At 66.4% G+C, this 42,210-nt stretch carries 42 protein-coding genes and 3 tRNA genes; 19 read left to right on the top strand and 26 right to left on the bottom strand.

The features are described 5' to 3' along the window. The 3 genes from DCO49_RS20390 to DCO49_RS08195 form a co-directional block, all read right to left on the bottom strand. Nucleotides 1-661, bottom strand: a 661-nt coding sequence (locus DCO49_RS20390; RefSeq protein ID WP_116863614.1) for a ComEC/Rec2 family competence protein, incomplete at its 3' end; no start/stop codon positions are given. Between the two features lie 68 nt (nucleotides 662-729). Further along, complete coding sequence (locus tag DCO49_RS08200) at nucleotides 730-2,073, bottom strand: HAMP domain-containing sensor histidine kinase (RefSeq protein WP_116863613.1); 1,344 nt, start codon at nucleotides 2,071-2,073, stop codon at nucleotides 730-732. 1 nt (nucleotide 2,074) lies between these two features. Next, entirely contained in the window at nucleotides 2,075-2,746 is a 672-nt protein-coding gene (locus DCO49_RS08195; RefSeq protein ID WP_108768409.1) for a response regulator transcription factor, read from the bottom strand. Nucleotides 2,747-2,890: 144 nt separating this feature from the next. Here DCO49_RS08195 and DCO49_RS08190 point away from each other — a divergent pair, with 144 nt between their 5' ends. The 4 genes from DCO49_RS08190 to DCO49_RS08175 all read left to right on the top strand — a co-directional run bounded on the left by DCO49_RS08190 (nucleotide 2,891) and on the right by DCO49_RS08175 (nucleotide 4,947). Then, the gene (locus tag DCO49_RS08190) at nucleotides 2,891-3,658 is read left to right on the top strand and encodes a MipA/OmpV family protein (protein WP_116863612.1); all 768 of its coding nucleotides are present in this window, start codon (nucleotides 2,891-2,893) and stop codon (nucleotides 3,656-3,658) included. Nucleotides 3,659-3,690: 32 nt separating this feature from the next. Further along, nucleotides 3,691-3,978 (top strand): hypothetical protein, encoded by a 288-nt coding sequence (locus tag DCO49_RS08185; protein WP_116863611.1) that lies wholly within the window; start codon nucleotides 3,691-3,693, stop codon nucleotides 3,976-3,978. 153 nt (nucleotides 3,979-4,131) lie between these two features. After that, nucleotides 4,132-4,398, top strand: a complete 267-nt coding sequence (locus tag DCO49_RS08180) for a hypothetical protein (protein ID WP_116863610.1) — start codon at nucleotides 4,132-4,134, stop codon at nucleotides 4,396-4,398. Nucleotides 4,399-4,467: 69 nt separating this feature from the next. Further along, entirely contained in the window at nucleotides 4,468-4,947 is a 480-nt protein-coding gene (locus DCO49_RS08175; protein WP_116863609.1) for a hypothetical protein, read from the top strand. Nucleotides 4,948-5,032: 85 nt separating this feature from the next. Here DCO49_RS08175 and DCO49_RS08170 read toward each other — a convergent pair. The 3 genes from DCO49_RS08170 to uvrB form a co-directional block, all read right to left on the bottom strand. Next, nucleotides 5,033-5,107: transfer RNA gene (locus DCO49_RS08170), tRNA-Val, on the bottom strand. Between the two features lie 99 nt (nucleotides 5,108-5,206). Continuing rightward, a tRNA-Val gene (locus DCO49_RS08165) sits at nucleotides 5,207-5,281 on the bottom strand. A 104-nt stretch (nucleotides 5,282-5,385) separates the two neighbouring features. Further along, nucleotides 5,386-7,407 (bottom strand): excinuclease ABC subunit UvrB, encoded by a 2,022-nt coding sequence (gene uvrB, locus DCO49_RS08160; RefSeq protein ID WP_116863608.1) that lies wholly within the window; start codon nucleotides 7,405-7,407, stop codon nucleotides 5,386-5,388. 187 nt (nucleotides 7,408-7,594) lie between these two features. On the opposite strand from uvrB, the gene DCO49_RS08155 reads away from it, so the two are divergent. Continuing rightward, on the top strand, nucleotides 7,595-8,074 hold the full coding sequence (locus DCO49_RS08155; RefSeq protein WP_243402693.1) for a GspH/FimT family pseudopilin: 480 nt from the start codon (nucleotides 7,595-7,597) through the stop codon (nucleotides 8,072-8,074). 56 nt (nucleotides 8,075-8,130) lie between these two features. Here the strand turns inward: DCO49_RS08155 and DCO49_RS08150 are convergent. The 11 genes from DCO49_RS08150 to grxD all read right to left on the bottom strand — a co-directional run bounded on the left by DCO49_RS08150 (nucleotide 8,131) and on the right by grxD (nucleotide 22,449). Then, nucleotides 8,131-8,207 (bottom strand) — tRNA-Asn (locus DCO49_RS08150). Nucleotides 8,208-8,256: 49 nt separating this feature from the next. Beyond that, entirely contained in the window at nucleotides 8,257-8,670 is a 414-nt protein-coding gene (locus DCO49_RS08145) for a type IV pilin protein (protein WP_116863606.1), read from the bottom strand. Between the two features lie 22 nt (nucleotides 8,671-8,692). After that, on the bottom strand, nucleotides 8,693-13,366 hold the full coding sequence (locus tag DCO49_RS08140) for a PilC/PilY family type IV pilus protein (RefSeq protein ID WP_116863605.1): 4,674 nt from the start codon (nucleotides 13,364-13,366) through the stop codon (nucleotides 8,693-8,695). Further along, nucleotides 13,363-13,845, bottom strand: a complete 483-nt coding sequence (locus DCO49_RS08135) for a PilX N-terminal domain-containing pilus assembly protein (RefSeq protein ID WP_116863604.1) — start codon at nucleotides 13,843-13,845, stop codon at nucleotides 13,363-13,365. The genes DCO49_RS08140 and DCO49_RS08135 overlap by 4 nt, the downstream gene beginning before the upstream one ends. Nucleotides 13,846-13,852: 7 nt before the next feature. Then, complete coding sequence (locus tag DCO49_RS08130) at nucleotides 13,853-15,025, bottom strand: PilW family protein (RefSeq protein WP_116863603.1); 1,173 nt, start codon at nucleotides 15,023-15,025, stop codon at nucleotides 13,853-13,855. A 26-nt stretch (nucleotides 15,026-15,051) separates the two neighbouring features. After that, the gene (gene pilV / locus DCO49_RS08125) at nucleotides 15,052-15,522 is read right to left on the bottom strand and encodes a type IV pilus modification protein PilV (RefSeq protein ID WP_116863602.1); all 471 of its coding nucleotides are present in this window, start codon (nucleotides 15,520-15,522) and stop codon (nucleotides 15,052-15,054) included. Then, entirely contained in the window at nucleotides 15,519-16,037 is a 519-nt protein-coding gene (locus DCO49_RS08120; protein WP_116863601.1) for a Tfp pilus assembly protein FimT/FimU, read from the bottom strand. Before DCO49_RS08120 ends, pilV begins: the two co-directional genes overlap by 4 nt. A gap of 236 nt (nucleotides 16,038-16,273) precedes the next feature. Beyond that, the gene (gene ppnN / locus DCO49_RS08115; RefSeq protein WP_079221363.1) at nucleotides 16,274-17,662 is read right to left on the bottom strand and encodes a nucleotide 5'-monophosphate nucleosidase PpnN; all 1,389 of its coding nucleotides are present in this window, start codon (nucleotides 17,660-17,662) and stop codon (nucleotides 16,274-16,276) included. A gap of 251 nt (nucleotides 17,663-17,913) precedes the next feature. Beyond that, entirely contained in the window at nucleotides 17,914-21,108 is a 3,195-nt protein-coding gene (locus DCO49_RS08110; RefSeq protein ID WP_116863600.1) for a carboxypeptidase regulatory-like domain-containing protein, read from the bottom strand. A 247-nt stretch (nucleotides 21,109-21,355) separates the two neighbouring features. After that, entirely contained in the window at nucleotides 21,356-22,132 is a 777-nt protein-coding gene (locus DCO49_RS08105) for an SDR family NAD(P)-dependent oxidoreductase (protein WP_116863599.1), read from the bottom strand. Then, the gene (grxD, locus tag DCO49_RS08100; RefSeq protein ID WP_079221360.1) at nucleotides 22,129-22,449 is read right to left on the bottom strand and encodes a Grx4 family monothiol glutaredoxin; all 321 of its coding nucleotides are present in this window, start codon (nucleotides 22,447-22,449) and stop codon (nucleotides 22,129-22,131) included. The genes DCO49_RS08105 and grxD overlap by 4 nt, the downstream gene beginning before the upstream one ends. Before the next feature lie 120 nt (nucleotides 22,450-22,569). Between grxD and DCO49_RS08095 the strand changes: the two genes are divergently transcribed. Further along, nucleotides 22,570-23,148 (top strand): Fe-Mn family superoxide dismutase, encoded by a 579-nt coding sequence (locus tag DCO49_RS08095; protein ID WP_116863616.1) that lies wholly within the window; start codon nucleotides 22,570-22,572, stop codon nucleotides 23,146-23,148. 107 nt (nucleotides 23,149-23,255) lie between these two features. Here DCO49_RS08095 and DCO49_RS08090 read toward each other — a convergent pair whose 3' ends face one another. After that, nucleotides 23,256-24,404, bottom strand: coding sequence for a 5-(carboxyamino)imidazole ribonucleotide synthase (locus DCO49_RS08090; RefSeq protein WP_116863598.1), 1,149 nt, complete (start codon nucleotides 24,402-24,404; stop codon nucleotides 23,256-23,258). Then, complete coding sequence (gene purE, locus DCO49_RS08085) at nucleotides 24,401-24,904, bottom strand: 5-(carboxyamino)imidazole ribonucleotide mutase (RefSeq protein WP_079221357.1); 504 nt, start codon at nucleotides 24,902-24,904, stop codon at nucleotides 24,401-24,403. The genes DCO49_RS08090 and purE overlap by 4 nt, the downstream gene beginning before the upstream one ends. A 58-nt stretch (nucleotides 24,905-24,962) precedes the next feature. Here purE and DCO49_RS08080 point away from each other — a divergent pair, with 58 nt between their 5' ends. From DCO49_RS08080 to DCO49_RS08065, 4 genes are all read left to right on the top strand, one after another. After that, on the top strand, nucleotides 24,963-25,232 hold the full coding sequence (locus DCO49_RS08080) for a Trm112 family protein (RefSeq protein WP_108746345.1): 270 nt from the start codon (nucleotides 24,963-24,965) through the stop codon (nucleotides 25,230-25,232). Then, nucleotides 25,229-26,083 carry a carboxylating nicotinate-nucleotide diphosphorylase gene (gene nadC, locus DCO49_RS08075; protein ID WP_116863597.1) on the top strand — a complete coding sequence of 285 codons (855 nt, stop codon included), beginning with the start codon at nucleotides 25,229-25,231 and terminating at the stop codon, nucleotides 26,081-26,083. The genes DCO49_RS08080 and nadC overlap by 4 nt, the downstream gene beginning before the upstream one ends. A gap of 124 nt (nucleotides 26,084-26,207) precedes the next feature. Continuing rightward, entirely contained in the window at nucleotides 26,208-27,146 is a 939-nt protein-coding gene (locus DCO49_RS08070; protein ID WP_116863596.1) for a DUF2272 domain-containing protein, read from the top strand. A gap of 68 nt (nucleotides 27,147-27,214) precedes the next feature. Then, entirely contained in the window at nucleotides 27,215-27,565 is a 351-nt protein-coding gene (locus DCO49_RS08065; RefSeq protein ID WP_108768389.1) for a DUF3301 domain-containing protein, read from the top strand. Between the two features lie 72 nt (nucleotides 27,566-27,637). Here the strand turns inward: DCO49_RS08065 and DCO49_RS08060 are convergent, their stop codons facing one another. The 7 genes from DCO49_RS08060 to DCO49_RS08030 form a co-directional block, all read right to left on the bottom strand. Then, complete coding sequence (locus DCO49_RS08060; protein ID WP_108768388.1) at nucleotides 27,638-28,105, bottom strand: ClpXP protease specificity-enhancing factor; 468 nt, start codon at nucleotides 28,103-28,105, stop codon at nucleotides 27,638-27,640. Nucleotides 28,106-28,190: 85 nt separating this feature from the next. Beyond that, a complete protein-coding gene (locus DCO49_RS08055; protein WP_116863595.1) occupies nucleotides 28,191-28,826 on the bottom strand; it encodes a glutathione S-transferase N-terminal domain-containing protein in 636 nt (211 codons plus the stop codon). A gap of 134 nt (nucleotides 28,827-28,960) precedes the next feature. Next, nucleotides 28,961-29,710 (bottom strand): cytochrome c1, encoded by a 750-nt coding sequence (locus tag DCO49_RS08050; protein ID WP_116863594.1) that lies wholly within the window; start codon nucleotides 29,708-29,710, stop codon nucleotides 28,961-28,963. After that, a complete protein-coding gene (locus tag DCO49_RS08045; RefSeq protein ID WP_116863593.1) occupies nucleotides 29,703-30,962 on the bottom strand; it encodes a cytochrome bc complex cytochrome b subunit in 1,260 nt (419 codons plus the stop codon). Before DCO49_RS08045 ends, DCO49_RS08050 begins: the two co-directional genes overlap by 8 nt. Beyond that, nucleotides 30,962-31,582, bottom strand: a complete 621-nt coding sequence (gene petA, locus DCO49_RS08040; protein ID WP_116863592.1) for a ubiquinol-cytochrome c reductase iron-sulfur subunit — start codon at nucleotides 31,580-31,582, stop codon at nucleotides 30,962-30,964. Before petA ends, DCO49_RS08045 begins: the two co-directional genes overlap by 1 nt. A gap of 192 nt (nucleotides 31,583-31,774) precedes the next feature. Next, nucleotides 31,775-32,707 carry a lytic transglycosylase domain-containing protein gene (locus tag DCO49_RS08035; RefSeq protein ID WP_116863591.1) on the bottom strand — a complete coding sequence of 311 codons (933 nt, stop codon included), beginning with the start codon at nucleotides 32,705-32,707 and terminating at the stop codon, nucleotides 31,775-31,777. A 46-nt stretch (nucleotides 32,708-32,753) separates the two neighbouring features. Continuing rightward, complete coding sequence (locus DCO49_RS08030) at nucleotides 32,754-33,722, bottom strand: WYL domain-containing protein (RefSeq protein ID WP_116863590.1); 969 nt, start codon at nucleotides 33,720-33,722, stop codon at nucleotides 32,754-32,756. Between the two features lie 82 nt (nucleotides 33,723-33,804). Here DCO49_RS08030 and DCO49_RS08025 point away from each other — a divergent pair, with 82 nt between their 5' ends. From DCO49_RS08025 to DCO49_RS07985, 9 genes are all read left to right on the top strand, one after another. Beyond that, nucleotides 33,805-34,425 (top strand): glutathione S-transferase family protein, encoded by a 621-nt coding sequence (locus DCO49_RS08025; protein ID WP_116863589.1) that lies wholly within the window; start codon nucleotides 33,805-33,807, stop codon nucleotides 34,423-34,425. A gap of 100 nt (nucleotides 34,426-34,525) precedes the next feature. Beyond that, entirely contained in the window at nucleotides 34,526-35,941 is a 1,416-nt protein-coding gene (gene miaB / locus DCO49_RS08020; protein ID WP_116863588.1) for a tRNA (N6-isopentenyl adenosine(37)-C2)-methylthiotransferase MiaB, read from the top strand. 241 nt (nucleotides 35,942-36,182) lie between these two features. Continuing rightward, complete coding sequence (locus tag DCO49_RS08015) at nucleotides 36,183-37,169, top strand: PhoH family protein (RefSeq protein ID WP_116863587.1); 987 nt, start codon at nucleotides 36,183-36,185, stop codon at nucleotides 37,167-37,169. Next, nucleotides 37,166-37,651 (top strand): rRNA maturation RNase YbeY, encoded by a 486-nt coding sequence (ybeY, locus tag DCO49_RS08010; protein WP_116863586.1) that lies wholly within the window; start codon nucleotides 37,166-37,168, stop codon nucleotides 37,649-37,651. The genes DCO49_RS08015 and ybeY overlap by 4 nt, the downstream gene beginning before the upstream one ends. A 64-nt stretch (nucleotides 37,652-37,715) precedes the next feature. Further along, complete coding sequence (locus DCO49_RS08005) at nucleotides 37,716-38,309, top strand: hypothetical protein (RefSeq protein ID WP_133249412.1); 594 nt, start codon at nucleotides 37,716-37,718, stop codon at nucleotides 38,307-38,309. Between the two features lie 84 nt (nucleotides 38,310-38,393). Beyond that, nucleotides 38,394-38,939: a hypothetical protein gene (locus DCO49_RS08000; RefSeq protein ID WP_116863615.1), complete on the top strand. Its 546-nt coding sequence runs from the start codon at nucleotides 38,394-38,396 to the stop codon at nucleotides 38,937-38,939. A gap of 64 nt (nucleotides 38,940-39,003) precedes the next feature. Next, nucleotides 39,004-39,885: a transporter associated domain-containing protein gene (locus DCO49_RS07995; protein ID WP_108768378.1), complete on the top strand. Its 882-nt coding sequence runs from the start codon at nucleotides 39,004-39,006 to the stop codon at nucleotides 39,883-39,885. Next, nucleotides 39,882-41,135 (top strand): DUF4105 domain-containing protein, encoded by a 1,254-nt coding sequence (locus DCO49_RS07990; protein ID WP_116863584.1) that lies wholly within the window; start codon nucleotides 39,882-39,884, stop codon nucleotides 41,133-41,135. The genes DCO49_RS07995 and DCO49_RS07990 overlap by 4 nt, the downstream gene beginning before the upstream one ends. Before the next feature lie 6 nt (nucleotides 41,136-41,141). After that, on the top strand, nucleotides 41,142-42,164 hold the full coding sequence (locus DCO49_RS07985; RefSeq protein WP_116863583.1) for a magnesium and cobalt transport protein CorA: 1,023 nt from the start codon (nucleotides 41,142-41,144) through the stop codon (nucleotides 42,162-42,164). The last annotated feature ends 46 nt before the right edge of the window (nucleotides 42,165-42,210 follow it).

Genomic DNA, 42,210 nt, shown 5'->3' with positions numbered 1-42,210 from the left:
CCGAAGTTACCCTGGCCATCGACCAGCATGTAACGCAGCGAGAACGGCTGTGCCAGACGCACCAGCGTGTCGTACACCGACTGATCGCCATGCGGGTGGGCACCCTGGCGCCGCCGGCCAGGCCCTGCAGCACCGCATGGCGTTCCGCATCGAAGCCCCCCGGATTGATCCGTGAACGCGGCGGCCGCACGCGCAGCGACAGCTCCCAATGGGCACCGGCGTGCAGCGTGCCGCGCGGGGTATCGGGAACCGTGGAACGACGCGGCGCATGCCAGCTGACCTGCAGGCGCTGCCCCTGCAGCGCCGGCCATCCTTCGGCCTCGGCCACGTCGAACAGGAAACGGCTGTGGTCATCGCGCCGCAACGGCAGGTCGGCGATGCGCCCCCGTACCCGCACATCATGCGCCGTCGCCGCCGCCGGAACCTGCTGCTGCAGGGCCAGGTGCCCGTGGCAGCCGGCCCAGGCCAGGCCGAACACGGTGGCGGCCAATGCACGTCCGCGCCACCGCCACACCCACCCCGGCAGGGCCAGCAGCGCCAGGCCGATGCACAGCCAGCGCGGCGGCAATGCCGGCAGCAGCACGCAGGCCAGCGCCCCCAGCACGAGGCCGGCGGCGCAGGCAGGGCCCAGCAGGGGGGCAACCACGGCAACGGTGCGCATGGGCGCAGCGTCGCCGCGCGATGGCAGGGCTGCCTATCAGGCAAGCCCGCGCGCCGCTGTGGGCAGGCTCAGCGGTGCAGGGTGGCGCGCTGGAAGTTGACCCGGAAGCTGGCACCACCACCGACCGCTTCGGCCACGCTGACCGTGCCACCGTGGTGCTGCACGATCTCCTTGACCAGATGCAGCCCCAGGCCGCTGCCACTGCCGGCGGCACGCAGGCGATGGAAGGGTTCGAAGATCGCTTCGCGGTCACCCACCGGCACGCCCGCACCCTGGTCGCTGATCTCCAGCAGCCCCTGCGCATCCAGGCGCACGCAGATGGTGCCGCGGCCGCCACCGTGGACGATGGCGTTGTGCACGAGGTTGGCCATCACCCGGCCCAGCGCCAGGCCATCACCCTGGATCCAGACCGGTGCTTCCGGTGCATCTACTTCGAAGCCATACCCTGCACCGACCACCAGCGGTGCCAGCTCGGCCGCCGATTCACGCACCACGTGGGCAAGATCGACCCGCTGCAGCGTGCTGACGTTGCGGTCCAGGCGCTGCAGGTCGAGCAGGTGCTCGGCGACGTTGCCCAGCCGCGCCACGTCGGTCAGCAGCTGCGACTTCAGTTCACCCTGCGGAAGCTGCGACAGCCGTGCCTGCACCACCGCGATCGGCACGCGCAGTTCGTGCGCGGCATCGGCCAGGAATTTGTCGCGCGCGGCGTAGCCCTGCTGCACCTTGTCGATGGCATCGTTGAAGGCACTCACCAGGGGCGCGACTTCGGTGGAGACCAGCTGTTCGTCCAACCGCGCACCGGGCTGGCCGATGTCCAGCTCCTTGGCCTGCTGCGCCAGCCGGCGCACCCCGCGCATCGCACGATGGATGACGGTGGGCATCACCAGCAGGGTCACCACGATCAGCGGCAGGAAGAACCAGAAGCCGATCAGCCGCAGCACCATCAGCGCGCCATCGACCAGCCCGCCCTTGGGCGCGCCACCGGCCATCACGGTGATGCGACGTCCCTCCTCGATGCGCACCATCACCCGCGCCACGTCCAGGTAGGGCGGCACCAGCGATCCGACTTCCGTTGCGCCCAATGCCGGCAGCCGCGCCAGCAGCGGTGCGTGCAGCGCGGGCACCTTGCCGCGCTCCAGCCAGATGCCGCGGTCATCGACGGCGACGAACCACAGGTTGCCACCGGCGCGCGCGTTCAACGCCTGCCAGCGCGGCTCGTCCAGCACCAGGTGCGCGCCGTCGCTGTGCACGGCCTTGGCGACGTCTTCGGCGGTAAACATGTCCATGTTCCAGGACTCCTTGTCACCCCAGGTCAGGATCAGCGCCACCACCGCGAACAGCACGGTGAACGCCTGCGCCAGGAACAGGCGCCAGGCCAGGCCGAGGGTGATCGAACGGATCTGCCGGGCCATCTCAGGCCTCCGCCAACAGATAGCCGACGCCGCGGATGACGTGGATCTCCACGCCCGCGCCCGCCTGCTGCAGCGCCTTGCGCAGCTTGGAGATGTGCGCATCCAGTGCGTTGGACTGGATCTCGTCGTCGAAGCCGTACACCGCCGCCTCCAATGCGCTGCGGGTGACCGTGCGCCCCTGGCGCATCGCCAGCGCCTGCAGCACCAGCACCTGACGACGCGGCAGGGTCAGCAGCTGGCCATCCACCTGCGCCTGCAGCGATTCGAAATCGAACTCGAAGTTGCCCAGCCGCAGGCTCGGCGTGACCATCGCCGACGGCCGTCGCGAGACCGCGCGGATGCGCGCCATCAGTTCTTCGATCGCCACCGGCTTGACCAGGTAGTCGTCGGCGCCGACATCGAGCCCCTCCACCTTGTCCGACAACGTGCCCTTGGCAGTCAGCATGATCACCGCGATGTTCGGCCGCAGCGCACGCGCGGTGGCAACGAAACCGGCGCCATCGCCATCGGGCAGCTGGCGGTCGAGCAGCAGCAGCTGGTGCACGGGTTCGCGCAGGGCCAGCGCCGCCTCGGCCAGGCTGCCGACCACGTCGGCGACCACGCCCTGCCGTTCGAGGCCCGACTGCAGGGCCCGCGAGAGATCGGGATCGTCTTCCACCAGGAGGATGCGCATCGTGGGCTCGGCTACCGGCAACGCTGCCGATGATAGTGCCTGCCGGGCACCAATGAGGCCTTTGCGCGGACATTGCCGTGGCGCAATGTTCCGACAATGTTGCACGGTCAGGATGCAACGCGGTTCCCTGCAAAGTGCCCCTCGATGCTCCCGTTGCCCCCTGCCCTGCTGCGCCCCCTGCTGTGCACCGTCGTTCTCTCCACGCCGCTGCTGGCAAGCGCCCAGGAACAGGCACCGGGCGTGCAGGCCGGCATCACCTTCGGCGCGACCACCGGTGCGTACGCGCACTACGATGACAAGCCGCTGGTGGTGCCGGCGCTGGCATGGCAGGGCAAGCGCTTCTATGCCAGCCCCGGCTCGCTGGGCATGTATCTTTACAAGGAACAGGGCCTGCGCGTTTCCGCGGTGGTCACGCCGTACACGCTGCGCTTCAAGACCGATGACGTGAACGATGCGCAGCTGCGCCGCCTGCACAGCCGGCAGATGTCGGCCATGGCCGGCGTCAGCGCCGAGTACAGCGCCGACTGGGGTGCCCTGTCGGCCAGCGTCAAGCGCGAGGTCAGCGGCCACGGTGGCGGCCTCGAATCCAGCCTGTATTACAGCTATCCCATCCAGGCCGGGCGCTTCACCTGGGTGCCGCGCGTGGGCGTGGTGCACAGCAGTGCACGCCTGATCGACTACTACTACGGCATCAGCGACGAGGAGGCCCTGCGCTCCGGCCTGGCCGCCTATTCGCAGGGCAGCGCCACTTCGCCGGGCCTGCAGATCGCGGTCAGCACACCGCTGGGCACGAAGTGGCGCGCCACCGGCGTGGTCGCCAGCCAATGGTTCGGCGATGCGGTCAAGGACAGTCCGATGGCCCGCCGCGGCGCGCAGAACTCCGCCTTCATTTCCCTGATGCGCGCCTTCTGATCACGCGCCCTGCAACGGACAAGGACACCCCCATGGCCTCCGTCTCCTTCCCCACCGATGCGCAGGCCATCCTGCGCGCGCCCGACCTGGACAGTGCCGAGCAGGCCTACCTCGGCCTGATGCCGGACCGGGCCCACATCGACGCGCTGGTGCGCCGCGCACTGGGCCTGTCGCGCGTTGCCGATGCGGCCCGCGGCTATGCCCTGTCGATGACCCTGGTCGGCCTGCGGCTGCAGGAACTGGAGATGGACGAGCCCTGCGCCACGGCGCACCGCCAGTCGACGCTTCGCAACCTCCGCCAAGTCTACGCCGCGGCCTGAGCGGCGCTGCTGGCGCGCGGATCAGCCCGCCAGCGCACGGATTCATCCCCTCAGCGAGCCCTTGGCACGCACATTTCCCCGCTTCGTCGCATGCCGGTATCGATCCGCCAGCGCCGGTGACACGCTGGACTCCCTTCTCCGGAGGACCGCGCCATGCCGATGCTTGCCCTGCTGCTGTTGCACGCGGTCCTGTCCAGCGTCGGCAGCGGCGGCCCGGATGCGGGCCAGGCGCTCCCTGCAGCACTGACCCCGGCCAGCTCCGACGATCTCTGCCTGCAGCTGCGCCTGCGCCAGGACAGCATGCTGCGCTGGGAGCGCGGCGCAGGCGGGAAGACGCATGCCCTGGACGTGGTGCACCAGGTCCAGGGCCACTGGCAGCTGCGTCATCGCTTCAGTGTGGGCGCATCTGCCGCGCACTGATCGCCAGCCGCGATTCATCCTCGCCGGCACGCCCGGTGACAGCATGGTGCCCTGTCGAAAGGATGCGCCATGAAGACCCGGATCGTTGCCCACCTGATGCTGCTGGTCGCCGTCGTGCTGCTTGCCGCCTGCTGCCCGTTCGGCAGCGAGATCCGCACCCGCCCGGTCTACGCGAACCCACAGCTGACGCCTGCCGCATCGCGCTCACTGGTCGCCGACTGCGATCGCCAGGGCGCGCAGCTGCGCCGCCAGCTGGAGGCGGCGTATGTGGAAAATGCCCGGCAGGAATGCGCGCTGCCGCAGCCGTTCGCGGACTATCGCTTCGTCAATGCCATGGGCGAGGCTGTTTCGCCGGAGCGAGCCATCGATGCCCGCGCCGACCACGCGCAGCGCGTCTGCACTGCGGCGCAGGGCAAGGACAGCGCGCTGGCCGCGCTGTGCCCGGAGTGCCGCAGCAAGGCCGAGGAACGCGTGCGCCAGTGCCGCACCGACAAGGGCCTGGTGCGCAGCGAGCGACCGGTGCGGATGTGCAGCATGATCCAGTTCTGAGGGGCGGAGGCCAGACAACAAAAAAGCCGACCCATCGGGCCGGCTTTCCTGTTTCCACCGCTGCACCGGCAATGCCGGGAGCAAGTGGTGGGCGGTACAGGGTTCGAACCTGTGACCCCTACCATGTCAAGGTAGTGCTCTACCGCTGAGCTAACCGCCCATTTTGTTCGTGCCGCCCGAAGGCTGGCCTTGCTACGTAAAAACCCGGCGCCAGGGCCGGGCTTTTCAGGTCACGACAGCCCCTCTGAAAGGGACTTCGTGGTGGGCGGTACAGGGTTCGAACCTGTGACCCCTACCATGTCAAGGTAGTGCTCTACCGCTGAGCTAACCGCCCGTTTTGCTTCTGCATCTCCGCGATTGCGTCGGTGCAGGCCGCGTATATTACGGATGCCGACAGGTAAGCGCAACACTTTTGTGAAGATCGCCGCGCTACCGTGTTCAGCCGAGGCTGGCCTCCTTCAGCTGCCGGATCTGGTCGCGCACGCGGGCGGCATCTTCGAACTCCAGATCCTTGGCATGCTGGTACATCTGCTGCTCCAGCGCCTTGAGCCGGGTGGCCAGCTGGGCCGGCGACATCGACCGGTAATCGGCCGCGTCCTCGGCCACCGCCCTGCCCTTGCCTTTGCCCTTGCGGGACTCCTTCTCGGCCGCATCGGAGCGCGCGCCTTCCAGCACGTCCACGATCGGCCGGGCCACCGAACGCGGCACGATACCGTGCGCCTCGTTGTACTCGACCTGCTTGGCGCGGCGGCGGTCGGTCTCGTCGATCGCCGCCTGCATCGAGCGGGTGATCTTGTCCGCATACAGGATGGCCTTGCCGCGCACGTTGCGGGCGGCGCGGCCGATGGTCTGGATCAGCGAACCGGTCGAACGCAGGAAACCTTCCTTGTCCGCATCCAGGATCGCCACCAGCGAGACCTCCGGCATGTCCAGGCCCTCGCGCAGCAGGTTGATGCCCACCAGCACGTCGAACTTGCCCAGGCGCAGGTCGCGGATGATCTCCACGCGCTCCACCGTGTCCACGTCCGAGTGCAGGTAGCGCACGCGGATGCCATGTTCGGTCAGGTACTCGGTGAGGTTCTCGGCCATGCGCTTGGTCAGCGTGGTGACCAGCACGCGGTCACCGGCCTTGATGCGTTCGTTGGCTTCGCTCATCAGGTCGTCCACCTGGGTGCCGACCGGGCGGATTTCCACCACCGGATCGATCAGGCCCGTCGGGCGCACCACCAGTTCGGTGATGTCATCACCGGTCTCGCGGTACTCATACGGGCCCGGCGTGGCGGACACGTAGATCGCACGCGGGCAGCGCGCCTCCCATTCCTCGAAGCGCAGCGGCCGGTTGTCCAGCGCCGACGGCAGGCGGAAGCCGAACTCGACCAGGGTTTCCTTGCGCGAGCGGTCGCCCTTGAACATCGCGCCGATCTGCGGAATGGTCACGTGCGATTCGTCGATGACCAGCAGCGCGTCCGGCGGCAGGTAGTCGAACAGGGTCGGTGGCGGCTCGCCCGCATTCTTGCCGGTCAGGTGCCGCGAGTAGTTCTCGATGCCGTTGCAGAATCCGACCTCGGCCATCATCTCGATGTCGAACTGGGTGCGCTGGGCCAGGCGCTGCGCCTCGACCAGCTTGTTTTCCGCGTACAGCTGCTCCAGGCGCTCCTTCAGCTCCACCTTGATGGTCTCCACGGCGGCCAGCACGCGTTCGCGCGTGGTCGCGTAGTGGGTCTTCGGGTAGACGGTGAAGCGCTGCATGTTGCGGATCGTCTCGCCGGTGAGCGGATCGAACAGGGTGATCTTCTCGACCTCGCCATCGAACAGTTCGATGCGCAGGGCCTCGCTGTCCGATTCAGCCGGGAACACATCGATCACTTCGCCACGCACGCGGAACGTACCGCGCTGCAGCTCGTACTCGTTGCGCGTGTACTGCAGCTGGGTCAGGTGGTTGATCAGGTCGCGCTGCTCGATGCGCTCGCCCTTGGACAGGATCAGGCGCAGCGACAGGTAATCTTCCGGCGCGCCCAGGCCGTAGATGGCCGACACGGTGGCCACCACGATCGCATCCGGGCGCGACAGCAGCGTCTTGGTCGCCGCCAGCCGCATCTGCTCGATGTGTTCGTTGATCGAACTGTCCTTCTCGATGAAGGTGTCCGACGAAGGCACGTAGGCTTCGGGCTGGTAGTAATCGTAGTAGCTGACGAAGTACTCGACCGCGTTGTGCGGGAAGAACGCCTTGAATTCACCATACAGCTGCGCGGCCAGCGTCTTGTTCGGCGCCATGATCAGCGTCGGCTTCTGCACGTTCTGGATGACGTTGGCGATGGTGTAGGTCTTGCCCGAACCGGTCACGCCCAGCAGCGTCTGCTTGGCGATGCCCGCTTCGAAATTGTCAGTCAGCTTCGCGATCGCGTTGGGCTGGTCGCCCGCCGGTGAATACGGCGAGACGAGTTGAAAACTGTCGCTCATGGTATTGCCAGGTCCCGGGAATGGTGATTATAGCGGCCGGTTCGGTGACGGCCGGCTGAGGAAACGCCCTGCACCGCGATGCGTGCTCGGCCGATGGTCGGCATGGCAGGGCGACGTTCAGTCTGAAGCAATGAAACACCGCCCCTCCCTGACTCACCTGCCCCGCCCCGCGCCGGGGTTCCAGCTGATGGAACTACTCCTGGTGGTCATGCTGCTGGCCGTCCTGCTCACGCTCGCATGGGGCCCCTGGCAGCGCCTGGTTGCACGCCTGCGCGCCGACACCCTGCGCGCCGAGCTCACCGGCAGCCTGGTGCTGGCGCGCTCCACGGCGGTGACCCAGCGCAGGCGGGTCACCGTCTGTGGCTCGCTCGACGGCATGTCCTGCAGCCAGGAATGGAGCCTCGGCTGGCTGGTGCGTACGGAAGACTCACCGTGGGGAGCAGCAGCACCGGGCAAGGTCGTGCATGTGCGCGACCGACAACCGGGCGGCATCAGGGTCCAATCCAGCCAGCACCGCCCTCATGTGCAGTTCCTGCCGGACGGGCGCAATGCAGGCACCAACCAGTCCCTTGTGCTGTGCGTGGAAGGGCGCGAGCACAGCCGCGTGGTCATCAACGTGACCGGCCGGGTACGCAGTGAGCGCGCCCGATCACCCGTCGACTGCTGAGACGACAGCAGGACGACAACGAAAAAAGCCGCGATTTCTCGCGGCTTTTTCGAATCTGGCGCCCGAAGTTGGACTCGAACCAACGACCCCCTGATTAACAGTCAAGTGCTCTAACCGGCTGAGCTATTCGGGCGGGGAGGCGCATTTTAGACGGTCATTGCAGGGGATGCAACACCTTGTTGCTACCAGCAGCCAGCGACCGTTGCCGCGTTCGGCGTCTTCCGCCCCGCCTGGTCCAAGGTCAGGGTGCCGCACTTGTCCTTGTCCTGGCCGGTGCCGGGCACCGCCTGCAGGGTGAACGTGGAAGCGGTGGCATTCCCACTCAATGAGATCGTATAGCGCGACGTACCATCGCGCGGCGACTGGGTGAACGGCAGCGTCATCCCGGCGTACGTGTTCTGCACGGTATGGAAACGCTCCAGCTGCTGGGCGACTTCCACCAGATCGGCCTTGGCCTGCGCCCGACGCGAACGCAACACGTATTCGCTGTAGGACGGGATCGCGATAGCGGCAAGGATCGCCACCACCGCTACCGTGATCATCAGCTCGATCAGCGTGAATCCACCAAACGCTCGCGACAGGGATGTGTTCTTCATGCGATTCACTCAGGGAGCCTCGTCAACGGATCTGGCGCCAGGACTGGCGACCACAGGGGCGCGGCATGTACATGGCATCGGCGCCGGGTGCACGCAGCACGAAAGTGCAGGCTTCCGCCTCCAGCAGCTTGTCCACCGTACAACTGGAAACCGTCGGATCACAGGATGCCAGCTTGGGAACAAAGATACTGGTGTCCTTCACCGGCGGCCCCTGCGTCGGCGCACCGCCCTTGTTCAGCGCCACCGCACCGCAGTTGCCCGTACACACCGGCGAACCACCAATGGTCGGGCTCAACCCGCTCATCGCACCGCCACCGGAAAGCAGGTTCAAGCCGTACAGCCAGTTGACGCCGCCGCCACTGCCGCAGATCGCGGTACCCGGCACGTAACTGGTGAAGAACACGGTGCCGTTCTGGATGTTCGGATTGCCGACGAAGCGCTCGCCTTCCACCGAATTCCCCAACACCAGGTCAACGTACCAGCCACGCAGCGTGCCGTAGGAGAAGCTGGTATTGCTCACTGCGCGCCCGGAATATCCCGACGATGCAGAGGTGGTGCTGAGCGTCTGCTGCTGCAGGTTGGTGCGGCCACCCACCACCGTCTTCAGGTTGTCCCAGATGCCATACAGGCTCTGCACCGGGGAACTGCTGCTTACCGCGTTGTCATCGGCGGCGAAGTACTGACCGGTACCGAAGTAGATGCTTACGCCACCGGCCGGGCCACTGGTGACCTCCAGGCCGCTCATGATCGGCTGGGGCTTGCTGTCGCGCACCGCCGTGAACAATGGCACGCCATCCAGCGCCACCTTCCAGTTGGCAATGTTGGTGTCGGACAGATCGAACTTCCACAGGTTGCCCTGCATGTCGCCGCCGTACACCGTATCGGTGATGCCATCGTTGTTCTGCAGGGCGATGGGCGCGATGTTGATCAGACCATTGCGGTAGGTATAGGCATTGTCGGAAGGACTGATCTTGCGCAACAGTTTGCCGGTGATGACATCGACCACATAGAGGACCGGCCGCCCGCTGGTGGAGTTCACACCATTGCCAAACAGGGCTACGAAGCGAGGCTGACCACCAGCACTGGTACCGGTGACCGGCACGATCACGGGCTTGCCCAGCACGAAGCCAAGATCGGACTCGGTCTTGCCGGAGATCTCCCAGAGCACATTGCTGGCACCAAAGGAGGTGGGGTTGGCGATGTCCAGACCAAACACAGACCCGTTGCCCACCGATGCAGCGCTGGGGGCACGGGTAGATCCACCGCCGCCGGTGGTACCGACCAGCACGGTACGCCAGCCGGTGCCGTCGTAAACATCCGACGAGGTCAAGGGGCCATCGACATAATAGCGATGCCCATAGTCGGGGTTGGCCAGTTCGGCAATGTGCTGCAGTGCCGTCGACGGAATGAACGCAAGCTCCTCGTTACCGGCCGCAGCCGTATCCGACGCATTGAAACCATGCAACATGCCGTCATTGGCGCCGACATAGACCATGGTCGGCGGGCCGCTGTTGGCACGCTTGGCGGCCAGGTAGGTGCCGTAGGAAGCACCCAGCGTCTGCTTCCAGGTCGTGGCGCCCGAAGCCCAGCTGGTGTAACCGTAGTCATCACGGTTCGATACGACCTCGGTGGTGGAATTGACGATGTCGCCGAGGATCGAGGTTCGTGCACGGAAGCCACTGATGGGTGAACCGCGCAGGTAACTCACCAGATCGGTCGGCGACTTGCCGGCGTACCAGTTCGGCTTCGTGCTCAGCCCCATGGTCGTGGCCTTCGCTGCGAGATCCGCACCCGGCACGTTGGCCGCCTGGAAATCCGCGACCTTCACAGCTGTGACAGCGCCTGTCGTCGCATTGGTCGTGGTGGTATCGGTCGCCATGAAAATGCGACGGGTCGACGAAGCGATCCGGTTGGATGCCTTCCACAGCTCCGCACCGTCGGTACCGCTGGTACCCACGCGCGTCGCGATCACGTCACCCGTCCAGTCGTTGGTACCGACCGGCACCCGGAAGTGCGAGGCCACCGTGAACGAACCGGCGGTGATGCGTGCACCCGTACCGGAGCCGCCGACCGGCGCATCACCCTCCGCTGCGCTGTCGAAGATCTCTTCCAGCGCCTGCTTCAGCTTGGTCGGGTTGCGGGCCAGGAAGTAGTTGTCCGGCACACCTTCGACCTTGCTGTCCCAGGCCTTGCCACCGGCCGGCACGCCGTACTTCGCGGCGTACCATAGCGGGCTCTCCAGCTGGCCAGCGACATTGGTCGACGCCTTGTACTTGATGACGATCGGCCGCTGCCACTGGTTTGGGTAGTTGCTCGTGGCCGTCAGCACCGAACCATTCTGGTTCGGGCGACGCACCAGGCGCTGTACCGGCGTCAACGCGTTGGAACCGGTAATCGTGTAGCCGGTCAGCATGCCGTTGCCCGCGTAGGCAGACAGCGTCTCCACGCGGATCAGCATTTCATCGTCGGCAACACGATTGACCAGCGTGGTGCCCTCGCCGCCTGAAGACCTGCAGAGCCTGTTGGCGCTGGTCGCCGTCTTGCCAACATCAGCAGCCGCAAGGCTCTTGTCCGGATCGGCACGCCAGCAGATGTCCTGGCTGCCGGTCGGCGTCGTGTTGCAGGCCGCACCCACGCAGTAGGTCATCATCGACACCACGTCGCTGTCGTGGTCATTGCCCCACAGAGAATCCTCCCACACCAGGGAGAAGCTGCCCGACGTACCATCGGGGCGGTACGGCCAGCCGTAGGTAATGTTGCCGCCGTTGGCGTTTGCGGTCTTGGTGCCCAGCCCGACCGAGCCCAGGAAGCAGCTGCGCCACCCGGAATCGGTAATCTGCGCGTTACCGGTGTTGTTGGCCTGGCACAGCGGCGCCAGGCCGATCTTCTTGCCGCCGATGGAGACTTCGAACTTCGGCAGATTCTCTGCCATGGCCACCGTATAGGTCTTCGCCGTCAGCTTGTAACTGGACGGCTTGCCGGTGATGCCGGTCGGCCGCAGATCGGTTTCAGCCGCCGCCTTGGCCAGGCCGGCGATCATGTAGCTGCCCTCCATCGAGGGAATGTCGGGACAGATACCGCGAACCTTGCTCAAGGCCGTCACGCTGCGACCCTGGCACAGATCCTCGTGAGTGTTCAGCGACGCATAACGCGCCGTATCGCCTACGCGCCCCGCCATCCAGGTGTTGTTGACGATGCCCTCGGCCACGCCGATCGCATCGGTGGCAGCCGTTGCAGTGGCCAGCCCGGTTACGGTACCGATATTGTCGCTGTCGAACGAGGGCAGGCCGGAAGACAGGACCAGGATGTTGCAGGACGCGCAGTAGGAATTGCCACCGTCTGCAGGCGCCCGATAGGGATCGAGCCAGCTCACTCCGGTAGGCAGGGTGCTGAGATCTCCAGTGTCACCATAGCGCTTGGTCCCCTTCGTAATGTAACGCAACGCCTCGGCGTACATTTCAGCCAGCGGATTGCCCCACGCACTGCACTTGTAACCGCCGACATCGTTGCCAGGGTCAGCCAGATAGCCGTTGCCCCCCTGATCATGTCGGTTGAAGATGCCGTAGGTGCTGCAGTCGCTCCAATTGCCGTTCCAATTCTGGTCGATCCGGAAGTTGGAGAGCGTGTTAATGATGCCTTCATTGACCTTGCTGTTAGTTGTGAACGGACAGAACTGGCCGGTGGAAAGATTGATCTCGTCGCCAGCGGCGCAGAACGAGGTGCCGTTGCCTGCGATCTTTCCGATGTTGCGCCGGAGCACACCACCATCGCGCGGATTGGCATAGGTGCCGGTGATCAGGCCAAAGCGCAGCCGGCCACTCTCACCATAGGTCTGCAACAGGCCCGCCGGCTTGTAACGATCGGTGGTGCCGTTGTTGTACTTGCGGCAGTAAGCTTCCCTGTTCGGGTTGTCCGCCGAACAGACCTCAATGCGCACGATGCGATCCGTCGCGCTGCCGGGCGTATTGCTGTCGCGATTGGTATCGCACTGGATACTCTCGGTCGCCGCCCATTCGGTGTAGTTACCGGCCGCATAGCGCATCAGCGGGTCGCTACCACCACGCACCGTCGTGTTGCAGAACGACGTCGGCACCGTCGACAGCGGCGTGAAGTTGCCGATGTCGCTACCACGATACACCTTGACCCACGCATGCAGGTCGCTGGGAATCGGGGCGCGCTCAAGCACCGTCTTGTCGGTGGTGTCGGTGGAACGCTGACCGCCATACAACACGCTGCGGATCACGTCCAGGCGACTCATCGTCACCCAGTTCATGAAGTTGCCGGACCACGCGCCACTGCAGCTATGGCCGTTGGTGCCACCCGCCTTGGCTGTGTACTTAAATACACCACCGTTGTAGGCGTAGCAAAGCTTGGAATCGAAATAGCCGCCATACTCGAATGTGTCGAGGTAGGTCGTATCGAGGATGCCGTCCTCTTCACCATTCGGCCCACCGCCCAGATCGCTGTAATCGCTGTACGCCTTGTTGAACAGCTGCTCGTCGCGTGACATCACCATCATCATCAGCGGTGGCTGGCTCTGCTTGGTGTACAGCGGCTCCTGCGCGATATCGTAGTCACCGATGGCCGCCCGCAGCGGAATCGTGAGCGCAGCCACGCCCGCCAGCACGGTGACGACCACACCGGCACGCAGCCAGGTGGTGGGGGTCAGACGAAGGAAGCGACGATCACTGTTCATGGGATGAAGACCGTATCGATGACAGCACTGGCGGAGGCGTCAGTGGCCTGGTCACTGGACAATGCAGTGACCTGGTAGATGTTTCCGGTTTCTTCGTTTGCCCGCTCGCCAATGCGGCGGCTGGAGGCTGCGAAGCACTTGTCGATGCGCCGGGTATAGCTGGACGACGTGGCGGTGATGCCATTGGCCCACGTCAGCGGATCATAGGTCGGGCTGCACTCTTCCTGGTTCGCCCGAAAGACGTTCTCACTGTCCAGCGCCGTCTCTATCTGGGCCTCCACCTGGCGTGCGTTGCCTTCGGCGTTCTGGAACGCCATGTTGGTGCGGAGATAGTTGGACGCCATGCGCTCCTGCATGCTGGTCACCTGCATGCCGGCGATACCGATCAATGCCAGCAGGATGAGCATGATGAGCGCGACGTACAGGACCGCGCCGCGCTGGGCGCTGGGAGGTGCGTGCCGGAAGGGTTGAGTACGCATGGTGGCCTCAGTTGCCGAACAGGCGGTTGCGAAGTGCGACGCTGGTCTGATAGACCGCACGCATGCGCCCATCCGTTGGCGTGGTGTAGGTGACCCCCATTGATACCAGCGACGCATTGGTATCGGCCTGCTGCACGGCGGAGGGATCGGGGCTGGCCATCAACAGGCCGATCTGCACGACACCCACACGACGCCAGGACTTGGTGGCGTTATCGGCAGACAGCGTTCCCTGTACAGCAGCCGCCGTGCCCTGGCGATCGATATAGCCCGACGGCGCGGTGGTCGTGTACAGGTTGCGATCCTGCCCATACAGCAGCTGCATGTTTTCCACACCCTCCACCAACGGCTCTGGAGCGGATGCGATGAGAGCACCATCTGGAACAGCACTGAACCGCACCCGGTACAACGAGCTCTGCTTGGTGGTCGAGTCGTACCCGACGTAATACACCGCACTTTCCGCGCGGTACAGCATCGCCTGCCCGACCGTGTAGCCTCGCGTGAACGTGCGGCCCCCATTGAGCTTGCCCGCATCGAAACTCACGCTGGCCTCAGTGGCGTTCACTGCTTTTGCCTGGAACACAGTTGCCGACAGGCAATCGGCAACGCCGAACAGACCAGGATTACTCATGCCGCTGCGCACGACAGGCAGCAGAGCCGCATTGAAACTCAGGACCGGTTTGTCCGCCGTGCCCCCGACCAACGTGACCGGGACACCATCAGGCATGAGGTAACGCAGCGCGATGATGTCGCTGCCATTGACCCGGTTCGTCAGCGCGTTGGCAATCGCATCGGGGAGCGCAGGCGTGTAGGCGGTGCCGCCGGTGCCAGGCGTGGCGGAAATCGTCAGCGGCTTGCCTGGCTGGGTGTCCGTTGCCTCGTACCCCTGGATGGAGCGGGTGAAGTCCAGCACGGGGTTGTTGGCGCCATCAAGCGTCGAGACGAGCGATCCTGGCGACTGCAGCGTATGCGCCTGGTCGTTCACGCAACCAAAATGCCCCGCCATGCGGATCTCGCGCTGCAGCGTGTCCATTGCGAAACGGCTGTTTTCCTGCACACGTGCCAGGCCTTCGGAAAGCTGGTACGCGGTACGCGACGCAGAGAACACCTGCACCACGGCCAGCATGATGATCAGACCGATGACCAGGGAAATCATCAGTTCGATCAACGACATGCCGCGCATGCGCCGTGCGGAGAATTGGGTGCGGCTCACAGGCGGGTACTCGCAGTGAAAGTGAGGTCCGTGGCGTCGGCCTTCCAGCGTTCATCGCCCCAGGTGACCCGAACTTCGTACTGGGCGCCGTTGCGCACGATCTGCGCCGTGGCGTTGGCGCCCAACGCCTTGCCCAGCCGGCAGCGCCAGTCAGTCATGTAGGTGGCAGGTTCCAGCTGCGTGTCAGTTACCGGCGCGCAGTTGGTCGTCGTGGCGGTATAGCTGCCGACGTACTTTGGAGCCGCCACTCTGTTGGCGCGGATCTGATCGAGCATTTCATAGCTCAGGTTGGTCGCCTGCGTGCGGAAGTTGGCACTCTGCACGTAACGCACATTCATGGTCTGCAGCAGCGCAAAGCCGAGCAGGCCAAAACCCAGCACCAGGATCGCGATCAGCACCTCGATCAGGGTGAAGCCGGACTGCCTGCGACCGAGCGTAACGTGGCGGGGGAAGGATCGACGGTTCACTTGCAGGCTTCCTTCTGCAGCCGCACCTGGCCGGTGAGCGAAATGGTCATGCGCCGTTGCAGCGGTGTGTCGCTGCAGTCGGTTGGCCGCAGGGTGATGTTCTGGACTGCGGCAGCCCGGCTGCGGCCACGTGGATCGAAGGCGATGCTGAGGGCCTCGCCGCTGGCGCCCTGCATCTGGCTGCGTGCCTCCGCAAAGCGCAGCACCGCCTCGCCGTTGTCGAAGCTGCCATTTCCATTGGTGTCATTCCAGACCATCCAGCCATCGGCCCAGCTGCTGCCATCACAGGCAGTCCCCGCCTTGGATGCACAGACCCCGCCACCGCGGGTTCCGCGGATGGCCTCCGAACGCGCCAGGGCAAGGGCGCCCATCAGCTCATTGCTGGTGGTCGCCATCCGGTTGGAGCGGATGGTACTGCGGAAACTGGGATACGCGATGGTGCTCAGCATTGCCAGCACGGCAACCGTGACCATCAACTCGACCAGCGTGAAGCCCGTGGACCGGCGCAGTGACATGGAACGCTCCCCAGCGTGTTGGTGGCCACGATGGCGCACCCGGGTGCCGCCGGCAAGCGGCGGCAGGATGAACGGTCAGAACGGGGCGACGGGCGTCAAAGCATTGACGTGCCCTGCCCTTCCCGCGGGCTTTGGATGGGGTCGGAGCCCCTTCGGGGGTCCGACCCCGCGCGGCCCGGCTGGCGGCCCCTGGATGGGGTCGGAGCCTCTTCGGGGATCCGACCCCGGGCAGTCGGTCAGGCCAGCACCTGGTAGCAGGGCTGGTATTCGCCGGAGATCTTCATCCGGCGCTGTTCGACGAAGGCGCGCAGCAGCGCGTCCAGGGCCTGCATCATGTCGGCGTCGCCGTGGATCTGGAACGGCCCGAACTCCTCGATGCGGCGCATGCCATCTTCCTTCACGTTGCCGGCCACGATGCCGGAGAACGCCCGGCGCAGGTCGGCCGCCAGCGCATGCGGGGCGCGGCCGTGGTGCAGGTCCAGCGCGGCCATCGCCTCGTGGGTCGGCACGAACGGCTGCTGGTACTCCCACGGGATCTCGATGGACCAGTTGAAGAAGAACGAATCCTTCTGCGCCAGGCGATGCTCGCGCACCTGCTTGATGCCGCTGGCCATCTTGCGGGCCACCGCCACCGGGTCACCGATGATGATCTCGTAACGCTCGGCCGCGGCATCGCCCAGGGTCAGGCGGATGAACCGGTCGATCTGCTCGAAGTACGGCGCGGCCACGGTCGGGCCGGTCAGGATCAGCGGGAACGGCAGGTCCTTGTTCTCCTCGCGCAGCAGGATCCCGAGCAGGTACAGGATCTCTTCGGCCGTGCCGACGCCGCCGGCGAACACGATGATGCCGTGGCCGATGCGGACGAAGGCCTCAAGGCGCTTCTCGATGTCCGGCATGATGACCAGGTGGTTGACGATCGGGTTCGGCGACTCGGCGGCAATGATGCCCGGCTCGGTCAGGCCGATGTAGCGGGTGACCGTCTTGCGCTGCTTGGCATGGGCGATCGTGGCGCCCTTCATCGGGCCCTTCATCGCGCCCGGGCCGCAGCCGGTGCAGATGTCCAGGCCACGCAGGCCCAGCTCGTAACCGACCTGTTTGGTGTACAGGTACTCGTCGCGGCCGATCGAGTGGCCGCCCCAGCAGACCACCAGGTTAGGGTCGCCCGGGTTGAGGATGCGCGCGTTGCGCAGCAGGCCGAACACCGCGTTGGTGATGCCTTCCGAAGACTCCAGCTCGGCCGCGTAGGCCGGGCCCATCTCGATGGCCATGTAGGCCAGGTCGCGGACCACTGCGAACAGCAGCTCGGCCACGCCGCGGATGATCTCGCCGTCGACGAAGGCCATCGCCGGGGCGTTGACCAGGTCGATGCGCACGCCGCGATCCTGCTGCGCCACCTGGATGTCGAAATCAGGGTAGAGATCACGCGCCGCGCGCGGATCGTCCGAGGCACTGCCACTGGTCAGCACCGCCAGCGCGCAGCGGCGCAGCAGCTCGTGCATGCCGCCACCGGAGGCATCGCGCAGGCGCGCGACCTCGGCCCGCGACAGCACATCCAACCCACCGCGCGGGTAGATCCGCGCATCCTGCACCGGCAGCGCGCGGGCTGCCTTTTCGTTCGTCGTCATATCCAACTTTTCGCTTCCTTCAAGGTTTCCGACTGTACTGCCGCCCCCTTAAAAAGCAAAACGGCCGGGAAACCCGACCGTTGGATAGGTGCTGCCCGCGTTCGCCGTTCCGGGACCGCCAGGCGGCGTAGTGCGCCGCGCACGAGAGGGGATGCTACGCCCCCGCCAGCACGCCCGCAAGGACTTTCGCCTGAACGGAAAACGGCCGGGTTTCCCCGGCCGTTTCCGTGTGCAGCAACTCCGTCAGTTCATCAGAACTGATAGCGGAAGCCCAGCTGCACCGACCACTGCGACACGCCGACGTCGAAGCCGTCTGCGTCGTTGTTGGCCACGACCGGGGCATCCGCATTGCGGAAGTTGTACACGTACTTGCCGTCCTGGATGCCCTGCAGGGTTGCGACGCGGGCATCAGCAAAGAAGCCGTAGTCGTAGATGTTGCCCCACTTCTTGTTCAGCATGTTGCCGACGTTCTGGATGTCGATCCACACTTCCGACTTGTGGCCCTTCATGAAGCCCGGCAGCTGCTGGCTGACACGGATATCGAAGGTGTTGATCCAGCCGGTACGGAAACCGTTGGCCGGAGCATAGCTGCCTGCGTACTTCGCCAGCTGCGGGTTGGCAGCCAGCCATTCGTAGAACGACTTCTCCATCGCCGCATTCGGGGTGAACTTGCCGGTGACCCGGTCGACGTCACCGAACAGCACTTCACCCGCCTTCGGCACGTAGAACAGGTCGTTCGCCGAGCGGCTGTCGCCGTTGGCATCGTTCACGAAGACGTAGCTGTACGGACGGCCACTACGGCCTTCGTACACCAGACCGATCTTGGTTTCGTAATCGCCGAAGAACTTGTGCTTCCAGTTCAGCGAGCCCGACACGCGGTCACGGATCTGGTAGCGCGAGGTGTTCTCGGTTTCGCTATTGGCGTTGAAGGCGTACTGGTAGCCCCAGCCCGAGCTGGCGGTGGAGCTGGTCAGCGAACCGACTTCGGTCGCGTCGGTGTAGGTGTAGCCCAGGTTCCAGGACCAGTCGCTGCCTTCCGACCACGGCTTGCTCAGCGACGCGGTGAACTGCGAAGTGCGGCCCTTGTCGGTGTTGGCAATTTCGTACACCGAGTCGTAGGCGCGGTTACGGCCGGCGCGTGCGTCGTCGTTGATCCACAGGAAGTTGTTGCGCGCGGTCGCGTAGTACAGATCACGGCCATCCGGACCCACCTGCTGCACCGGCCCCAGGTTCAGGTTCTTGTAGTACAGCGCGTCCTTGACCTTGGTGACCAGCAGTTCGGCCGATGCCACGATGCCATTCCACGGCAGCTCGTGATCGAAGGCCAGGTTGGCCTTGTAGACCGACGGCATGTTGAAGTCACTGCCGACGAAGTTGACGTTCTGGCGGTTCGAACCCGGGGTGGTCGGGACCGGCTGGCCGTCCTTGTTCGGGCTGAACTGCAGCGTCGGGTCGTTGCGGGTGTAGGAATAGACCGAGTTGTTGAAGCCGGTCGCCGAGTAGCTGTTGCTCAACCACACCTGCGGGGCATCACCCTGGAACAGGCCCACGCCGCCGCGCAGCTGGGTCGGACGCTCGGTGTCGAAGGTGTAGTTGAAGCCGAAGCGCGGCTGGACCAGGAACTTGTTGCTCAGGACCTTGCTGTTGTCGTTGCCGAAGAAGGCCGACGCCGCGGCGTTGTAGGCCGGGGCCGGGCTGGTGTCGGCACGGTCGGCACGCACGCCCATGGTCAGCGTCAGGTTGCTGTTGACATACCAGGTGTCCTGCACGAACAGGGCCAGGTTGCTGAACTTGTAGTCAGCCGGAATCGAGCCCGGGGTGCGTTCCGGGTTGTAGTTGTAGCTGCTCCAGCGGCCAGCGGCGAAATTATCCAGGCCGTAGAAGGTGTAGGCACCCCACGAGTTGGCACCGAAATAGTTGTAGATGTCGTTGGTGTCGTACGACGCACCGAACTTGACGTCGTGGTCACCCAGGGTCCAGGTGGCGGCGGCGTAGTAGTTCCATGCCTTGGTCTGCAGGATGTTGTTCTGCGAATTGACTTCGGTACCGAGGTACAGCGAGTCACCCGTCGGCGCAGTCTCGCTGCCCTGGAAATAGATGCGGATGCTCGGCGCGTCGGTGGGCACGTTGCGGATCGCCGAGTACTCGCGGTACGAAGCCTTCAACTCGGTCGAGAAGTTGTCGGACCAGTCACTGAACAGCTGGGCGACGTAGCTCTCGTTGGTCTTGTCATGCTGGTACCAGTACGAGCTCAGCGAGGCCGTGCTGGTGCTCATGCCGTTGATGCGCAGCTTGCTCTGGTCGATCTTGCTGTAACGGAAGTTGGCGCGGTGGTTGTCGCTGATGTTCCAGTCGAGCTTCAGCGCGTACTCTTCCATCTCGGTGTCGCCGTTGCTTTCCAGGCCACCGGCGTTGATGCCGTAGCCCTGGGCGATCTGCTGCGCGCGGGTCACGTCGGCCAGGGTGAACTGCGGGTTGGCCTTGCCCAGCGCGGTGCCGCTCAGGTCTGCGCCCGGTGCGGCCTGCTTGAACTTCTCGTAGTTGGCGAAGAAGAACAGCTTGTCCTTGACGATCGGGCCACCCACGGTCATGCCGTAGGTTTCTTCCTTGGTGAAGCCCTTGAACGGCTGGCCTTCCGGGTTGTCACCGAACCAGTCGCCGTCACGGTAAGTGCCGTAGACCGAACCGTGGAAATCATTGGTACCGGACTTGGTCACCGCATTGACGGTGGCACCGGCGGCGGCAGCGATGCTGACGTCGTAGTTGGACAGGTTGATGTCCAGCGCTTCGATGGCTTCCATCGCGACCGGCTGGCGGCGGGTCGGCATGTTGTTGCCTTCCAGGCCGAAGGTGTCGCTGGCCGAGACGCCGTCGATGTTGATCGAGTTGAAGCGCGGGTTCTGGCCACCGGCCGAGATCGAGCCCGAGGCGCGGTCGATGAAGGTCACGCGCGGGTCAAGGCGCATCAGATCCTGGATGTTGCCGCCGATGGACGGCGCAACTTCGATCTGCTGCTGGCTGAGGTTGGTGCCCGAGCCCATCTTGGTGGCGCTGAACACTTCCGAGCCGCCGCCGACGGCGGTGACCTGCACGGTGTCCAGGTTGGTGGCAGCAGCCAGGTCGCCGGACAGGGTGGCGTTGATGGTGCCGGTCTGGTTCACGCCCAGGTAGACGCCATCTTCGGTCTTGGTGCCTTCACCCGGCTTGGTGATGGTGATCGAGTACGGACCACCCACGCGCAGGCCGCGGGCGTTGTAACGACCGGCCGCATCGGTGGTGGCACGCGAAACGGTGCCCGACTCGGTGTGGGTGATGGTGACTTCGGCGCCGGCGACGGGCTGGCCCGCGCGGGAGATCACCTGGCCGCCGACACCGGCAGAGGTGCTCTGGGCGAAGGCGGGGGCGGCGGCGAGTGCAGCCACGAGACCAAGGGTAAGCTTGGACATCCGGAGTGGGTGGGTCATTTTTCGGTAGCCTCGATGCGAGTTGGCGATGGCGGAAAAAAAGCGCATCCAACCAGCCTTGCGGGCGGCTGACTGGACATTTATCTGGGGTTCCCTACCGTGAACGGCAGCTGCCGCAACGGTTAACACTAGATTAACACGCTACGCCTGCAATGTGACGGTTGTGCGACAAACGGCACGGGATCGCAACTCGATCGTGACGGAACCTTCATTCCGTCTTTTCGTCCAGTTAACCGGCGGCGGTAGCGCTACTTGCGTCAAGTACCTGCCCGCGCCACGGGGCGCCCGCCGTCGAAAGCAGCGCTACGGCCGCAGCGGCGGGCTTTTCCGGGCCTTGGGCAGCAGGATCCTGGTCAACTGAATAGGCGCGAGCCCGCAGGGCGGTGCGCAATGGGCCCGGATACAGGCCACTTACCCGGACGGGGGTACGGCCCAATTCATCGTGCAGGCTGGCAATCAGCCCCCGCAGTCCGTGCTGGGCCACGCCATAGCCGCCCCAGTAGGCCTGCCCCACCCTTTCCGGGGCATCGACAGCGAACACCATCGCCGCATCTTCGCGCTGTTTCAGCAGCGGCAGGCAGGCCTGGGCCAGCCACGCCGGGGCGGTCAGGGTGACGTGCACGGCGCGGGCGAAACTGGCCGGGTCGGCCAGCTCGAAGGGGGTCAGGCCGGGAAAATGCGCGGCACAGACCAGCAGGCCGTCCAGCCGCCCCAGCTCACGCTGCAGGGCCTGGGCCAGTTCGGCATAGTCATCGGGGCCGGCACCTTCCAGGTCCAGCGGATACAGCAGGGGCTCGGGACCCACGGCCTGCACCTGGGCGTAGACCCGGTCCAGCCGGCGCGGCTTGCGGCCCATCAGCACCACGGTGGCCCCGGCTTCGGCAGCGGCCACGGCCGCGGCACTGCCCAGCCCGCCACCGGCACCGGCGATGACGACCACGCGATCCTGCAGGGGACGGCCATCGAGCGCCGTATCGGTCGCTGACGTCGATGGCCAAGCACTCATCCCTGGGTGGCCTCTTCGACGATGCGCTTGAGCTCGCCGGCTTCGAACAGCTCCATGACGATGTCACAGCCGCCGATCAACTCCCCGTTGATGAACAGCTGCGGGAACGTCGGCAGGTTGGAGAAGCGCGGCAGGTTGGCGCGGATCTCCGGTTCCTCCAGCACGTTGACCGTGCGCAGGGCGACGGCGCCGGCGGCCATCAACGCCTGCACGGCACGGCTGGAAAAGCCGCACATCGGGTATTGCGGGGTGCCCTTCATGAACAGCACGAGCGGGTAACGATCCACCTCGGCCTGGATTTGCTGCATTACCGCCACACCTCACTCCTTGCTTCGCCGGACAAACCGACCGCAGTGGTCGGCTAGACTGCCCACGGTAGCCACCATTGTAAGCCGATGGAACCGGCTGCCGCCGTCCCCCTGGCCACGAACCTGTCCATGCCCGTCGAATTGCCTGCCCTGCCCTACCTTTCCGGCTCCCTGCAGCCGCACCTGTCCGCGCAGACCGTGGAACTGCACTACGGCCGCCATCATCGCGCCTACGTGGATGCGGTCAATGCCGCCATCGTCGGTACCGAATGGGAAGAAGCGCCGCTGGAAGAGATCGTCCGCCAGGCCCAGGGCACGCTGTTCGATGCGGCCGCCCAGGCCTGGAACCACGGTTTCTACTGGCAGTGCCTGCGCCCGCGTGGTGGCGGCGAGCCGCAGGGCCGGCTGGGTGAGCTCATCAAGCGCCAGTTCGGCGATGGCCAGCGCCTGCGCGAGGAGTTCAACCGCGCCGCGCTGGGGCTGTTCGGCTCGGGCTGGGTCTGGCTGGTGCAGCACCCTGGCGGCCAGCTCGGCATCCAGGCGACCCGCAACGCAGGCACGCCGCTGACTGGCGAGAGCACCCCGCTGCTGTGCTGCGATGTGTGGGAACACGCGTATTACACCGACTACCAGAATGAGCGCACGCGCTATCTGGAAGGGTTCTGGCAGCTGGTCAACTGGGAATTCGCCGAGAGCCAGCTGCGCTGAGGTGGACAGACACCCGCCGGGCATGGCCCGGCGCTACCGGCTTTGCGCGGCTCTGGTAGATGCCCACCTTGGTGGGCAATGCCGGCCGGCGGCCGGCACCAGCCGATTCAGCGGTTGCGCAGCGCGTGCACCGCTGGCGCCACCTGGTCCTGGCGGTCCAGCTCCAGGCCGACCTGTACCAGCGCATCGGCCAACGCATCGGCATCATCGTCACGCAGGGTGGCATGGCCGACCTTGCGGCCGTCGCGCGGCTGCTTGCCATAGTCATGCCAATGGCCACTGGCCTGGCCCAGCACCGGCGCCGCATCGGGCATCGCGCCCAGCCAGTTCAGCATGCAGGCATGGCCGAGCATGCGGGTGCTGCCCAGCGGCAGGCCCAGCACGGCCCGCAGGTGGTTCTCGAACTGCGAGGTCTCGCTGCCTTCGATGGTCCAGTGACCGGAGTTGTGCACGCGCGGCGCCATCTCGTTGGCCAGCAGCTCGCCATCGCGGCAGAACAGCTCCAGCGCGAACACGCCCACGTAGCCCAGGTGTTCGGCCACGCGGCGCGCGTAACCAATCGCCGCCTCATGCTCGGTATCCGACAGCACGGCCGGGGCCACGCTGGCCGACAGCACGCCATCCACATGCCAGTTGCCGGTGACCGGCCAGGCCTGGAAGCTGCCATCACGGCCGCGCACGGCGACCACGCTCACTTCGCGCTGGAAGGCGACAAAGCCCTCCAGGATCAGGCCGGTGCGCTCGACCTGGGCGCCGAGGGCGTCCCAGGCGGCGCCGATGTCGGCCTCGCTGCGCAGGCGGAACTGCCCCTTGCCGTCATAGCCGAGGCGGCGGGTCTTGAGGATGCACGGCAGGCCGAATTCGGCGACCTTCGCGGCCAGCTCGTCACGGCTGCGGATATCGGCGAAGGCCGGCAGCGGAATGCCCAGCTGCTGGAACAGGGTCTTCTCGCTCAGCCGGTCCTGCGCGACGGCAAGCGCCGACGGCGGCGGGTAGACCGGCACCTGGTCGGCCAGCCACTGCGCACTGTCGGCCGGAACGTTCTCGAAATCGAAGGTGACCACATCGACCTTGGCGGCAAACTCGGCCAGGGCCTTGCGATCATCGAACGCGGCCACGGTGAGCTGCGCCAGCGGGCCGCTGCAGGCGTCGGCCGCCGGGTCGTACAGCTCGAAGCGCAGCCCCAGCGGCGCGCCGGCCAGGACCATCATGCGGGCGAGCTGTCCGCCGCCCAGGATGCCGACGGTCAGGCTCATTGGCGCGGATCGTCGTGAGCCATGACATCTTCGGTCTGGCGGGTGCGGAAGGCCTCCAGCGCCTGGCCGATGGCCGGCTGGTCGCTGGCCAGCATCGCCGCGGCAAACAGCGCCGCGTTGGACGCACCAGCATTGCCGATGGCGAAGGTGGCGACCGGGATGCCGGCCGGCATCTGCACGATCGACAGCAGCGAATCCATGCCGTTGAGGGCCTTGGACTGCACCGGCACGCCCAGCACCGGCACGGCGGTCTTGGCGGCGATCATGCCGGGCAGGTGCGCTGCCCCGCCGGCACCGGCGATGATCGCGCGCAGGCCGCGCGGGCCCGCCTCTTCTGCATAGCTGAACAATACGTCCGGGGTGCGGTGGGCGGAGACCACCTTCACTTCGAACGGAACACCCAGGGCTTCAAGCTTCTGGGCGGCGTGCTGCATGGTTTCCCAGTCGGAGCGGGAACCCATGACGATGCCGACAAGCGGCGCGATCGGGTTGGGGGTCATTGGCCGTCACCTGCCTTAAAGACGTATTCTAGCCGTCTTCCACGCAAGACGAAGAACCATGGATCGCAAGCTGCTTGACCTGCTGGTGTCGCCGGACACCCGCCAGCCCCTGTCCCTGCTGGATGGCAAGGGCCTGGAAGCCCTCAACAAGGCTATTTCTGCCGGTTCGGTCAACAAGGCCGACGGCAACCCGCTGGCCCAGCCGCTGCGCGAGGCGCTGGTCACCCGCGACCGCAAGCAGGTGTTCCGGGTCGACGACGGCATTCCGGTGCTGCTGGCCGAAGAGGCCATCCCGACCGCGCAGATCGCCGACTTCCCCGCCGCATGACCGCCCTGCCGACGCCGGATGCGGCCCTCGTCGCGGCCGATGTCGCCCGCGCGTTGGCCGAGGACCTGGGCAGCGGTGACGTCACCGCCGCCCTGCTGCCCGACCAGGCCGACAGCGCCTACCTGCTGTGCAAGCAGGATGATGCGGTGATCGCCGGCCGCCCCTGGTTCGACGCCACCCATCGGGCGCTCGACCCGGACGTCCGCATCGAATGGCGCGTGGCCGAGGGCGACCGCGTCGCCGCCGGCACCGTGCTGGCCCTGCTCCACGGGCGCAGCCGCAGCCTGGTCAGCGCCGAGCGCACCTCGCTGAATTTCCTGCAGACCCTGTCCGGCACCGCTACCACCACCGCCCGCTACGTGGCCGCCGTGGCCGGCACCGACACGCGCATCCTCGATACCCGCAAGACCCTGCCCGGCCTGCGCCTGGCGCAGAAGTACGCGGTGCGCTGCGGCGGCGGTGACAACCACCGCTTCGGCCTGTACGACACGGTGATGCTGAAGGAAAACCACATCCGCGCCGCCGGCTCGCTGCCGGCTGCGGTGGCTGCCGCGCGCCAGCAGTGGCCGTCGTTGCCGCTGGTGGTGGAGGTGGAAGACCTGGAGCAGCTGCAGCAGGCACTGGATGCCGGCTGCGAGCGCATCCTTCTGGACGACTTCGATGCCGCGCTGCGCCGCGAGGCCGTGCGCATCACCGCCGGCCGCATTCCGCTGGAAGTCTCCGGCAGTGTTGGTCTGGAGGGATTGCGGGCGATTGCCGAGGACGGCGTGGACTGCATTTCCATCGGCGGCCTGACCAAGCACGTGCAGGCCATCGACCTGTCGCTGAAGCTGGGGCCGCCGCCGGGCTGAGGGCGGATCCGGGCGCCACCGCTTCGCTCGCCGGGCATGGCCCGGCGCTACCGGCCCGGAGGCTTTCACGATTCGGCTACGCCTGCCTCTGCGACGCTGCGGCCATCCCCCACAGGAGCCGCGCATGCGCCGGATGCTCTTGCCTGCCTGCCTGCTGCTGGCCGCCGCGCCGCTGTCAGCCGCCGCCGCCGAAGCCTGCGACGTGCCACCCCGCTTCGGCCTCAGTCCGCTGGCGATCTCCATCCGCAATGCCGCCTGCAACGAACACCGGCTCTGGTACCGCCCCTTCATCGACCGCGAGGGGCGCGCGGCCAGCCTCAGCGTCACCGAAGCGGAGAACGAGAACCTGGCCGACAACGGCCTGATCGCCTGGCAGCGCGTAGCCAGCTACTGGCGCGACAGCGGCACGCTCAACGCGATGGGCAGCATTCCCGGCGCCAGCAGCTGCCTGGCGCCACTGGGCACGCGCTACACCGACAGCGACTGCCGCGCCTTCCTGGTTGACAACCCGTGGTCGGCTGCGTTCATTTCCTGGGTGATGACCCGCGCCGGCGTGCCGGGCTTCACCACTTCGCCGCGGCATATCGACTACATCCGCGCCGCCTACCAGGCAGGGCCTTCCGGCGTGCCGTACCGGCTGGCGGATCCGGCCACGGCCAAGCCTGCACCGGGCGACCTGCTGTGCTTCCTGCGCGACCGCAGCAGCACGCTGAGCTACAGCGGGCTGGTGAAGGCGCTGGGCAACGGCTCGGTCGGCCACTGGAAATCGCATTGCGAAGTCGTGGTGGCGGCCAACCTCGGCGGCGACCAGACCCTGTACCTGGTGGGCGGCAACGTGATGAACACCGTGGCCATGCGCCTGCTGCAGCTGGACCGCACGGGCCTGATCCAGCTGCCGCCCGCACGCGATCGCAGCAGCACCGGCATCGACCCCAGCTGCACGCCCGGCCGCGAGGACGAATGCAGTTTCAACCGCCAGGACTGGGCGGCACTGCTGCAGCTGACGGCCCCCGCTTCGCGCGTGGCACCGCCGCCGGTTGCACCAGCTACGAACGGACAATGAGCAGTGTGGCTTGATCCGCTGCGCGTTCGCCGCCATCTTGGCGGGATCGACCCTGCACGCGTGACGCCATGCCTACCCTGTTGTTGCTGCTGATTGCCGGCGGCATCGTCTACTTCTTCTGGAATGCCGCGCGTTCCGCCGCCGAACGTGCCATCGAACTCGGCCGCAACGCCTGCCGCGCCGCCGACGTGCAGTGGCTGGACCAGGCGGTGCATGCCACCGGCATGCGCCTGTCGCGCGGCGAGGATGGGCGGCTCGGCTTCGAGCGCACCTTCAAGTTCGAGTATTCCTACGACGGCATCGATCGCCACGTCGGCCGCATGGTGCTGCGCGGCGACCAGCTGGTGTCGTTCACCGGCCCGGGTGCGGCGCGGATCAGCCAGATCCGCGCGGATGTGGAAGACGCAGAGGACGTCTGAACCTGGTAGCGCCGGGCCATGCCCGGCGAGCGCAGCGGCAGCAGTGTGCCGACCAACGGTCGGCACCTACCGTTACTTCACAACGCGCAGTGTCGGGCGGCCCTTCGGCGGCGGCGTGGTCGGTGGGCGGTCGTCCGGCGGCGTGTCATCCGACGGGGTCTCGCCTTCGTGCAGCAGCTCGTCGCTGGTCGGTGCCGGTTCGGTGCCCGGAATATCGTCCGGCAGCGCCATGCCCTGCCCGGTCTCGCGCGCGTACACGGCCAGCACCGCACTGATCGGCACCTGCACCGGATAGCTGGTACCGGAGAAGCGGGCCGAGAAGCTCACCATCTCGTTGTTGATCATCAACTGCACCACCGCGCGCTCGGCGATGTTGAGCACCACGCGGCCATCCTTCACCGCCGAAGGCGGCACCTGGACGCCGGGAACGCCGGCATCGACCAGGATGTGCGGGGTCAGCTGGTTGTCGTTGATCCATTCCACCAGCGCCCGCAGCAGGTACGGGCGGTGGCTGGTCATGTGGAAGAAGTCGTCGGTCATGCGTGAAGTGTACGCGCCCGACGCCCCTGCCGGGGCGGATCACCTGCACGCCGGTGAGCATGCAGACGGAATGCGCCCGCCAGACTCAGACCGGCAGGTCGCGCAGCTTCTTTTCCTGCTCGGTCAGGCTGCGGACGAAACCGGGGTGGCGGAAGATGCGATTACCGTAATCCTCGATGGCCTTGCCATCCTTGGGCAGCGGCACGTCCAGCGACTGCAGCCGCCAGATGATCGGCGCCATCGCGCAGTCAGCCAGGCTCATTTCCGGGTTGAGGAAGAACTTGCTGGCCTTGAACAGCGGCAGCGAGGCGGTCAGCAGTTCCTTCAGCCTTTTGCGACCGGCTTCGGCCTGGGTCTTGTTGCCCAGCTGGATGGCCTGCACCTGCGGCACCCAGTCGTGCTCGATGCGCAGCATGGCCAGGCGGATGCGCGCACGCGAGAGCGGATCGACCGGCATCAGCGGCGGATGCGGGTAGCGCTCGTCGAGGTACTCGCTGACCACCGAGGCGGCGTACAGCACCAGCTCGCGCTCGACCAGGGTCGGCACCGAGTGGTAGGGATTGAGGTCGATCAGATCTTCAGGCGGGTTCTGCGGATCGACAGGAACAGAGTCATAGCTGACCCCTTTGGCCGCCAGAACCAGGCGGACCCGGTGGCACAGGACATCATCGTTCGAGGAAAACAGCGTCAGTGTATTGCGCATGCGTACGCTCGCCGCCATCAAAGGCTCTCCTACGACAGGAGACCGCCTGCCGCATCGGCGCCGCCAGCACCGTGCTGGCGGTCGACTCCTCCCCGAGTGTGCAACCGAGCATCACAAAAGCCAATAGGCTTTGCGTCGTGCCGGCAGCAGAATCAGTGCACGTCCTTCCAGTATTCCTTCTTCAGCAGGTACAGCAGGAAGGTCAGCAGGGCCAGGAACAGGATCACCCACACGCCCAGCTGCTGGCGCTTCAAGGCGGCCGGTTCACCGGCGTATTCAAGGAAGTTGGTGATGTCCCGCACGGCCTGGTCGTACTGCCCGGCATCGACGTTGCCCGGCGTTTCCAGCCGCAGACCGGTGACCGGCGGATCCATGCCCGGTGCCTCGGCCTTGCCATGCACCGCGTGCTGCAGGCCCTGCATCTCCCACAGCGGATTGGGCATGGATGCGTTGGCGAACAGGGCATTGTTCCAGCCCAGCGGCCGGCTGCTGTCCAGGTAGAACGACTTGAGGTAGGTGTAGACCCAGTCGCTGCCGCGCACCCGCGAGATCAGGCTGAGGTCCGGCGGCATCTTGCCGAACCACTTCTCCGCCTGCTCCCTGGGCATCGCCACCGGGATCGGGTCGCCGATCGCCGAGCCGGTGAAGTTGAGGTTGGCCATCACCTCTTCCTCGCTCAGGCCCAGATCCTGCGCCATGCGCGAATAGCGCAGGTACTTCAGCGCGTGGCAGCCGGAACAGTAGTTCATGTACAGCTGCGCGCCGCGCTGCAGCGATGCGCGGTCACCAAGGTCGTTGCCGGCCTGCAGCAGCTTGGTGCCACCTTCGGCGGCGGAGGCCAGGAAACTGCCCAGCATCAGGGTGGCCGTCAGGGCCAGCCGGACCATCCAGCGATCAGTCATGGGTGGTCACCCTCTCCGGTACCGGTTTGGTCCTGTCCAACCTTGTCCATAGCGGCATGGTGATGAAGAACGCGAAGTACAGGAAGGTCAGCACCCGCCCGACGTAGGTTTCATGCGCATCGGTACCGGGGCCGGAGCCGATCACGCCCAGCCAGACGAAGCACACGGCGAACACGCCCAGCAGCACCTTCGAGAGCACGCCGCGGTAGCGGTAGGACTTGACCTTCGCACGGTCCAGCCACGGCACCAGGAACAGGATCGCGATGGCCGAGAACATCACCAGCACGCCGCCCAGCTTGTTGGGCACCACGCGCAACATCGCGTAGTACGGCGTGTAGTACCAGACCGGCTTGATGTGCTCGGGCGTCACCAGGCGGTTGGCCTCGGTGAAGTTGTCGTGCTCCAGGAACAGGCCACCGAAGGCCGGTGCGAAGAAGATGATGAAGGCGGCGATGATCAGCAGGAAGCCGGCGCCGACGCCATCCTTGAGCGTGTAGTACGGATGGAAGGGAATGCCATCGGCCGGCGCGTTCGGCGACCAGCGGTTGCCCTTGGGCCCCTTCTTGATCTCAACGCCGTCAGGGTTGTTGGACCCCACTTCGTGCAGCGCGCCCAGGTGCAGTACCACCAGCAGCAGCAGCACCAGCGGCAGGGCGATGACGTGCAGGGCGAAGAAGCGGTTGAGCGTGGCGTCACTGGGCAGGTAGTCGCCCATGATCCATTCGGTCAGGCCGTTGCCGATGACCGGTATCGCGCCGAACAGCGAAATGATGACCTTCGCGCCCCAGAACGACATCTGGCCCCACGGCAGCACATAGCCCATGAAGGCTTCGGCCATCAGCACCAGGTAGATCAGCATGCCGAGGATCCACACCAGCTCGCGCGGCTTCTGGTAACTGCCGTACATCAGGCCGCGGAACATGTGCAGGTAGACCACGATGAAGAACAGCGAGGCTCCTGTGGAGTGCATGTAGCGGATCAGCCAGCCCCACTCCACGTCCCGCATGATGTATTCGATGGAACCGAACGCCTCGGCGGCGCTGGTCTTGTAGTGCATCGTCAGGAAGATGCCGGTGACGATCTGGTTGACCAGCACCAGCAGCGCCAGCGAGCCGAAGTAGTACCAGAGGTTGAAGTTCTTCGGCGCGTAGTACTCGCTGACGTGCTTGCGGTAGACCGGCATCAGGCCGGGCGCACGCGCGTTGACCCAGTCGGCGACGCCGCTGGCGGTACGGGCGAGGATATTGGCCATCAGGCTGCCCCCTGCGGATCGACACCGATGATGATGGTGTTGTCGTCCTGGTAGTGGTGCGCGGGCACCTTCAGGTTGATCGGCGCCGGCACGTCCTTGAAGACGCGGCCGGACATGTCGAAGCGCGACTTGTGGCAGGGGCAGAAGTAGCCGCCCTTCCACTGCGGGTCGTACGGCTCGGGCCGGATCTCGGCCACCATTTCAGGCGAACAGCCCAGGTGCGTGCACAGCCCGACCAGCACGGAGACATCCGGCTTGATCGAACGCAGCTCGGGGTTCTGCTTGAGCACGTAGTCCGGCTGCTGGTCCTTCTCGCCGGACCCGGGGTCCTTGAGACGGCCATCCAGCCCATGCAGCGCGTCGAGGATCGCCTTGGACCGTTTGACGATCCAGATCGGCTGGCCACGCCATTCCACGATCAGGCGTTGGCCTTCCTGCAGGGCGCTGATGTCGGCCACCACCGGTGCGCCGGCAAGCTTGGCGCGGGCACTGGGGTTCCAGGATTTGATGAAAGGAACTGCGGTGAATCCGACGCCGACGGCGCCCACCACGGCGGTGGTGGCAGAAAGAAAACGCCGACGTCCGGTGTTGACTGGATCGTGTACCCCATCGTTGGCCATCCGGCACTCCGATATTGATTAGGTAGCTTTAAGGCTGCCAGCGGATCCGGTGGGGGCCAGAGCCGCATTGAATCATGGCCGAGTGTAGCGGAACCGTCGCGCGCCACACAACGCATTGCAACAACTCTTTCAAATGTGTGCCGACTGACAGTCGGCACCCACCGACAGCCAGTGCCGACCAACGGTCGGCACCTACTGCTTGGTCAAAGCGGTGCGGTAGCGGTCGGCCAGCTGGCCGACGCGGCGCACGTAGTACTGGGTTTCACTGTACGGCGGAACGCCACCGTGGCGGTCGACCGCGCCTTCGCCGGCGTTGTAGCCCGCTGCGGCCAGGGTCAGATCTCCATTGAAGCGCTTCAACAACCACGCAAGATACTGCACGCCGCCACGGATGTTCTGGCTGGCGTCGTAGGAATCGCTGACCCCGAAGCGTGCGGCCGTCGGCGGCATCAGCTGCATCAGGCCCTGTGCGCCGGCGCGGCTGAGCGCGGTCGGGTTGTAGGCCGACTCGGCATGGATGATCGCGCGCACGATCGCTTCTTCCACGCCGAACTCACGTGCGGCCGAGGCGATCTCGGTCTGGAACGAAGTGGTGTTGAGGCGCACGCTGCCGAAGTCGACGCGCGGGTTGACCCCGCAGGCGTAGCAGCGCTCCATGAAGCTGTAGCGGATGGTGCGTACCGGACCGAGGTTGGCGACCTGGGTCGGGCGCGCACTGGTGTAGTGGCGCACGCCATCCTGCATGTACGAATAGACCTGCCCACTGACCATGCGGCCGCCGCGCGAAGTAGTCGCCGGCCTGGCTGCGGGGGCGGCGGCGACGGCCGGGCTGGCGGCACTGGCGGCCACGGCCACCGGGTTGCGCTCGGCGCTGGCCACCTGGGTGGCGGCCGGAGTTGTGCTGGCGGTCTGCACCGGCGCAGCGGCCGGTACGGCGCGCGGGGTCGCGGGACGGCGGGTATCGCGGCTGTAGCTGATGCTGCTGCAGCGCGCGCCGGGCACGCGCTTGCTGACATAGCTGGTGACGCCGTCGGCACCCTGGCACTTGAACAGGGTGCCGGCGCCGGCCGGCGCAGCGGTCAGCGCAGCGATGATGATCGCCGTTGTCCCCAGTATCCCCTTCATGGCGGCGAGTGTCCCAGCTTCGCCCTGCCTTGCCAAGCCGCCCCGCTCAGTCCGTGACCGCCGGCACAGCGAGCAGCTGGTCCAGCCCGGCCAGGCGCTGGGCCAGTTCGTCGCGCAGTTCCCGCGGCGAGGTCCACAGGGCCAGTGGCAGCAGGTCCAGGCTGAGGATCTGGGCCAGCATCATGCCGCGGCTCTCGGCGCCCATGCGCAGCAGGCAATGGTCAGGCCCCTCGGGCTCCAGCACCCCGCACCAGGGCGGAATGCGACCCTCCAGCTCGGCCAGGCTGCCGACCAGGCGCAGGGTGGCCTGCAGGGTGAAAGGCGCCTGGCTCACGGCCTGCCGCACCATCACGTCGGGCGGCGCGGGGGTGCGTCGGTGCAGGCCAGCCCCGGGCTGCAGCTGCACCGCGCCCATCCGGTCCACGCGCAGGGTGCGCCAGTCCTCGCGGACCAGATCCCAGGCCAGCAGGTACCAGCGACGGCCGTAGTTGACCAGGTGCTGCGCCTCGATCTGGCGCTGGGTCAGCACGTCCTGCGCGCTGCGGTATTCAAAGGTCAGCCGTGCGGCCTGCCGGCAGTGCTGGGCCAGGCGGCCGAGCAGGCGCGCATCGGTGGCCGGCAGGTCGGACAGGGTGGCGGTGGCCGCGTGTACCTCGCCGGCCTGCTGCCGGCGCCGCGCCGGCACCAGCGGGTCGAGCTTGGACAGCAGGCCGCGGGCGGTCTCGTCGATGCCGGCCAGGGTGGCCGAGGCGGCCCGCAGGGCAATGGCCAGGGTGGTCGCCTCTTCCTCGTCCAGCAGCATCGGCAGCACGGGCGCGCCGGTGCCGAGCCGGTAGCCGCCGCCTACCCCGGCCGAGGCCTGGACCGGGTAGCCGAGCTCGCGCAGGCGTTCGATGTCGCGGCGGATGCTGCGCCGGTCCACGCCCATGCGCTCGGCCAGCTCGGCGCCGGACCAGTGCCGGCGGGCCTGCAGGAGCGAGATCAGGCGCAGCAGTCGATGAGCGGTATGGCGCATGAAGAATCGAGGACAGAAGTCGTCCGCGATTGTGCCCCAGCATGACCTCCCGCTTCACCACCCCGTCGCAAGGAGCACTGCAATGAATGCACGCCAGATCACCCTCTACCACGCCGCACGCTCACGCTCGAGCGGCGCCGTCGCCCTGCTCGAGGCACTCGGCGCCGACTACCGGCTGCAGGTGCTGGACCTGAAGGCCGGTGCCAACCTGGCCCCGGCCTACCTGGCCATCAACCCGATGGGCAAGGTGCCGGCGATCATCCACAACGGTGCGCTGGTGACCGAACAGGTGGCCATCTACCTTTACCTGGCCGACCTGTACCCGGAAGCCGGGCTGGCGCCGCCGATCGGCGATGCGCAGCGCGGCCCCTACCTGCGCTGGATGGCCTTCTACGGCGCCTGCTTCGAGCCGGCGATGACCGACAAGGCCCTGCACCGCGAGCCGCCGCCGCGGATGATGTCGCCCTACAACGATGCCGAGACCGTGCTGCAGGTGATCGAGGCGCAGCTGGCGCAGGGCCCGTATCTGCTGGGCGAGGCCCTGAGCGCGGCCGACATCCTGTGGGGCAATGCGCTGGGCTGGATGCGTGAATTCGGGCTGGTACAGCCGGCTCCGGCCACTGCGGCCTATATTGATCGGATGGGCACGCTGGCCGCGTTCGACCGCTCGCGGCAGATCGACGCAGAGCTGGTGGCGGCGTAAGAGCAGCCGAGCGTGGGCTCGGCTCTACAACAGCGCGGCGGGCGGCGTGGGATGCGGGTAGAATTGCCCGCTTTCCCGCCACCCGAATGGATTAAGCGCCATGACCGGGACGCCAGACGTCTTTCCGCCCGCCTCGGGCGGTACCCCGCTCGTTGCCCTGCCCACTGGTCCGCGCAAGCCCGACCAGGTCAAAGGCAAGCTTTACATAAAGACCCACGGTTGCCAGATGAACGAGTACGACTCGGCCAAAATGGCCGACGTGCTTGCCGCCAGCGATGGCCTGGAACTGACCGACACCCCGGACGACGCCGACGTCATCCTGGTCAACACCTGCTCCATCCGCGAAAAGGCGCAGGAAAAGGTGTTCAGCCAGCTGGGCGTGTGGAAGAGCCTGAAGAACAAGGGCCGCGAAGTCATCATCGGCGTGGGCGGCTGCGTGGCCTCGCAGGAAGGCGAAGCGATCATCAAGCGCGCGCCGTTCGTGGACCTGGTGTTCGGCCCGCAGACCCTTCACCGGCTGCCGGAACTGATCCGCGCCCGCCGCGAGCAGAGGCGCCCGCAGGTGGACATCAGCTTCCCGGAGATCGAGAAGTTCGACCGCCTGCCGGAACCGCGCGCCGATGGCGCCTCGGCGTTCGTCTCGATCATGGAAGGCTGCTCCAAGTACTGCTCGTTCTGTGTGGTGCCCTACACCCGCGGCACCGAAGTCAGCCGCCCGTTCGAGGACGTGGTGGTGGAAGTGGCGCAGCTGGCCGCCCAGGGCGTGCGCGAGATCAACCTGCTCGGGCAGAACGTCAACGCCTACCGTGGCCCCTACGGTGACGGTGAATTCGCCGACCTGGGCCTGCTGATCCGTACCATCGCCGAGATCGACGGCGTCGGCCGCATCCGCTTCACCACCTCGCATCCGCTGGAATTCAGCGACTCGCTGATCGACGCGTTCCGCGACGTGCCGCAGCTGGCCAACTTCCTGCACTTGCCGGTCCAGGCTGGCAGCGACCGCGTGCTGTCGGCGATGAAGCGCGGCTACACCGCGCTGGAATTCAAGTCGAAGATCCGCAAACTGCGCGCGGTGCGCCCGGACATCTCGATCAGCTCGGATTTCATCGTCGGCTTCCCCGGCGAGACCGATGCCGATTTCGAGAAGACCATGAAGCTGATCGAGGACATCGGCTTCGACCACAGTTTCTCCTTCATCTACTCGCGTCGCCCGGGCACCCCGGCGGCCGACCTGGAGGACACGATCAGCGATGCGGAAAAGCACGCGCGGTTGTCGCGCCTGCAGGAACGCATCAATGCGCACGCCGCCGGCATTTCCGAAAGGATGGTCGGCACCGTGCAGACCGTGCTGGTGGAAGGCCCCTCGCGCAAGAACCCGAACGAGTTGACCGGCAAGACCGAGAACATGCGTTCGGTGAACTTCCCGGCGCCGGCGCGACTGATCGGCCAGTTCGTGGACGTGGTGATCACCGAGGCGCTGACCAATTCGCTGCGTGCGCGGGTGGTGGCGGAATAAGGTGTGCCGACCAACGGTCGGCACCCACCGGTCGGCACCTACCAGGGGCCGGCCCTCCTGGCACATTTTTCACCAGCATTTCACCTCCCTTGCCGCGCAGGCTCCGCAAGCACTTGTCCACAGCTTTCTTCGGCGCCGATCCACACCCGGTGTGGAGAACTGTCGCCCCGCCCGTCCGCGCGCTAATCTTGTCTTCCCTGGGTCCATCGCGGTGGACGGCGAACCCGCCCCACCCCACGCAATGAAAAGCATCGAGCATCGAGATTTCACCCTGTCGCCGGAAGACAACGAGCGGCTGGCCAACCTGTGCGGCCCCTTCGACGGGCACCTGCGCCAGATCGAGCTGAAGCTCGGCGTGGAGATCGCCAACCGCGGCTTCGTGTTCCGCATCAGCGGGCCGGACGAGGCCATCGTCGAGGCGCAGAAGCTGATCGAGGCGCTGTACGTCGAAGCCGCCGAGACCACCTTCGACAGCCACGCCATCCACCTGCGCCTGGCGGAGGCCAATGTCGAGCAGATCGCCGAGCGCTCCTACGAAGCGCAGGACGTGGCGATCAAGGTCAAGCGCGGCACGGTGCGCGGCCGCGGCGCCAACCAGGGCCGCTACCTGCACCAGATCGCCACGCATGACATCAACTTCGGCATCGGCCCGGCCGGTACCGGCAAGACCTTCCTGGCCGTGGCCAGCGCGGTGGAAGCACTGAACGAATCGCGCGTGCAGCGGCTGATCCTGGTGCGCCCGGCGGTGGAAGCCGGCGAGAAGCTGGGCTTCCTGCCCGGCGACCTGAGCCAGAAGGTCGACCCCTACCTGCGCCCGCTGTACGACGCCCTGTACGAAATGATGGGCGTGGAGAAAGTGGTCAAGCTGCTGGAAAAGAACGTCATCGAGATCGCGCCGCTGGCCTACATGCGCGGGCGCACGCTCAACGATGCGTTCGTGATCCTGGACGAAGCGCAGAACACCACCATCGAGCAGATGAAGATGTTCCTGACCCGCCTGGGCTACGGCTCCACCGCGGTGGTCACCGGCGACCTGACCCAGACCGACCTGCCCAAGCACGTGAAGTCGGGGCTGCGCGACGCCATCGACGTGCTGCGCGATGTGGAGGGTGTGACGTTCACCTTCTTCGAAGCGCGCGACGTGGTCCGGCACCCGCTGGTGGCACGCATCGTCAATGCCTACGACCGCCGCGACCTTCATCAGATTCAACCTGGAGCTGCCTCATGACCAAAGGCCCCGTGCGACTTGATGTCGCCGTCAGCTACGCCCTGCCCCGCACCGGCCTGCCGGCGGCGGTGAGCTTCCGCAGATGGGTGGGCGCGGCCCTGAAGGGACGCATCCGCGAAGCCGACCTGGCCATCCGCGTGGTCGATGCCAAGGAAGGCCAGTCGCTGAACCGGCACTACCGTGGCAAGGATTACGCCACCAACGTGCTCAGCTTCCCGGCCGATGTGCCCGAAGGCCTGCCCAAAGGCGTGAAGTTTCCGCTGCTGGGCGACCTGGTGATCTGCGCGCCGGTGGTGGCCCGCGAAGCCGACGAGCAGGGCAAGGCGTTGAACGCCCATTACGCGCACCTGACCGTGCACGGCGTGCTGCACCTGCTGGGCTGGGACCACGAGGACGACAAGGAAGCCGAGGCGATGGAGCAGCTCGAGCGCGAGATCCTGGCCGAGCTGGGCATCGAGGATCCTTACGCCGGCGAGCGCTGAGACCCGGACCGCGGTACTCTCGGGCAGACATCCCCGGGGGACATGGACGATGAAGGGTCAACTCATGGCCGCGCTGGCGCTACCTGCGATCTGCATTCTTGTAACGGTCTTGGGGTTGTACGTGGCGCGTGTAAACATCGCGCGCCACCCCGATGGCCGGCACTGGCTGCTGCTCACGCTGGCGCTGGTGTCGCCCGTCAGCCTGCTGGCAGCATTCCTCATCAGCGTTGTCCAGTCGCGCCTGCCGCACGGCCTGATCCCTCCGCAGATGTTCAACGCCCTCTCGGTGATCGCACTCCTGCTGCCGCTGGTCGGCGTGTGCACCGCCCCGCTCAGCTGGCGCGTTTTCGTGCTGCGCCGCCTGCACCGCGGCAGCGGCAGCCTGCCTTTCTTCCGGGCCACCCGGGTGCAGCTGCTCGCCCTGTTCGCGCTTGCCGCCGCCTACATGCTGGTACGCAGCCATGCAGGCCCGGACGGGCTGCCGATGCCGCTGCAGGCGAACTACCTGACGCTTCTTGCAACCGGCATCGTGATGGGTCTGATCCATGTGGTCCTGACCGTGGTGTTCCTGACGCTGCCGGTGATGGCGCTGTGGGCGCTGGCCAGCGGCGGGGTGCGGGCTGCATGGACGCGACGGCGCGCGGTACCGCTGGGCTGAGGGCGTAGCCGCCGACGGGTCGCAGCCTCTGTCCGGCGCCGCTACCATGTCCGGGCATCCTTCATCGCGGATCTCCTGCCTGTGCTGCTGCGTACTGCCCTGCCCCTGCTGCTCGCCTCCCTCGCTGCTCCCGCTTCGGCCGCCCCGCTGGACCTGCCGGCGCTGATCGAATGCCGCCAGGGCGTGGCCGAGCATGCCGCCCTGGCACCGCTGCTGGCCGACCCGCTGAAAGCCGTGGCCCTGGGCCTGCAACCGCTGCCGCAGGGCAACCAGTTCATGACCGAGTTCCGCCTGGCCAACCCGATCACCGTGTTCGGCCAGCGGACCGAGCGGGTGGCCGTGGCCGGCGCCAGCGTGATGGCCGTGCTGGACCAGGCCGACCCGCACCCGCTGGCCAAGCGCCTGGAGCTGGAAACCGGCTACGACCAGGACGGCAAGTTCATGGCCGGCCGCGAGGTGGTCAGCCGCGACGTGTCCGACCCCAGGACCGGCGAGGCCCAGATCGAGTCGATCATCCTCAGCGTGTCCACGGTGGCCAGCCACCCCGGCAAGACCCTGGCCGGCTGTACCTACAGCCTGGATCTGCCGGCCGACGACGAGGTTCCGGCCTCGGCCGCCGGCGGTCACTGAAAGGCCCCGACATCCTGCTAGACTTGGGACAACGCCCGGCTTGCCGGGTGCCCTTTTTCCAGAGATGTCAGAAGACGACAGTAGTAGCTCCTCCCTGGAGCCCAATGAAAAGAAGCGCGGCTGGCTTGAACGCCTGACCTCCGCCTTCTCCGGCGAACCCCATACCCGCGACGAGCTGGTCGCTGTCCTGCACACCGCGCAGGAAGAGGGTCTGATCGCCGCCGATACCCTGAAGATGATGGAAGGCGCCATTTCGGTGGCCGAGCTGACCGTGGGCGACGTGATGATCTCGCGCTCGCAGATGGTCTCGCTGCCGGTCGAGGCGCCCTTCCTGGACCTGATGAAACAGGTCGTCGAATCGGGCCACTCACGCTTCCCGGTGCACGGCGAGAACAAGGACGACATCCTTGGCATCCTGCTGGCCAAGGACCTGCTGCGCGGCGTGGTCGCCGACAACGGGCCGGCCAACGTGCGCGAGCTGCTGCGCCCGGCGGTGCTGATCCCCGAGGCGAAGAAGCTCAACGTGCTGCTGAAGGAGTTCCGCCTGTCGCGCAACCACATGGCCATGGTCGTGGACGAGTACGGCGGTGTCGCCGGCCTGGTCACCATCGAGGACGTGCTGGAACAGATCGTCGGCGAGATCGACGACGAGCACGACGAGGCCGAAGACCAGTCTGCGCAGATCGCGATCCAGGCCGACGGCCGCTACGTGGTCGATGCGCTGACCGCGATCGGCGATTTCAACGAGCGCTTCGGTGCCACGTTCTCCGACGAGGACTACGACACCATCGGCGGCCTGGTGACCGAAGCGATCGGCCACCTTCCCGAGGTCGGTGACGAGCTGGCGCTGGACCGCTTCATGTTCCGCGTGGCACGCGCAGATGCGCGCCGGGTGCAGGCCTTCCATGTGACGGTGCTGCCGCCGGACGAGCAGGACGACGCTTGAAGCGCCGGGGCCTGATCCTGAGTGTGTGGCTGGCACTGTGCGTGCTGGCCATGGCCCTGCCGCAGGTGGCCTTCGCGCAGGCGATGGCCGCCGCGCCGGCTGCCGATGCCGCCGCCCCGCAGGAGGCACCGGCGCCGCGCATCGGCGTGGTGACCATGCAGCCGGGCACGGTGTTCTTCGAACGCTTCGGCCACGACGCCATCGTGGTGCTCGACCCGGTCAGCGGCGAGGCGATCTCGTACAACTTCGGCTACTTCGATCCGTCCGAGGATGATTTCATCAGCCGCTTCGCACGCGGCGACATGATGTATTACCTGGTGGCGCTGCCGCTGCAGCAGGACCTGTCGTACTACGACGAGACCGGCCGCGGTGCCAGCGTGCAGTGGCTGGACCTGCGCCCGGACCAGGCGCGTGCGCTGGCCGCCGGCCTGGCCGAACGGGCCAAACCCGAGAACGCGCGCTACCACTACGACTACTACACAGCCAACTGCGCCACGATGGTGCGCGACACCCTCGACAAGGCACTGGATGGCGGTCTGCATGCGCAGCTGTCCGGGCGTTCGCGTGGCAACACCTACCGCAGCGAATCGGTGCGCCTGGCATCGCCGGCACCGTGGATGTGGCTGGGCTTCGACGTCGGCCTCGGTCCGTTCGCCGACCAGCCGCTGTCGCGCTGGCAGGAAGCCTTCGTGCCGATGCGCCTGGCCGATGCGCTGCGCCAGGTGCGCAACAGCGATGGCCGGCCGCTGGTGCAGAGCGAGCAGGAACTGCTGCCGCACCGCATCGCCCCCGAGCCGAAGGAGTTCGCGCGGCGCTGGTGGCCGTGGCTGCTGTGCGGCCTGGTGATCGCCGCCGGCGTGCTGGCCCTGCGCAGCCGCCCGCGCCTGCTGGCCGGCATCGCCCTGCCGTTCTGGCTGCTGTGCGCCCTGTTCGGTGGCGTGCTGGTGTTCCTGTGGGGCTTCAGCATCCACTACGCCGCGTGGGCCAACCGCAACCTGCTGCTGCTATCGCCGCTGGCGGTACTGCTGCTGCCGGGCGCCATCGCCCTGTTGCGCCGGCGCGTGCCGGGACGCATGTTCAGCATCGTGCTGTGGCTGCTGGCCGCACAGTCCGTGGCGGCGCTGGTGCTGCACTGGCTGAGCCTGCAGGCGCAGTACAACGTGCAGTGGATCGTGCTGCTGCTGCCGGTGCACGTCGCGCTGGCCTGGGTGCTGGCGCGTCGCCCTCACTTGTCGGAAACACCCCGCTGACGCAGGATGGCGGGCATGTCATTGCCCGCCTCCGCTTCCGCACCCGCTTCGAACAACCCCGCCTGCGTCATCAACTGCGTCCACTACGATGACCAGGGCAAGCGCCACGACATCAGCCTGGATGCCATCAGCGATGTGATCGCCAGTGGCAACGGCTTCGTCTGGGTCGGCCTGTTCGACCCCAACGATCAAGTGCTGCTGAAACTGCAGGAAGAATTCTGCCTGCACGACCTGGCCATCGAGGATGCGCGCAACGCGCACCAGCGCCCGAAGGCCGAGGCCTACGGCAACTCCCTGTTCGTGGTGATGACCACCGCGCAGATGGTCGACGAGCGCATCCAGTACGGTGAAACCCATGCCTTCCTCGGCCCGCGTTTCCTGGTGACCGTGCGCCATGGCGCATCGCTGTCCTACGCGCCGGTACGCGCGCGGGTGGAACGCGAGCCGCATCTGCTGAAGATGGGCGCGTCGTACTGCCTGTACGCGGTGGCCGACTTCGTGGTGGACAACTATCTGCCGATCACTACCCGCTTCCGCGATACGCTGGACCTGCTGGAGAAGGATATCTTCGCCGAGAATTACAAGCGCAGCACCGTAGTGCGCCTGTACGAGCTCAAGCGCGAACTGAACAAGATGCGCATGGCGGTGGCGCCGCTGCAGGATGTGCTGGCGCAGCTGCGCCGCTACCAGGGCGACCTGATTCCCGACGAAGTGAAGCTGTACGTGCGCGACGTGCACGACCATGCCGCGCGCATCAGCGATGTGATCGACACCCTGCGCGAGATGCTGGGCACGGCGTTAAGCGTGAACCTGTCGCTGGTGACGCTGGCGCAGGGCGAGACGGTGAAGCGCCTGGGTGCGTGGGCGGCGCTGCTGGCTGCGCCGACCCTGATCACCAGCTGGTACGGCATGAACTTCAGCCACATGCCCGAGCTGAACCAGCCGTGGTCCTACCCGTTGATGATCGTCGGTGTGGCCGCGGTGTGCGTGGGGCTGTACCGGTTGTTCAAACGCGCGAAATGGTTGTAGGGCGTTTTTGTAGAGTCGAGCCATGCTCGACTGCTGCCTGCCACAG

This window comes from Stenotrophomonas sp. SPM, assembly GCF_003105135.1.
Taxonomy (GTDB): Bacteria; Pseudomonadota; Gammaproteobacteria; order Xanthomonadales; family Xanthomonadaceae; genus Stenotrophomonas.
The sequence above is the reverse complement of the archived record's forward strand: the minus strand, read 5'-3'. Positions and strand labels throughout refer to the sequence as shown.

Bases quoted from the DNA above. Each gene is read 5' to 3' on its own strand.
- DCO49_RS08200 (WP_116863613.1), bottom strand. From the start codon at position 2,073: ATGGCCCGGCAGATCCGTTCGATCACCCTCGGCCTGGCCTGGCGCCTG.
- DCO49_RS08195 (WP_108768409.1), bottom strand. From the start codon at position 2,746: ATGCGCATCCTCCTGGTGGAAGACGATCCCGATCTCTCGCGGGCCCTG.
- DCO49_RS08190 (WP_116863612.1), top strand. From the start codon at position 2,891: ATGCTCCCGTTGCCCCCTGCCCTGCTGCGCCCCCTGCTGTGCACCGTC.
- DCO49_RS08185 (WP_116863611.1), top strand. From the start codon at position 3,691: ATGGCCTCCGTCTCCTTCCCCACCGATGCGCAGGCCATCCTGCGCGCG.
- DCO49_RS08180 (WP_116863610.1), top strand. From the start codon at position 4,132: ATGCCGATGCTTGCCCTGCTGCTGTTGCACGCGGTCCTGTCCAGCGTC.
- DCO49_RS08175 (WP_116863609.1), top strand. From the start codon at position 4,468: ATGAAGACCCGGATCGTTGCCCACCTGATGCTGCTGGTCGCCGTCGTG.
- uvrB (WP_116863608.1), bottom strand. From the start codon at position 7,407: ATGAGCGACAGTTTTCAACTCGTCTCGCCGTATTCACCGGCGGGCGAC.
- DCO49_RS08155 (WP_243402693.1), top strand. From the start codon at position 7,595: ATGGAACTACTCCTGGTGGTCATGCTGCTGGCCGTCCTGCTCACGCTC.
- DCO49_RS08145 (WP_116863606.1), bottom strand. From the start codon at position 8,670: ATGAAGAACACATCCCTGTCGCGAGCGTTTGGTGGATTCACGCTGATC.
- DCO49_RS08140 (WP_116863605.1), bottom strand. From the start codon at position 13,366: ATGAACAGTGATCGTCGCTTCCTTCGTCTGACCCCCACCACCTGGCTG.
- DCO49_RS08135 (WP_116863604.1), bottom strand. From the start codon at position 13,845: ATGCGTACTCAACCCTTCCGGCACGCACCTCCCAGCGCCCAGCGCGGC.
- DCO49_RS08130 (WP_116863603.1), bottom strand. From the start codon at position 15,025: ATGCGCGGCATGTCGTTGATCGAACTGATGATTTCCCTGGTCATCGGT.
- DCO49_RS08120 (WP_116863601.1), bottom strand. From the start codon at position 16,037: ATGTCACTGCGCCGGTCCACGGGCTTCACGCTGGTCGAGTTGATGGTC.
- ppnN (WP_079221363.1), bottom strand. From the start codon at position 17,662: ATGACGACGAACGAAAAGGCAGCCCGCGCGCTGCCGGTGCAGGATGCG.
- DCO49_RS08110 (WP_116863600.1), bottom strand. From the start codon at position 21,108: ATGTCCAAGCTTACCCTTGGTCTCGTGGCTGCACTCGCCGCCGCCCCC.
- DCO49_RS08105 (WP_116863599.1), bottom strand. From the start codon at position 22,132: ATGAGTGCTTGGCCATCGACGTCAGCGACCGATACGGCGCTCGATGGC.
- DCO49_RS08095 (WP_116863616.1), top strand. From the start codon at position 22,570: ATGCCCGTCGAATTGCCTGCCCTGCCCTACCTTTCCGGCTCCCTGCAG.
- DCO49_RS08090 (WP_116863598.1), bottom strand. From the start codon at position 24,404: ATGAGCCTGACCGTCGGCATCCTGGGCGGCGGACAGCTCGCCCGCATG.
- purE (WP_079221357.1), bottom strand. From the start codon at position 24,904: ATGACCCCCAACCCGATCGCGCCGCTTGTCGGCATCGTCATGGGTTCC.
- DCO49_RS08080 (WP_108746345.1), top strand. From the start codon at position 24,963: ATGGATCGCAAGCTGCTTGACCTGCTGGTGTCGCCGGACACCCGCCAG.
- nadC (WP_116863597.1), top strand. From the start codon at position 25,229: ATGACCGCCCTGCCGACGCCGGATGCGGCCCTCGTCGCGGCCGATGTC.
- DCO49_RS08070 (WP_116863596.1), top strand. From the start codon at position 26,208: ATGCGCCGGATGCTCTTGCCTGCCTGCCTGCTGCTGGCCGCCGCGCCG.
- DCO49_RS08065 (WP_108768389.1), top strand. From the start codon at position 27,215: ATGCCTACCCTGTTGTTGCTGCTGATTGCCGGCGGCATCGTCTACTTC.
- DCO49_RS08060 (WP_108768388.1), bottom strand. From the start codon at position 28,105: ATGACCGACGACTTCTTCCACATGACCAGCCACCGCCCGTACCTGCTG.
- DCO49_RS08055 (WP_116863595.1), bottom strand. From the start codon at position 28,826: ATGGCGGCGAGCGTACGCATGCGCAATACACTGACGCTGTTTTCCTCG.
- DCO49_RS08050 (WP_116863594.1), bottom strand. From the start codon at position 29,710: ATGACTGATCGCTGGATGGTCCGGCTGGCCCTGACGGCCACCCTGATG.
- DCO49_RS08045 (WP_116863593.1), bottom strand. From the start codon at position 30,962: ATGGCCAATATCCTCGCCCGTACCGCCAGCGGCGTCGCCGACTGGGTC.
- petA (WP_116863592.1), bottom strand. From the start codon at position 31,582: ATGGCCAACGATGGGGTACACGATCCAGTCAACACCGGACGTCGGCGT.
- DCO49_RS08035 (WP_116863591.1), bottom strand. From the start codon at position 32,707: ATGAAGGGGATACTGGGGACAACGGCGATCATCATCGCTGCGCTGACC.
- DCO49_RS08030 (WP_116863590.1), bottom strand. From the start codon at position 33,722: ATGCGCCATACCGCTCATCGACTGCTGCGCCTGATCTCGCTCCTGCAG.
- DCO49_RS08025 (WP_116863589.1), top strand. From the start codon at position 33,805: ATGAATGCACGCCAGATCACCCTCTACCACGCCGCACGCTCACGCTCG.
- miaB (WP_116863588.1), top strand. From the start codon at position 34,526: ATGACCGGGACGCCAGACGTCTTTCCGCCCGCCTCGGGCGGTACCCCG.
- DCO49_RS08015 (WP_116863587.1), top strand. From the start codon at position 36,183: ATGAAAAGCATCGAGCATCGAGATTTCACCCTGTCGCCGGAAGACAAC.
- ybeY (WP_116863586.1), top strand. From the start codon at position 37,166: ATGACCAAAGGCCCCGTGCGACTTGATGTCGCCGTCAGCTACGCCCTG.
- DCO49_RS08005 (WP_133249412.1), top strand. From the start codon at position 37,716: ATGGCCGCGCTGGCGCTACCTGCGATCTGCATTCTTGTAACGGTCTTG.
- DCO49_RS07995 (WP_108768378.1), top strand. From the start codon at position 39,004: ATGTCAGAAGACGACAGTAGTAGCTCCTCCCTGGAGCCCAATGAAAAG.
- DCO49_RS07985 (WP_116863583.1), top strand. From the start codon at position 41,142: ATGGCGGGCATGTCATTGCCCGCCTCCGCTTCCGCACCCGCTTCGAAC.